This is a genomic window from Streptomyces sp. NPDC048565, from assembly GCF_040650935.1.
Classification (GTDB): domain Bacteria; phylum Actinomycetota; class Actinomycetes; order Streptomycetales; family Streptomycetaceae; genus Streptomyces.
The window spans coordinates 56,300-102,593 of record NZ_JBEZIH010000022.1 but is presented as its reverse complement, the minus strand read 5'-3'; the positions used below and the strand labels follow the sequence as shown (position 1 = coordinate 102,593).

The 46,294-nt window shown below is 70.7% G+C and carries 43 protein-coding genes and 1 pseudogene (1 of these 44 only partly in view); 12 read left to right on the top strand and 32 right to left on the bottom strand.

Annotated elements, in window-relative coordinates; translation table 11 throughout:
• The first annotated feature begins 301 nt into the window (after positions 1-301).
• Positions 302-1,384 (top strand): RNA-binding protein, encoded by a 1,083-nt coding sequence (locus tag AB0C75_RS25165; protein ID WP_362893959.1) that lies wholly within the window; start codon positions 302-304, stop codon positions 1,382-1,384.
• A 10-nt stretch (positions 1,385-1,394) separates the two neighbouring features.
• Here the strand turns inward: AB0C75_RS25165 and AB0C75_RS25160 are convergent, their stop codons facing one another.
• Entirely contained in the window at positions 1,395-1,856 is a 462-nt protein-coding gene (locus AB0C75_RS25160) for a nuclear transport factor 2 family protein (protein ID WP_362893958.1), read from the bottom strand.
• A 108-nt stretch (positions 1,857-1,964) separates the two neighbouring features.
• On the bottom strand, positions 1,965-2,480 hold the full coding sequence (locus AB0C75_RS25155) for a nitroreductase family deazaflavin-dependent oxidoreductase (protein ID WP_362893957.1): 516 nt from the start codon (positions 2,478-2,480) through the stop codon (positions 1,965-1,967).
• Between the two features lie 90 nt (positions 2,481-2,570).
• Between AB0C75_RS25155 and AB0C75_RS25150 the strand changes: the two genes are divergently transcribed.
• Positions 2,571-3,263 carry a helix-turn-helix domain-containing protein gene (locus AB0C75_RS25150; RefSeq protein ID WP_362893956.1) on the top strand — a complete coding sequence of 231 codons (693 nt, stop codon included), beginning with the start codon at positions 2,571-2,573 and terminating at the stop codon, positions 3,261-3,263.
• A 207-nt stretch (positions 3,264-3,470) separates the two neighbouring features.
• Here AB0C75_RS25150 and AB0C75_RS25145 read toward each other — a convergent pair whose 3' ends face one another.
• From AB0C75_RS25145 to AB0C75_RS25125, 5 genes are all read right to left on the bottom strand, one after another.
• Positions 3,471-4,715 (bottom strand): ParB/RepB/Spo0J family partition protein, encoded by a 1,245-nt coding sequence (locus tag AB0C75_RS25145; protein WP_362893955.1) that lies wholly within the window; start codon positions 4,713-4,715, stop codon positions 3,471-3,473.
• On the bottom strand, positions 4,712-5,869 hold the full coding sequence (locus AB0C75_RS25140; RefSeq protein WP_362893954.1) for a ParA family protein: 1,158 nt from the start codon (positions 5,867-5,869) through the stop codon (positions 4,712-4,714). The genes AB0C75_RS25145 and AB0C75_RS25140 overlap by 4 nt, the downstream gene beginning before the upstream one ends.
• 617 nt (positions 5,870-6,486) lie before the next feature.
• Positions 6,487-6,894: a (2Fe-2S) ferredoxin domain-containing protein gene (locus AB0C75_RS25135; protein WP_362893953.1), complete on the bottom strand. Its 408-nt coding sequence runs from the start codon at positions 6,892-6,894 to the stop codon at positions 6,487-6,489.
• Entirely contained in the window at positions 6,891-7,055 is a 165-nt protein-coding gene (locus tag AB0C75_RS25130; protein WP_362893952.1) for a hypothetical protein, read from the bottom strand. Before AB0C75_RS25130 ends, AB0C75_RS25135 begins: the two co-directional genes overlap by 4 nt.
• A 73-nt stretch (positions 7,056-7,128) precedes the next feature.
• Positions 7,129-7,968 carry a helix-turn-helix transcriptional regulator gene (locus tag AB0C75_RS25125; RefSeq protein ID WP_362893951.1) on the bottom strand — a complete coding sequence of 280 codons (840 nt, stop codon included), beginning with the start codon at positions 7,966-7,968 and terminating at the stop codon, positions 7,129-7,131.
• A gap of 164 nt (positions 7,969-8,132) precedes the next feature.
• Here AB0C75_RS25125 and AB0C75_RS25120 point away from each other — a divergent pair, with 164 nt between their 5' ends.
• Positions 8,133-8,885, top strand: a complete 753-nt coding sequence (locus AB0C75_RS25120) for an SDR family oxidoreductase (protein ID WP_362893950.1) — start codon at positions 8,133-8,135, stop codon at positions 8,883-8,885.
• Between the two features lie 166 nt (positions 8,886-9,051).
• Here AB0C75_RS25120 and AB0C75_RS25115 read toward each other — a convergent pair.
• A pseudogene (locus AB0C75_RS25115) lies at positions 9,052-9,303 on the bottom strand (transcriptional regulator); the annotation flags it as partial.
• Here AB0C75_RS25115 and AB0C75_RS25110 point away from each other — a divergent pair.
• Both AB0C75_RS25110 and AB0C75_RS25105 read left to right on the top strand, forming a co-directional pair.
• Positions 9,232-9,552, top strand: a complete 321-nt coding sequence (locus AB0C75_RS25110; RefSeq protein ID WP_362894007.1) for an SDR family oxidoreductase — start codon at positions 9,232-9,234, stop codon at positions 9,550-9,552. The pseudogene AB0C75_RS25115 and the gene AB0C75_RS25110 sit on opposite strands and share 72 nt — an antisense overlap.
• Positions 9,553-9,583: 31 nt before the next feature.
• The gene (locus tag AB0C75_RS25105; RefSeq protein ID WP_362893949.1) at positions 9,584-10,351 is read left to right on the top strand and encodes a glucose 1-dehydrogenase; all 768 of its coding nucleotides are present in this window, start codon (positions 9,584-9,586) and stop codon (positions 10,349-10,351) included.
• A gap of 36 nt (positions 10,352-10,387) precedes the next feature.
• On the opposite strand, the gene AB0C75_RS25100 is transcribed toward AB0C75_RS25105, so the two are convergent.
• The gene (locus AB0C75_RS25100; RefSeq protein WP_362893948.1) at positions 10,388-10,555 is read right to left on the bottom strand and encodes a helix-turn-helix domain-containing protein; all 168 of its coding nucleotides are present in this window, start codon (positions 10,553-10,555) and stop codon (positions 10,388-10,390) included.
• Between the two features lie 156 nt (positions 10,556-10,711).
• Here AB0C75_RS25100 and mobF point away from each other — a divergent pair, with 156 nt between their 5' ends.
• The 5 genes from mobF to AB0C75_RS25075 all read left to right on the top strand — a co-directional run bounded on the left by mobF (position 10,712) and on the right by AB0C75_RS25075 (position 18,303).
• Positions 10,712-14,620, top strand: a complete 3,909-nt coding sequence (mobF, locus tag AB0C75_RS25095) for a MobF family relaxase (protein ID WP_362893947.1) — start codon at positions 10,712-10,714, stop codon at positions 14,618-14,620.
• Between the two features lie 319 nt (positions 14,621-14,939).
• Positions 14,940-15,488, top strand: a complete 549-nt coding sequence (locus AB0C75_RS25090) for a toxin-antitoxin system HicB family antitoxin (protein WP_362893946.1) — start codon at positions 14,940-14,942, stop codon at positions 15,486-15,488.
• 77 nt (positions 15,489-15,565) lie between these two features.
• Positions 15,566-16,429, top strand: coding sequence for a DUF4097 family beta strand repeat-containing protein (locus tag AB0C75_RS25085; protein WP_362893945.1), 864 nt, complete (start codon positions 15,566-15,568; stop codon positions 16,427-16,429).
• An 84-nt stretch (positions 16,430-16,513) separates the two neighbouring features.
• The gene (locus AB0C75_RS25080) at positions 16,514-17,482 is read left to right on the top strand and encodes an ATP-binding cassette domain-containing protein (protein ID WP_362893944.1); all 969 of its coding nucleotides are present in this window, start codon (positions 16,514-16,516) and stop codon (positions 17,480-17,482) included.
• On the top strand, positions 17,479-18,303 hold the full coding sequence (locus AB0C75_RS25075) for an ABC transporter permease (protein ID WP_362893943.1): 825 nt from the start codon (positions 17,479-17,481) through the stop codon (positions 18,301-18,303). Before AB0C75_RS25080 ends, AB0C75_RS25075 begins: the two co-directional genes overlap by 4 nt.
• A gap of 72 nt (positions 18,304-18,375) precedes the next feature.
• On the opposite strand, the gene AB0C75_RS25070 is transcribed toward AB0C75_RS25075, so the two are convergent.
• From AB0C75_RS25070 to AB0C75_RS24960, 23 genes are all read right to left on the bottom strand, one after another.
• Complete coding sequence (locus AB0C75_RS25070; RefSeq protein WP_362893942.1) at positions 18,376-19,005, bottom strand: sigma-70 family RNA polymerase sigma factor; 630 nt, start codon at positions 19,003-19,005, stop codon at positions 18,376-18,378.
• 250 nt (positions 19,006-19,255) lie between these two features.
• The gene (locus AB0C75_RS25065; RefSeq protein ID WP_362893941.1) at positions 19,256-20,011 is read right to left on the bottom strand and encodes a hypothetical protein; all 756 of its coding nucleotides are present in this window, start codon (positions 20,009-20,011) and stop codon (positions 19,256-19,258) included.
• Positions 20,012-20,168: 157 nt separating this feature from the next.
• Entirely contained in the window at positions 20,169-20,687 is a 519-nt protein-coding gene (locus AB0C75_RS25060) for a copper chaperone PCu(A)C (RefSeq protein ID WP_362893940.1), read from the bottom strand.
• On the bottom strand, positions 20,687-22,975 hold the full coding sequence (locus AB0C75_RS25055) for a heavy metal translocating P-type ATPase (protein WP_362893939.1): 2,289 nt from the start codon (positions 22,973-22,975) through the stop codon (positions 20,687-20,689). Before AB0C75_RS25055 ends, AB0C75_RS25060 begins: the two co-directional genes overlap by 1 nt.
• On the bottom strand, positions 22,975-23,193 hold the full coding sequence (locus AB0C75_RS25050; RefSeq protein ID WP_362893938.1) for a hypothetical protein: 219 nt from the start codon (positions 23,191-23,193) through the stop codon (positions 22,975-22,977). Before AB0C75_RS25050 ends, AB0C75_RS25055 begins: the two co-directional genes overlap by 1 nt.
• 208 nt (positions 23,194-23,401) lie before the next feature.
• Positions 23,402-24,079 (bottom strand): DUF5134 domain-containing protein, encoded by a 678-nt coding sequence (locus AB0C75_RS25045; protein WP_362893937.1) that lies wholly within the window; start codon positions 24,077-24,079, stop codon positions 23,402-23,404.
• The gene (locus AB0C75_RS25040; protein ID WP_362893936.1) at positions 24,076-25,575 is read right to left on the bottom strand and encodes a PepSY domain-containing protein; all 1,500 of its coding nucleotides are present in this window, start codon (positions 25,573-25,575) and stop codon (positions 24,076-24,078) included. The genes AB0C75_RS25045 and AB0C75_RS25040 overlap by 4 nt, the downstream gene beginning before the upstream one ends.
• Positions 25,576-25,808: 233 nt before the next feature.
• Entirely contained in the window at positions 25,809-27,041 is a 1,233-nt protein-coding gene (locus AB0C75_RS25035) for an FAD-dependent monooxygenase (RefSeq protein WP_362893935.1), read from the bottom strand.
• Positions 27,038-28,435, bottom strand: a complete 1,398-nt coding sequence (locus AB0C75_RS25030) for an MFS transporter (protein WP_362893934.1) — start codon at positions 28,433-28,435, stop codon at positions 27,038-27,040. The genes AB0C75_RS25035 and AB0C75_RS25030 overlap by 4 nt, the downstream gene beginning before the upstream one ends.
• Before the next feature lie 82 nt (positions 28,436-28,517).
• Positions 28,518-31,061: an FtsX-like permease family protein gene (locus AB0C75_RS25025; RefSeq protein ID WP_362893933.1), complete on the bottom strand. Its 2,544-nt coding sequence runs from the start codon at positions 31,059-31,061 to the stop codon at positions 28,518-28,520.
• Complete coding sequence (locus AB0C75_RS25020) at positions 31,058-31,903, bottom strand: ABC transporter ATP-binding protein (RefSeq protein ID WP_362893932.1); 846 nt, start codon at positions 31,901-31,903, stop codon at positions 31,058-31,060. Before AB0C75_RS25020 ends, AB0C75_RS25025 begins: the two co-directional genes overlap by 4 nt.
• Before the next feature lie 144 nt (positions 31,904-32,047).
• Entirely contained in the window at positions 32,048-32,722 is a 675-nt protein-coding gene (locus tag AB0C75_RS25015) for a response regulator transcription factor (protein WP_362893931.1), read from the bottom strand.
• Positions 32,719-33,957: a histidine kinase gene (locus tag AB0C75_RS25010; RefSeq protein ID WP_362893930.1), complete on the bottom strand. Its 1,239-nt coding sequence runs from the start codon at positions 33,955-33,957 to the stop codon at positions 32,719-32,721. The genes AB0C75_RS25015 and AB0C75_RS25010 overlap by 4 nt, the downstream gene beginning before the upstream one ends.
• A gap of 57 nt (positions 33,958-34,014) precedes the next feature.
• Positions 34,015-35,082, bottom strand: a complete 1,068-nt coding sequence (locus AB0C75_RS25005) for an acyl-CoA desaturase (RefSeq protein WP_362893929.1) — start codon at positions 35,080-35,082, stop codon at positions 34,015-34,017.
• Between the two features lie 78 nt (positions 35,083-35,160).
• Complete coding sequence (locus tag AB0C75_RS25000) at positions 35,161-35,433, bottom strand: hypothetical protein (protein ID WP_362893928.1); 273 nt, start codon at positions 35,431-35,433, stop codon at positions 35,161-35,163.
• A 433-nt stretch (positions 35,434-35,866) separates the two neighbouring features.
• On the bottom strand, positions 35,867-37,819 hold the full coding sequence (locus AB0C75_RS24995; RefSeq protein ID WP_362893927.1) for an APC family permease: 1,953 nt from the start codon (positions 37,817-37,819) through the stop codon (positions 35,867-35,869).
• 227 nt (positions 37,820-38,046) lie between these two features.
• Entirely contained in the window at positions 38,047-38,778 is a 732-nt protein-coding gene (locus AB0C75_RS24990) for a response regulator transcription factor (RefSeq protein ID WP_362893926.1), read from the bottom strand.
• Positions 38,775-39,935 (bottom strand): sensor histidine kinase, encoded by a 1,161-nt coding sequence (locus AB0C75_RS24985; RefSeq protein WP_362893925.1) that lies wholly within the window; start codon positions 39,933-39,935, stop codon positions 38,775-38,777. Before AB0C75_RS24985 ends, AB0C75_RS24990 begins: the two co-directional genes overlap by 4 nt.
• A 27-nt stretch (positions 39,936-39,962) precedes the next feature.
• On the bottom strand, positions 39,963-40,793 hold the full coding sequence (locus AB0C75_RS24980; RefSeq protein ID WP_362893924.1) for a hypothetical protein: 831 nt from the start codon (positions 40,791-40,793) through the stop codon (positions 39,963-39,965).
• Positions 40,794-40,954: 161 nt separating this feature from the next.
• Positions 40,955-41,125, bottom strand: a complete 171-nt coding sequence (locus AB0C75_RS24975) for a hypothetical protein (RefSeq protein ID WP_362893923.1) — start codon at positions 41,123-41,125, stop codon at positions 40,955-40,957.
• Between the two features lie 102 nt (positions 41,126-41,227).
• Positions 41,228-42,643 (bottom strand): MFS transporter, encoded by a 1,416-nt coding sequence (locus tag AB0C75_RS24970; RefSeq protein WP_362894006.1) that lies wholly within the window; start codon positions 42,641-42,643, stop codon positions 41,228-41,230.
• Positions 42,644-42,693: 50 nt separating this feature from the next.
• Positions 42,694-43,350: a TetR/AcrR family transcriptional regulator gene (locus tag AB0C75_RS24965; RefSeq protein ID WP_362893922.1), complete on the bottom strand. Its 657-nt coding sequence runs from the start codon at positions 43,348-43,350 to the stop codon at positions 42,694-42,696.
• Between the two features lie 106 nt (positions 43,351-43,456).
• Positions 43,457-44,476: an Lrp/AsnC family transcriptional regulator gene (locus AB0C75_RS24960; protein ID WP_362893921.1), complete on the bottom strand. Its 1,020-nt coding sequence runs from the start codon at positions 44,474-44,476 to the stop codon at positions 43,457-43,459.
• 182 nt (positions 44,477-44,658) lie between these two features.
• Between AB0C75_RS24960 and AB0C75_RS24955 the strand changes: the two genes are divergently transcribed.
• Both AB0C75_RS24955 and AB0C75_RS24950 read left to right on the top strand, forming a co-directional pair.
• A complete protein-coding gene (locus tag AB0C75_RS24955; RefSeq protein ID WP_362894005.1) occupies positions 44,659-46,008 on the top strand; it encodes an MFS transporter in 1,350 nt (449 codons plus the stop codon).
• On the top strand, positions 46,005-46,294 hold the beginning of the coding sequence (locus tag AB0C75_RS24950) for an amidohydrolase (RefSeq protein WP_362893920.1). 934 nt of this gene lie beyond the right edge of the window; the window shows 290 of its 1,224 coding nt (coding positions 1-290); the start codon lies at positions 46,005-46,007; its stop codon lies off the right edge, out of view. The genes AB0C75_RS24955 and AB0C75_RS24950 overlap by 4 nt, the downstream gene beginning before the upstream one ends.

Here is a 46,294-nt window from a genome sequence, read left to right as displayed (position 1 = left end):
CCCCTATCTGGGGGGGGGCGGCCCCCCGGTTCAGCTTCCTCGTGGGGGGGGGTTTCGGCCTCTGTTCCCGGGTGTTGCGTGGTTGTTGTCCGCGGACAACAACCACGCAACCCGCGTGCTCGCTCAGAGCGCGAGTCTGTCTCTCGTGTGCGTTCAGGGGAGAACGAGCGCCGCAGTAAGAGCTTCAGCCGTGTTGTCCGCGGACAACACGCTTCGCCACGCCCTCCTCTTCGTGGCCCCCTGACGGGCGGTCTCCTGGTCCCCCGCCCGCCCGGGAAGTTCCATCCCCCAAAATGGACCAGTGCTCCCCCACGTCTACCGCGTCACCAAATACGACCCCGCCGACCGCGACGAGCATGGCCGCTACCTCGGCGCCCAGGACGTCGTGAGCGATCGTGGCGAGTACGAAGCGGCCTACCTACAGGCGGTTGCGGCATTCGCGGCGGAAGCCGGACTCGACCGGCTCGCCGTACGAGAGCCCGGAATTGCGTCCTTCGTGCACTTCGGAGCCGAAGAGGCAGCGGCGGACGACTACGGGCTCGGCGCCCTCTTCCCGGATGGCCTGCGCGGCTTCCACGACGGGGCGGACGTGCAGCTCGCCACCGCCCTGGAGCTGGTGAGGAACATGCTGCGGGACAGCGGCGCCTGGTGCCGGTTGGAGGCGGACGGCGTCCTCGAGGTGCATGTCGGCTGGGACCAGTACCTCTACGTCTGCGCCAGCCGGCCCAGCGAGGCCGCGGTGGCGCAGACCCGTGCGCTGGGGCTCTTCACCGAAGTCCTGGACGCCTCCCCCTACGCCGTGGAGAACGACCTGCCGGACGTCCAGAGGCCGGGCGACGCCGAGTTCTGGTCGATGCTGGCCCGCGTGGTTGGCTCGGGACGCGCGGGGCTGCTCGAGGAGACCTACGTCGAGGGAGCCTCCCGGTGGTACGGGCTGAGCAGTGACACGGGCGCCCTCGACGCCGTACGCGCTGGGCTTGCGCCACGCGCCCGGCTGGCTGTCTGGCCCGCCCTCTCCCCCGATGTCGGCACCGTTCTCGGCTCGCTTCCCGACGAGGGCCTGGTGGAAGGAGTCTGGCAGGACACGGACGGCCGGGTTCACAGTGCTGTGGCCGACGAGGACGACTACGCGGAGCTGACCGTGCGGATGGGAGGCGCCGTGGCGGCAGCCCTGATGCCCATGTACGCCGATGAACGGGTGCCGCTGTTCACCGCTGTCCTGCCCGACAGCGACGGGGTCGTCCGGGCACGCTGGCGGACCGATCCGACCCCCGAGGACCGGAAGTGGGCCTTCGAGTGGCGTGACTCTGTCGTGCGCGCGATGATCGAGGACGAGTGGACGGCCGCCAAGGGTTTCGGGGAGCGAGGGGACAGCCCCTATTAGGGGAGAGCCTTCAGGAAACGGGGATGGTGAGCACTGAGGAGTCACCGTCGCTCCAGATGCCCCGGATTTGACGCCGAATGATTTTCCAGCCCTCGTCCGTGCGGCGGAGGGCGTCCTGATAGGTGCCGCCGAGGATGAATTGACCGCTGCCGGTCGCTTCCGCGCGCGCGTGCTGGGCGATGAAGGTGGCGTGAGTAGTGGCGGTATCGCCTGCGACGGTGACGCGGAGGTTGCCCACGAGGTGCTGGGTAGCTTCAAGGGGTTCAAGGAACGCCTTGGTTCCAGCGATGATCGCCTCACGGCCGACGACGTTGGCGTTGACGTAGTCGCCTTCGGCCTCCGAGGAGTAGCAGGTCGCGAACAGATCCCAGTCGCGGGCATCCATGGCGTGCGCGACGCTGTAGATCACCTCGGTGATGGCGGACTTGTCCAACAGCTCCTGAACGGAACCAGATTCTGCGGAAAATGTCATTCTGAACTGCTCCTTGCAATGCGGGCGTCGGCGCTATGTGCCGACGGCTTGAGGCCGTAGATATCTTGGTGAGTTGGATGGTGCTGAGTCAGGGGAATGGCGTGAGCCCTATCCGTCTGCGCGCTCCAGCACGACGACGGGTACCTGCCTGCCCGAAGTTGTCTCGAACTCGGCGAACTTCGGGACGAGTGCTACTTCCTTCGCCCACAGTTGCTCGCGTTCTTCTCCCTGCGCGAGCCGAGCTACGGTCGGCACGGTCTGCGTGCCCACCTCGACGGTCACGCGCGGGTTCGCCATGAGATTCCGGAACCACGCCGGATCACGCGGACTGCCGCCGTGGGTTCCGAAGACGGCCCAGCCATTGTCGACCGGCTGGAAGAACAACGGGTTGATCCGCTCGCGCCCACTCTTCGCCCCGACGTTGTGAACCAGGATGAGCGGCATGCCTTGTTCGTCGAAACCAGGCATCCGAGGGGGGACGGGGCGGCCCGCGGCGAACTCCGCCTCGCTGCTCCAGGGCACGTACCCGGCGTTTGCCCGGAACTCGGCGATGATCCGCTGGTTCCAGGAGTTGCCGTCCGGCGTGGTGGAGCCGTTCGCACTGGTCATGGAGGGGTCGGGCATGGCTTACCTCTCGCTATGCGGAGCATGTGCTCCGTATAGTAGCGCATGTAAGGGAGCGTGTGCTCCGGATAAGTGGATAGACTTAGCCCCATGGCAGAGGCGGAACCGAAAACGGCAGAAGGCGCCCCTCGGCGCCGCGCAGCGCGCGTGGACGCGATCCGCAATCGAGAAGCGATCATCGAGGCAGCCTCAGAAGTCCTGGCCACACAGGGCACCGCGGTGGACGTGCGCGAGATCGCCGCCCGCAGCGGAGTGGGCATGGGCACCCTCTACCGGCACTTCCCCAAGAAGGAAGACCTCATCCAAAGGGTCCTGCGCAGGGACTTCTCCAAATGGGCGGAATCCGCACGTCAGGCGGCCATCGAGGCCCAAGACCCCTGGGCGGCCCTCACCGACTTCTACCGGCAAGCCCTTAGCGGATACGCATGCCACAGCGCGATCATGGAAAACTTCGCACTGACATGGTCGGCCCCCGATCTGGAGGGCATCCAGCAGCTCCGATCCGTCATAGAGCAACTGCGCGCCCGCGCCACAGGCGTGCTGCGCCCCGGCGTGACCACCGACGACCTTCTACTCCTGCTGGTCTCCCTGGGACACGCCGTTCAGGTCACCGACGAGTGCCGCCCGCACATGTGGAACAGGCTGTTGCACATCTCCCTCGCCGGCCTGCATGCCGACCACCGAGAGCCGCTGCCCGAGGAGGCGGCGTCTGACACCCGTCACTCGAACCCGACCCAGCCACACGCAAGCAGCGGCCCCGCGCACTCCGCGCCGCGCCCGTAGCACCAGAGCGCGAGGCCAGGGCCAGCCACACCCGACTTGGCTGAGCTGAGCCGGCCGGCTCCTCGTTGTTCGGTACGCCGCGGAGAGTCTCGACTCTTTCCAGGCGGCTGCTGCTGGGCCGGAGACTCAGCGATCCCTGCAGTAGCACACATAGGAGTGCGCCGGGGTTTCTGCCCCGGCGCACCGATGAATCTCTGCTCTTCGCTCTCACACGTAGGCGTGGAGCTCTTCGATCAGCTGCGTCAGCTGCTCTGGGTGGAGCCCGGACGCGAGGGTGCGCGCCTGTTCCTCGACGGATGCGCCGAGCTGGCGCACCAGGACCAGACTGCGCTCGTCCGCCGGATCTGCTGCCCCGTTCTCCTGAGGGTTCGACTCGGCAGCGGCTGCTGCGATGCCGGTCGTGTTGTCCGCGGACAACAACTGTGGCGGTACGGACGCGGTCGTTGCCGAGGGGAGCGGCTCGGCGGCATCCGTGTTGTCCGCGGACAACACGCGCTCCTCAGCAGGAGCGGGATTCCTCGGGGGCGGCGTCGGACCCGGAGCCGGCGGAGCGGCCTTCGTCTCACGCGAAGTGTTGTCCGCGGACAACACGGATCCCGGGGCGGGGGAGTGGTCCACCGGTCCCGTGGGGTCCGCCGAGGCGGCGGTGGGTGTAGCCGCGGTCTGCCGTGCCTGCTGGAGGAGAACCTTTTCCGCCTCGCGCGAGCGGGCCTCCTGCTCCCGTGCCTCCTTGAGGTGGGCCAGCAGCCCAGCTCCGTCGAGCTCGGGCTCCTCCTTCAGCCGCCGGGCGAGCCGACGGCCGTCACGTTCGGCCAGAGATCCGGAGCTGAGCATCGTCTGGAGCTCAGCGGGGAGTTCCAGGAGAGCGAGCTGGTTGGTGACCCAGGAGCGGTCACGCCCGAGCCGTTTGGCGGCCCGGGTGCGGGCCCCCTTCTCCCCCTCCTCGCTGCACACCCGCACGAGTTCGAGGACGCCGCGCGCACGCTCCACGACATCGAAGTCCTCCCGCTCAAGGTTCTCCTTGAGCAGGTGATCGACGAACTCCTCGCGGGAGGCGGCCAGATCGTCGCGTACGACGAAGTCCAGGGCATCCAGGGCCACATGCACCGCGCTGCGGAATCGCCGCTCGCCATTGACCAGTACGTAGCCGGAGTCGCCGATCTGCGCCTCGTGCTCGGGCCACAGCCTCAGATACGCGGGACGGGACACGGCGACGCACGCCGCGAGCTGGGCGACGCGCAGCTCCTCACCGAAGCGGGTGAGGTCCTCATCCGAACCGAAGTTACGGCGGGGGTTGAGCGGCGTCGGCGCGACATCGTCCAGTTGCAGACGCCGCAGCTCGTACGCCGGGACATCGCCCTGCACTATGGCCTTCGCCCGGCCACGGGCGCTTCGGCCGCGCGGCACGCCCCCGAAGGACGAGCCCGTGCCGAGCCGGTCGGCGACACTCATGAGATGACCCTCCGAGCAATGGTGCGCATGATTTCGGACTGCTCGCACTCCGGCGCGTAGGAGAGCAGGGGCTGCTTGAGTCGCACGGACTCGCGCTGCTCCTTCAGCTCGGGCATGACACCGATGACCGGCGGATCGCCGATCTCCTTCCAGCTGTGCAGAGACGACGTGGCGATGTAACCCTTGCGGCTGTCATACATGTTGACGATGAACCCGAGCATCGAGATCTCGACCTCCATGTCGGCGCACAGGTCCTGGATCTGGTCGTAGAGCATGTCGTACGCGTCGGCGGACGAGTCCTCCGCGAGCACGGGGATGAAGATGCCGGACAGGCCCGACGTCTCGCCCTCGCGTGTGCGGCAGTAGTACAGGGCCGTGTCCATGGTGTACCCGAGGCTGGGCGGGCAGTCGACCACGATGTAGTCGAACTCCCTCTCCAGCGGCTCCAGAGCCTTTTCGAGCGCGGTCTCCTTGATGCGGACGAAGCGGCTTGTGGCGAGCTTGGCGTCGAGCAGGAACGCGTCCTTGCAGGCCGGCAGCATGAACAGCCGCCCGCTGAAGGCATCGTCCTCTATCGGGACGAGCAGTTCGCGGAGCTCTCCCTTCGCCTCGCCCAGCATGTGCTTGGCCAGGCTGGGGGCTTCGATGTCGAACAGCTCGTACCCGAGCTGCTTGGTGAGGTGGCCCTGGGGGTCGAAGTCGATGAGCAGGACGCGGTTGCCGGCCTCGGCCAGCGCCTGCGCGACGCCGGAGGACGTGGCGGTCTTGCCGACGCCGCCCTTCTGGTTGCCGAAGATGAACCGGCGTGCCCAGCTGGGTCGCGTTCCCGGCTGGCGGGGGGAGAGGTGCGTGTCGAGCCACAGACGGATCGCCTGGGCGATGCCTTGGTTGAAGGGGATGCCGCGTTGCTTGCAGTCGTCCTTGAACTCCCCGTACAGCCCCGTGGGGAGATAGGTGGAGAACGAACTGCCCCCTGTGGTGTCCACGGGGACGCGCTCGGCATCATCTGCGCGCCAGGCCTGCACGCCTTCGGTCACTGCGTCCTTGATGTCGACGCCGAACTCGGCTGCTCTGACCTTGAGTTCTTGTCGCAAGGCCGCTGGAAGCTTGGCGACTACCTTTTCCCTGTCGCCGGGGGAGTATGGGACGGTCATGCGGTTACCTTACTCACCCCGCTGGGAGTTGCGGCGCAGGCAGGGTCGGTAATTTATGACGTGTCGTCCCGGTGGGGGAGGGATGCTGCGGGCCAGGCCGTTCGGCGTGGTGGGTGAATTGAGAGCATAAGGTGCAATGCCGGATTCACTGACAGCGCATCAGGATCGGCCTGGCTTGCCGACAGAAGAGAAGAGCAGGTCAGCGACTCTGCTCCGCGCGCCCGCCGGGATGGCCCCGGCGGCTCCAGCGTGGCCACGGACGCACCGGCTTTGTCGGCTCTGCCAGTCCTCAGCCGGTGGTGGGTGTGTTGTCCGCGGACAACACACACCCGTCTCATTGCCGCCAGGCCCGTAGGTGGACTGGACCGAGATGCGTGCGGCAGTGAACTTGGGGTCGTACAGCTCCTGTGCCAATGCCGACAACTGCTCCCGTGTCGGTGCCACGGAGACGCCACTGGCTTCGAGGTACATCTCATCCAGGAGGCGCTGGGCGCTCGCCATCCCAGCGGCCCTGGCTCCGGATGTGTCCGCCGAAGGACAACGACCGTGTCGTCTGCCACGGGTGTGTCAGCCGTTCCGCCATGGGCGGTGCCGGTGTTCCCGGGCAGGCCGGGTGATCAGTCTTCGAGTTCGTGGCGGACGCGGCGCGACGGGATGAAGGTGTAGAGGTCGAGCACGCCGGGCGGTTCGGCGAGGCCGGGGCCGCCGTTCTGGACCCAGGCAGTGATGTCGGCAGCGGCGTCAGGGTCGTTGACCTGGCCGAGCCAGACCGGGCGGCCGCCCGCCTTGCGGCCCTCGGAGGAGGGCTGGACGACGATGACGTTGGCGCGCTCGCACGCGTCCAGGCAGTCGGTGCGCCGCACCGTCGCGATTCCGGCCAGTTGGGCGCGCAGGTCGACAAGTTGGGCTTCGTGGTTCAGGCGCGGGACCTTGGCCGGGGTGCCACAGCAGCAGCCGCGACAGACGGTGACGGTGGGACGGGCCACTCCCGGGGTGGGGGCGGCCTTCTCGGCCCGGCGGCTCACCGCGCGTACTCTGCGGCGCGGTTCCAGGCGGCGTCGCGCAGCAGCCGCAGCCCGTTGAGGCCGACGATGAGGGTCAGGGCGGCGACGGCCCCGGCGGCGTCGGGACGCAGCCGGTCGGCGATGCCCAGCACCCCGGCCTGAAGACCGGGGATTCCTACCACGGTCGGCTGACCGTCTCGGTGGGTTCCTGCTTCTCCGCGCTGAGCGGGCCCCTACCCGGCCTCGGTCCATTCGTCACAGGTGCGTCGCCCGGCGTAGCAGGCGGTCGATGTTCTCGCGGCTGCGCCTGTCGGTGGGGGTCTGGACGACGAGGCGGACGCCGGGGTGGTCGGTCAGTTCCATGCCGGTGGCACGCAGGCTCACTTCGCCGATCCCTGTGATGTCGTAGCGCTTGTCGCACAGGTGCGGTGGAGCGACGTCGTGCGTGGCCCAGAGCCGAGAGAACAGCGGGCTGGCGTTGCACAGACGGGTGACGAAGTCCTGCCATCGCGGGTCGCCCGCGTTCTGGCTGTAGCGATAGCGGAACCCTGCCACGGCCTCGGGCGCCTGCTCGTCGCGGTTGACGATGTGGTGCTGCCCCTCCGGTGCCGCGAAGAGGTGCCAGAGGGTGTTGCGCTTGCCGGGCGGAGCACTGACCAGAGCGGGGTGCAGGGCCGCGTATGCGCGGTTCCAGCGGAGCACGTCGGTGCGGGCATCGACCAACATGGCGGGCAACGGGTCCAGGGCTTCCAGGACGGTGTCGAGGTGGCCGGGGAGCTCGGACGGCGGATCGCTGGTGACCGGAGGCTGGGGGACCTCGGCCAGACGGTAGAGGTGGTCGCGCTCGGCGGCATCCAGGAACAGCGTGCGGGTCACCGCGTCGAGCACCTGGGGGCTGACGTTGATCGGCCGCCCCTGCTCCAGCCACGTGTACCAGGTGATGCCGACACCGGCCAGCTGGGCGACCTCCTCGCGGCGCAGTCCGGGGGTGCGCCGCCGGACTCCCGGGGGTATGCCGACGTCCTCGGGTGAGACCCGTGCGCGTCGTGAGCGCAGGAACTCCCGCAGTTCGGTCCGGTTCGTGGTCGTCGGCACCGGTCCACTCTGCCAGAGCCGGGAGGCGTCGGCCTGGTGCTGCCAGTACCGGTATCAGCAGGCTTCTGGCACCGGTGTCCGCACGGGGCGCACGCTCGTACCGCCTGTGTTCCCCAGGACGTTCCCTTCGGAACGGCTCCCCGGATGAACGGACGACGAGTTCCATGAGCAACGCGTTTCACAACAAGGTCGCGGTCGTGACGGGCGGGAGTGCCGGTATCGGCCACGTCACCGCGCGGAAGATCGCCGAAGGGGGCGGCACCGTCTACATCACGGGCCGGGACCAGGACGCCCTGACGGCGGCGGTCGCGGATCTACCGGGTGATGTCGTCGGGGTGCGGGCCGACTCGCGCTCGGCCGACGACCTCGACCGGCTCTTCGCGCAGGCGGAGCGGCGCAGCGGCCGGCTGGACGTGCTGGTCGTCAACGCGGCGGCGATCGCGACCGCACCGCTGGGAACCATCACCGAGGACGTCATCAGGTCGGTCTTCGACGTCAACATCACCGGCACGATCATGACCGTCCAGAAGGCGCTGCCGCTGCTGGCGGACGGTGGCGTCATCGTCCTCACCGGCTCGATGGCCGCGCACAAGGCGTCGCGTGGGCGGAGTCTCTACGCGGCCTCCAAGGCCGGGGTCCGTGCCCTCGCCCGTACCTGGGCCCTTGAGCTGACCCCACGCGGGATCCGGGTGAACGTGGTAAGCCCGGGCCCGACGGACACCCCCGGTATCGCACAGCTGGCCGCCACCGCCGAGGAACGCGAGGCGCTCATCGCCACGATGGCCACCGGGACCCCGATGACCCGTGCCGGTACCGCGGAAGAGGTCGCCGCCGTCATCGCCTTCGTCGCCTCGGACGCGGCCTCCCACGTCAACGGCGCCGACTACCAGGTCGACGGCGGGTACGGCCAGGTCTGACACCCCCTCCCACGGGGCCGTCACGGACCACCTGGACACGGCCGAATGTCCTCGATCACGGCCGCCTCGTACGGGTGGGCTCGCGTATTCGACTGTCGCCGGTTCTCCGCGGGGTCCAGCAGGGTGGTGCTGGTCAGGATGCCGATGACGTCGAAGCGGTCGACGATCAGCCGGTCGGAGGTGTTCGCGAAGAGGCGGTGGCTTCCTCGGTGACGCCCCAGGAGGCGAGTAGACGTAGCCCCTCTTCGGAGGGTGAGCCGGGTTCGGCGGTGTAGACGGTGAGGGTGAGGCCGGGCTCGGCGGCCATCTCCAAGCCCTCGAAGGCGAGGGGGAGGTCGCCGACGGCGTGGTGGTGGAAGCGTTTGGTGCCGGTGCCGGTGCCGGTGCCGGTGCCGTGGTGGCGGACGTTGTGGGCGCCCTGACCTGTGACGTCACCAGCGAAGAGGACGTCCAGCGGGCTGTGGGGCGGACCGTCGAGCAGTTCGGCCGCCTGGACGCCGCGTTCAACAACGCGGGCGTCGAGCAGCCCGTCAAGCCGCTCGTCGACCTCACCAAGACCGACTGGGACCGCGTCCTCGGCGTCAGCCTCACCGGCGTCTTCCTGTGCGCCCGCGCCCAGGTCCGCCAGATGCGCCGCCAAGGCGACGGCGGCGGCCAGACTGTCTGACCACCCCTATCTCGCTCAAGGAGTTCCGCTCATGAACCCCGCCTACGACTTCGCCGGTCAGGTCGCCTTCGTCACCGGCGCCTCCTCGGGCATGGGCCTGGCAACCGCTCGCGCCTTCGCCGAAGCAGGCGCCGCCGTCGCCCTCGCCGACATCGACGAGACGGCCGTCAACAAGGCCGCCGAGGAACTCACCGACGCGGGCCACCAGGCCCTCGCCCTGGTCTGCGACGTCACCGACGAGGACCAGGTCGCCGCCGCCGTCGACCGCACGGTCGAAGCCTTCGGCCGTCTCGACATGGCCTACAACAACGCCGGCATCATGCCCCCGCCCACCGACGCCGCCGACGAGAGCGCCGAGCAGTTCGACCGCGTCCAGAACATCAACCTGCGCGGCGTCTGGACCAGCATGAAGCACGAACTGCGCCACATGCGCGACCAGGGCAGCGGCACCATCGTCAACTGCTCCAGCCTCGGCGGCCTCGTCGGTAACCCCGGCCGCGCCGCCTACCACGCCACCAAGCACGGCGTGATCGGCCTGACCAAGAGCGCCGCCCTCGAATACGGCTCCCGCGGCGTGCGCATCAACGCCGTCTGCCCCGGCACCATCAGCACCCCGATGGTCGACGCCATGGTCGAAGGCGGAGAACTCGACCGCCACCAGGCCGAAGCAGGCCAGGCCATCGACCGGCTCGGCACCGCCGACGAGATCGCCCAGGCCGTCCTGTGGCTGTGCAGCGACGGCGCCGGCTACGTCACCGGCATCGCCCTGCCCGTCGACGGCGGCTACACCGCCCAGTAACACCGCCCCGCACATGAAACGAACCGTCGTGTGCAGTCAGCAAGGCGGTTTCTCGTCGGCGGGGCGGCGAGGTTCGCGGCCGGTGGCGACGGCTTCGTCGTACGCGGACAGCGTCCGGTAGAGGGTGGAGCGGCCGACGCCGAGGTGTGCGGCGATGGCGGTGACGGACTCCTTCGCGTTGTGGCGGGCATCATCGACCGCCACCGAGCGATGCAGCCTCCCGCGCGAACGGACAACTACTGGCGCTCGGGCGGTACTCTCGACCGCAGGCAAGATCAAAAATGTATGGACAAAGGTACGTCCCCTCCGGGACGTACGCGGTGAAGCCGCTCGGCAGACAGGGAAGGAGGGGCGCAGTCGATGGCCTGGGTCAGCCGGATCGTGGACATGGAACAGGTCGACCACCGCCTCTCCGAGAACTCCGGCTGTTATGTGCGCCTTGACGGCCGGGCAGCAGGGGATGCCGCCGATCCGGTGCCCATGACCGCCGACGCTCAGATCGACTACCGGATGGCTGCAACCGAGGACAGCGGACCGGTCTGGCTCGGTGAGGGCCTCGCCGACGTCGGGCTGGTGGCCGGTGCGTCACTGGACGAGGCCGGCAAGCGAGCGGCCCGGGCGCTCGCCTGTGGGGTTCATCCCCGGACCGGCGAGCAGCTCGTCGCTGCCGAGCTGCGTGCCCACCCCAGGGCACAACTCGTCGGCGCTCGACTGGTCGAGGCGATCGAGCAGGCCGCAGCCGCCGCCGGACGAGAGCCGGCGGACCTGCTGGTCGGTACGCCGAAGCAGCGGAGGAAGTACGCCACCCTGGCGCGCATGGTGCATGCCCAGGGTGAGCGGCACCGCCTTCAGGTCGACTCCCTCCGACGGATCGCCCGGGCCGCCGGCATCGACCTGGCGGACGTCTACGGAGCGGACGAACTCGCCCGGGCCCGTGCCCACGAGAAGGACCGCGTCAACGTCCGGGTCCGCGCCTACGACATCGTCGCCGATCTGCCCAAGAGCGCTTCCACGCTGTGGGCCTTGCTCGGGCCTCGCCGGGAGGCGGAATTCCGTTCGCTGGTCCACGAGGCCAAGCGGGACGCGTTCGCCGAGCTCGAACGATGGACCGGCTACAGCGTGGCGAGCGCGGAGGGGGAGCGGCACCGTATCGCTGCCGGCGGACTGCTCGGATGGAGCGTGGAGCACCGGTCCGCCCGACCGGTCGACGACACCCCGGGAGACCCGCACCTGCACGTGCATCTCGTCCTCGTCAACGCCGCCCGGTGCGAGGACGGGGAATGGCGTGCCGTCGCCAACGGCGGCATGGATCTGCACCGGCATGCGCGGGCATTCGACGCCCTGTTCAAGGCCCGGGTCCGTGCTCTGGCGAGTGAGCGGTTCGGCGTGCGCTATGAGCGTGACGGTCGCACCGGTGCCTGGGAGGTCATCGGCATCCCGGCCACGCTGCGCGCGCACTACTCGCGCCGCGCTGCCCTGGTCGATGCGCTGGCCGGAGCTGACGCCGGCCGTGAGGAGAAACTGCGGGTCTCGGCCGAGACCCGGCGTGCCAAGCACGACGAGGGAGACATCGACCTGCACGCCCACTGGCGTGAGCGCGCCGAGTCTCTTGGTATCGACGTCGACGCGATGATCGCGGCCGCCGCTCCTGGGCCCGGACCGTCCGGAGGTTGCGTGGCCGATGGGCCTCAGGGCCCGCAGATCCCGCCCCCCGACACGATCGCCGTCGAGGTCTTCGACCCCGAGCACGGGCTGACGAGCAGCGACAAGGAGTTCCAGCGGGCCCAGCTCCTCTCGGCCGTCGCGAACGCATGTCCGTACGGCCTTGACGCGGCCGCGCTCGACGCGCTGGCCGATCAGGTCCTCGCCGTACCCGGCCACGCCCAGGCTCTCCCGCACCGCGGTTCGACGACGATGAGCAACACGGCCCGCTTCACCACCCAGGACATCCTCGATGCCGAGCGGGTCATCGTGGATCAGGCCCGCTCCCGGTACGCCTGCGGCGCGGCACAGCTGACCGGGAGTCAGGCCGGGGCCGCGCTCGACGTCTTCGAGGTCGCCTCCGGGTTCGCGCTCGGCGACGAGCAGCGCGCCGCGGTCCGAAGGCTCCTGACCGCCGGCCATGGTGTGGACACCGTCATCGGCGTCGCCGGATCAGGAAAGACCTCGATCATGGAGGCGTGCCGCACCGGATGGGACGCCGTCGGCATGACCTACGCGGGTGTCTCCCGGTCCGCAGTGGCCGCGCAGAACCTCTTCGAGGGATCCGGCATCCCCGTCTCTACGGCGGCCTCGTGGCTCCAGCGCATCGAGCGTGGTGAGGGCCTGCGTGGCATCGACGTGCTGGTTCTCGACGAAGCGGTCATGACCGACGACCGGTCCTTGGCGCGGCTGCTGACCGCGGCCGCCGCCACAGGCACGAAGGTCATCGGGGTCGGCGCCCCGCAGCAGCAGCGGGCGATCGGTCCCGGCGGCGGGTTCGAGGAGATTCACCGCCTGGTCCGTGGGACGGTCCTGCGCACGAACCGTCGCCGGAAGGACGCCGCTGAGCGCCTGGCCCTGGAGGTCCGGCGCGACGGTGACCGGGACCAGGCCCTGCGCATGTTCGCCGACGGCGGCCGTGTCCACGCCACCGACACCGCCGAGCAGGCGCACAAGGAGATCCTGGCCGCCTGGAACCAACAGCGCGGCCGATGGTCCGACCCTCACGACGCGGTGGACAACCTCGTCGTGCTGGCTGCCCGAAACGCCGACGTGGAGGCCATCAACGCCGGTGCGCAGGCCATCAGGCGCGCCGCCGGCGAGCTCGGCACCACCCACACCTACGCCCGGCCGCGGGGCGAGCGGTTCACCCTCGCGGTCGGGGACATCGTCCGCGTACGGCAGAACGACTACCGAAGCCGGCGCGGCGCCGGTCCCGACGTACTGAACGGCTACCGCGCTGTCGTCACCGCCCTCGACGCCGCGCACAACGTACGGATCACCTGGCGGCGCGGGAACGGCTCCCACGGCCGGGCCTGGCTGAGCCCCGGTCAGGTCGGCCACGGAGCCCTCTCGCTCGGGTACGCCCTGACGATCGCCGCTTCCCAGGGGCTCACCTCCGGCACCGCCCTGCTGTACGGGCTCGGGGCCAACGCCTACGCCCTGTACCCCGGCATCACCCGGGCCCGCGGGGAGAATCACCTGTGGCTGCCCACAGCAGCACTGGAGGACGAGGAGACCCGGGCCACGCTCGGTGAACCGGGCAGCGACACCGAGCGCCTCGACCGCGCGCTGCACGCCTACGCGGTCCTGCTGCAACAGGACCGGCCGGGCAGCATGGTCAGCGACCAGCTGCGCGATGCCCCCGAGCCGGTTCCCCCGGCCGTGGGCGTCCCGGTGTTCCCCGCGTGGGACGACCGGGAGGCCCGCCCGTACGGCGCCCTGGCCGACGCGGACCTGGCGGCGCGGGAAGCCGAACTGACCCGGCGCGCGGGGCGAGCCGACCACCGGGCGAGCGAACGGGCACGAGCGGCCACCGCCGGCGCCGCGGAACTGGCCCAGCAGCCCGGACAGCAGATCGCCGACAACGCGAAGACCCTGATCGATACGGCAGCTCAGCTGCTCCACCGCTCGCAACGGGACGCCGATGCGGCAGAGCGCGCCCGGGCTGCCGCCACCAGCGCGCGCGAAGTCTGCGCCAGCTTGCGACGCGCCACCGGACGCAGCCGCATCGCCCTGCGTCTGGCCGGTACCTCCCGAGGAGAACAGCAGCAACTCATCGTTCAGTACGAGCAGCAGTCCGAGGCGGCGGAGCGCGAGCACGAGACGCGTCTCCGGGCGGCAGTTGATGCCCGGCGGGAGGCGGAGCGGACGCTGAAGTCCTCTCCGTACACAAAGGCGCTGTGCGATCAGGCCGGCGGAGGCACCCGGCACACGGCTGTACGGCTCGAGACGCTGGCGACGATGAGGCAACAACTCCCGGCCCTGGTGACGCAGGTCGACAGGGACCGTACCGAGGCAGTTCGTGCCGCACGCGCCGCCGTCGTTGATCTGCGGGCCCGGGCCGAAACTCTGCGGGCGGAGGCAGGGCGCGTGGGGGAGGAGCGGGGGCTACGGAGCCGGATCGCCGAGGAAGTACCGGTCCAGCACCATGCCGAGGCGCGTCGGAGGGACCGGTTCGCGGTCCAGCAGGCCCAGCTCGCCGCCCAGCGGCGAGGCGCCCAAGTGCCTCGCCGTGAGGGGCCTTCAGCCCCGGCCGGCGGGTGGGGTCAACTCCCGTGTGCATGAGATCAGTTGAGCGTGGCGCGTGATCCCGGCCGGGCCGGGCCGAGGTCGTGGGTCTGGCGCAGCGGCCGTCTGCTGACGCGTGTTGCCCCGCGGTGGGGATAGCCACCGCGCCGGTTCGGCGGCGCCGGTTCCATGTGGCGCCATTGATATTCCGAGTGGCGCCACACCGGTGCCATGCTTGATGAAAGGCTGTGACCAGTGTCTTTGCTCTCCGGGTGGCGTCACGTCGGGCGGTGAAGCTCATTGCAGAATCATGTGGCGCCACATGTGGCGCCACATGGTGCTCGACGTGGCGCCATGGCTGTGTCATAGTTCTCGTATGGACCTCGCACCGTACGTCGAGCACCTTCGACAGGAACTCGCCGTCGCCGCCGAAACCGGTGGCGACGACGCTCGCGCCCTGGCCGAGCGGCTGACCGCTCCGCTGGAGTCGGCCGCCCGGCTCACATTGCTCAACGCGCTGTCCGCGGCGATGGGCGAGGTGACGCTGGAGCTGGCGCCCGGCTCGGTGGATGTACGGCTGCGTGGTCTGGACCCGGAGTTCGTGGTCAGCCGACCCGAGCTCCGGGAGTCCGCCGACAGAGCGGCGCTGCCCGCGATGCCGTCGGCGCCGGCGGCATCGCAGCCGGAAGCGGCGGACGCCCCGGAGGCGGACGAGGGTGGTACCGCCCGGATCAATCTCCGGGTGCCGACCTCCCTCAAGGCCAAGGTCGAGTCGGCCGCCGCCCGCGACGGACTCTCGGTCAACGCCTGGCTGGTGCTCACCCTGACCGCCTCGCTCGACGGCCCCGCCGTCGGTGCCCAGCGGCCGGTGATCGGGCCGGTCACGGAGACCGGCATCAGCCGAAGCTTCACCGGCTGGGTCTGACCGACCCGCCCTCCACCTCCTCACTCGCCGCCCCCACCAGCACGAACACCCGACGCAGTCGAAAGGACGGAACAGCTGTGTCTTCTTCCGCCACCCATGAGACGAAGTCCTTCAAGACCCCGGGGCCGATCACCGCCCAGCTGGAGGTCGGATACGGAACGGTCCTGGTCCGGGCCGGCGAGCGAACCGAGACCACGGTCCTGGTCCAGCCCGGGAACGAGGCGAGCGACCGGGACGTCCAGTCGGCCGGCCAGACCCAGGTCAGCCTGATCGGCGGCCAGCTGATCGTTCGCGGCCCCCGCGGCCGTAACCCGTTCAACAAGATCGGGGCGGTCATGGTCGAGGTCGAGCTGCCGGCCGGATCCGAGGTGCGGGCAGCCACCGGATTCGGGGACGTGCACTGCGAAGGGACGCTGGGCGACGTCCACCTGAAGAGCGCGCTCGGGAACGTGACCGTGGAGCGGGCCGTGACCGCCGAACTCAGGACCGCGACCGGCACCATCCGCGCCCACCACCTGGACGGAAGCGTCGAGGTGCACGGCGCGGGCCGGGTCGAGATCGACTACGTGGGCGGCGACCTCACGGTCAAGAATGTCAACGGTGAGACAGAGATCGGCGAGGTCCTCGGCGAGACGAAGGTCAAGTCGTCCAACGGCTCGTTCGCGATGGGAACCGCGCACGCCGGAGTCAACGTCCAGTCCGCACTCGGCGGAATCCGGATCGCCCGGCTCACTCGCGGCGTGATCGACCTGCGGACCTCGACCGGCGAGATCGAGCTCGGCATCCCCGAGACCACCGCGGCATGGCTGGACGTCTACGCCAAGGCGGGCCTGGTCCGCAGCGACCTGCCCACCTCCGACGCCCCGTCCGACAAGCCGGACCGCGCGGAGGTCCACGCCAACACCTCGGTCGGCAACATCACGGTCACCCGCGCCGCCTGACGACGAGGTCCGCCGGCGGGAGACCCCTCCCGCCCCCCGCACCGTCCCATTCCCACCCCTCCGCATCAGGGAAGCCGCATCCATATGACTGTCATGAGCACTTCAATCAGGCCTGCCGCGATCACCACCACCGGCCTCACCAAGTCGTACGGCGACAAGCCGGTTCTCAAGGGCCTGGACCTGTCCATCGCCGAAGGCTCCGTCTACGCCCTGCTCGGCCCGAACGGCGCCGGCAAGACCACCACCGTCGAGATACTCGCCACCCTCATCGACGGCGATGGCGGCACCGCAACCGTCGACGGCCACGACGTCGCCACGGACGGGGCCGGCGTACGCAGCCTGATCGGCCTGACCGGCCAGTTCGCGGCGGTAGACGGCCTCCTCGGCGCGGAGGAGAACCTCCGGCTGATGGCCGACCTCTGCCACCTCCCGAAGGCGGAGGGCCGCCGCCGCGCCGCCCGCCTCCTCGAACGCTTCGAGCTGACCGAGGCCGCCGGGAAACCGTCCTCCACCTACTCCGGCGGCATGCGCCGCAAGCTCGACCTCGCCATGTCCCTGATGGGCGATCCACGCATCATCTTCCTCGACGAGCCGACCACCGGCCTCGACCCGCGCTCTCGCCGCACCATGTGGGAGATCATCCGCTCCCTGGTCGCCGACGAGGGCGTCACCATCTTCCTCACCACGCAGTACCTGGAGGAGGCCGACCAGCTCGCCGGCCGGATCGGCGTACTCCACGAGGGCAGGCTGGTCGCCGAGGGCACCTCGGACGAACTCAAGGCGATGATCCACGGAGGCCACATCTCCCTGCGCTTCGACTCGGCCGCCGAACTGGAACGCGCCGCAGCCCGGTTCACTTCCACCACCCGCGACGACGAGGAGCTCACGCTCCAGATTCCGTCCGACGGCACCGTCCCCACCCTCCGCGCCGTCCTGGACATCCTCGACGCGGCCGGCGCCGCCCCCGTGTCCCTCTCCCTCCACACCCCCGACCTCGACGACGTCTTCCTCGCCCTCACCGGTCCGGACAAGAAGCAGGAGATCGCCCGATGAGCACCGCGACCCCCACCGCCGCGACCGCCGTCCCCCGCTCCCGCGGCTACGCCGTCCGCGACGCGGTCACGATGTTCCGCCGCGTCATGAAGCGCGCGGTCCGCTACCCGTCCATCGCCGTCGTCATCGTGATGATGCCGGTCGTCTTCCTGCTCCTCTTCAACTACGCCTTCGGCGGCGCGCTCGGCGCAGGCATCCAGGGCCCGCAGCTCACCGGTGACTACATCGACTACGTCGCCCCCGGCATCATCCTCATGACCGTCGCCACCGGCTCCGTCGGCGCGGCCCTCACCATCTGCATGGACAAGACCGAGGGAATCGTCAACCGCTTCCGCACGATGTCGATCTCGCGCGGCTCCTTCCTCACCGGTCACGTCCTGGGCAACCTCGTGCAGACAGTTCTCGGTACGGTGGTCGTCACCGCTGTCGCACTCGCCATCGGCTTCCGCCCGAACGCCTCCTTCGTCGAATGGCTCGCCGTGGCCGGCCTGCTGTTCGCCCTGGCCACCGCCCTGACCTGGGTCTCCGCCGGCATGGGACTGACCGCCAGGACGGTCGAGTCAGCCTCCAACCTCCCCCTGCCGATCACCTTCCTGCCCTTTCTCGGCAGCGCCATCGTCCCGACCGACACGATGCCCGGCGCCCTCCAGTGGTTCGCCGAGTACCAGCCCTTCACTCCCGTCAACGAGACCCTCCGCGGCCTCCTCATGGGCGCCGAGATCGGCAACAGCGCCTACCTCTCGCTCGCCTGGTGTGCCGGCATCGGCCTCCTCGGCTACCTCTGGTCCCGCACCTCCTTCACCAAGCAGACCAAGCGCTGACCCCGTCCCGCACGCAACGCACCGGAGGGCGGCACCCCACCACGGGTGCCGCCCTTCTCGCGGTGCCTCGCGTCAGGCGGCCTGTCCGACGGCCTCCGCTTCGTCGCGCTCCAGTTGCGCGGTCATGGCGTTGCGCGCGCGTGCCACTCGGGAGCGGACCGTGCCGACCGGGCAGTCCGCCTGGCGGGCGGCCTCGGCGTAGGAGAGTCCGAGCAACTGGGTGAGGACGAACGCCTGTCGGCGGTCGTACGGGAGCGCGGCCAGGAGTTCCTGGAGCGCCACGCCTTCCTCGAAGCCGGGCAGTCCGGTCTGCTGGGTGCGTTCGACGGTCGTGCGCCAGTCGCGGGTGTCGGCGAGCAGGGGGCGCGCGGCGGCCCTGCGGAAGTCGTCGACGACGGCGCGGCGGGCGATGGTGAGGAGCCAGGTGCGGGCCGAGGAGCGCCCCTCGAAGCGGTGCAGTGTGCGCAGCGCGCGCAGGGACGTGTCCTGTGCGAGGTCCTCGGCGGCCTGTGGGTCGGCGGACAGATGGGTCACGTACCGCACGACGTCGCGGTGCAGGGCCCGTACGAAGGCGTCGGCGGCTTCGCGGTCGCCGGCGCGGGCGGCGAGCGCGAAGCCGGTCGATGCGGTGTCCGCGGCCGTCCTGTCGCGCGGGGTGCAGGCCCGCTGGGGCCCGCGCGGGGTGGGCAGTGTGGTGTTCATCGCCAGGGGTGTCCTTCACGGATCGGTCCGGTGCCCGGGCGTCCGTTCACGGCGCGGGGCCGCGCGCCGTGGCTACGGCGGGCGTGGCGGTGTTCGGGACGGAGCCGGGTCTCCGGTGATTGGGGGCACCCGGGCTCCTTCGGAGCCGGGTGTGCCGGAGGACTCCCGCTGCGTGCGGGTACGACGGCGGGCCGGTCGGCGACCGGCTGCGTGCCAGGGGTGTACGTCCTCCGGAATGCCTGCCGCGTCCTCAGGACGCGGCGAGCACCCCGGGCGGCCCGCGCCGGTCCAGTGCGCGGGCGCACCGCAGGCCGGGCGACAGCCGGTCGCTCAGACCCCGGCGGGGGCGCAGGCGACGGCGCGGGGCCGGCAACGGCGCCGTGAGGAGGGGCTGGAGGGGAGCGAGCAGCCAGCCTGCGACCGCCCGCAGGGTCTGGAAGGCCGCACGTTCGCCGCGGGCCATCCACACGCCGCAGACGAGTGCGGCGAGGACGTGCGCGGCGAGCATCCCCGGCGACATCCCGGTCACGCCGTGGCCTGTGTGGGCCATCGAGCTCAGGTGGCCCATGGCTGAGGAGTGATCCAGGCCGACCATGTTTTCCAGGCCGGCCACGTGCTCCAGGCCGGCCATCGTGTCGCTCGTCGCCGAGTGGTCCGTGTGCGCCATGTGATGCATACCCGCCATGGCGTCCGTGGGCGGCGCGGCGGCTCCGCCGACGGTCCGCGTGGCTGTACCCGGGACGGTTCCCAGGGCGGACTGTGCGGCGGAGAAGGCGTTGTGCAGCACACCCTGGATCACGACGGCGAGGCCCGTGACGAGCCACGGACCGCGCTCGCGGGCGGCGAACCACCAGCCGGGGACCGCGAGTGCGAGGAAGCCGGTGACGGGCACCCAGAAGGGAAGCGGGGCCTCCGACATGAGGACGTGTCCGGTCGCGGCGAGCGTGACCGAGACGACGGCGAACATCGCCGCCCTCACCGCGCGTCCGACCGGTCCCGCCTCCATGGCGCCTCATCCTCCCATCGAGAGGGGCCGGGCGACATGGCAGGGTATCCGGCTTGTCGCCCATGCCGGACAAGTGGACGCAGCAGGGGAGTTCTGGCATATGCGGTCGGAGGAGGGAGAAGGGAGGGGGGAGAGCGTGGCGGTGCGGTGCATGGCGCTACGGGTGCGGCAGGCGGTCGGTCGCCGCGCCGGGCCGCACGACCACCGCTCGTATCCTCAAGGCCTTGCCGTGTGCGAAGCGGAGCGTGAAGGAGACCTCCTCGCCGGGCCGCCACGTTCCCTTCGGCCTTACGGTCACGTCGATTCCGTGCGGAGTCATGGTGAGCCCGTCATCCGCCGGCACCGTGACGGAGTCCACCGGCTGCCGGTAGGCGCCCCCGTAGGACGTCATGTGGTGTTCGCTCAGCCGGGGTGGTGCGACCGTGTCGGTCGAGGCGATGTGCACGAGCCGGTCGGCGGAGCCCCCGTCGTTCGTGAGGGTGAAGAAGGCGGCGGTCTCCGGCGTCGGACCGGTGGGCAGGTAGACGTACGCCTTCGTGACGGCCACGTGAGGCGGGCTGCCGGCGTTTCCGTTCGCCGTCCAGGCCCCCAGACCGGCGAGGGCCATCCCGCAGGCGAGAACGGGAACGCCGACGGCGGTGAATGACGTACGCAGGCGCGCGGAGAGAACGGGCATCAGAAGGCCGCCCGCGAGGAGGGGCGCCGACGCCGAGCGGCGGCTGCCGCCGGAGCCGGCTGCCAGCTGCGCAGACGGAGGCTGCCGAGGACGACGAGGACCGAACTGAGGGACATCGCGGCGGCGGCGAGCATCGGGTTGAGCAGTCCCACCATGGCGAGTGGCAGGGTGACGGCGTTGTAGCCGAAGGCCCACAGCAGGTTTCCGCGGATGGTGGCGAGAGTGCGGCGGGCGAGGCGTACGGCGTCGGCGAGGGCTTCGATGTCGTCGCGGACGAGGGTGACATCGGCGGCGCCGATGGCGACGTCCGTGCCGGTGCCCATGGCGATACCGAGGTCGGCCCCGGCGAGCGCCGCCGCGTCGTTGACACCGTCTCCGACGACCGCGACCCTCTTCCCTTCGGCGCGCAGCGTACGGACGAGTTCCGCTTTGCGCTCGGGGGTGCAACGGGAGTACGTCCGGTCGATGCCGAGTGCGGTGGCGACGGCTCGCGCGGACTCCTCCTGGTCGCCGGTGGCGAGGACGGGGTGCACGCCGAGGCGGCGGAGCCTGTCCACGGCGTGGTAGCTGCCGGGGCGTACGACGTCGCCGAGCGCGAGGACGGCCTCGGGCCTCCCGTCGACACGGACCAGGACAGGGGTGTGGGCGGCTCGCAGGGCGGTGGCGAGGGCTGCGCCCAGTTCCTCGGGCAGTTCGCCCTCGGGGGCACCGACCTCGACGAGCCGCCCGTCCACGTGTCCGCGCACGCCGTTGCCGGGTGTCGCGGTGAAGCCGCTGAGCGCGCCCGGCCGTACGGCGCCGTCCTTGAGAGAGCGCTCGGCGTGGCGCACGAGGGCCCGGCCGAGCGGGTGTTCGGAGCCGGTCTCGACGGTTGCCGCGAGCCGCAGTACCTCCTGCTCGCCGTGGCCTTGGGCACGTGTGGTGAGGGCGGCGACGGTGAGGTGGCCGGAGGTGAGGGTGCCGGTCTTGTCGAGCACGACGGTGTCGATCTGCCGGAGAGCTTCGAGGGCTTGGGGCCCTTTGACCAGGATGCCCAGCTGGGCGCCCCGTCCGGTGGCCGCCATGAGGGCGGTGGGGGTCGCGAGCCCGAGTGCGCAGGGGCAGGCGACGACGAGGACGGCGACGCAGGCGGTGAAGGCGGGCTGTGGATCCGCGTTCGCGCCGAGCCAGAAGCCGAGCACGGTGACGGCGAGAGTCAGCACGACGGGCACGAAGACCCCGGCCACGGTGTCGGCAAGCCGCTGAGCGCGGGCTTTCCCCGCCTGGGCCTCGGTGACAAGGGCCCTGATGCGGGCGAGCTGGGTGTCGGCGCCGACGGCCGTCGCGCGTACGAGCAGGAGTCCACCCGCGTTGACCGAGCCGCCGGTGACGGCCGAGCCGGCCCCGACCTCCACGGGCCGGGTCTCACCGGTCACGAGAGACAGATCCACGGCGGAGGTGCCCTCCACGACCTCGCCGTCCGTCGCGACGCGCTCCCCGGGTCGCACGAGGAAGACCTGGCCCGCGGCGAGGCGCACGGCCGGAACGGTGCGCTCGGCCGCTCCGTCCCGCACCGTCACTTCCTTCACGCCGAGCTCCGCGAGCGCACGCACGGCGGCCGAGGTACCCCGCCGGGCGCGGGCTTCCAGATGGCGGCCGAGGAGGACGAAGAGGGGGACACCGACCGCCGCTTCGAGGTAGACGTGCGCCATCCCGTCCGACGCCGTGGGCAGCAGGGCGAAGGACATCCGCATGTCGGGGGCGCCGGCGCCGCCGAGGAAGAGCGCGTACGAGGACCAGCCGAAGGAGGCGAGGACGCCGAGCGAGACGAGCGTGTCCATCGTCGCCGCACCATGTCTCATCCCGCGCCAGGCCCGCTCGTGAAAGGGCCACGCACTCCAGCACACGACCGGGGCGGCGAGGACGAAGCACAGCCACTGCCAGTTGCGGAACTGGAGCGAAGGAACCATCGACAGGACAAGGACGGGGAGGGCGAGGAGCGCGGTCACCAGGAGCCGCTGCGGTACACCGGGCTCGGTCGCCGCGGCCTCCCGGTCCTCGCCGGATTCGGGCGGCGCGGGGAGACGGGCGGTGTATCCGCCTCGTTCGACGGCGGCGACGAGCGCGTCCGCGCCGAGGCCCGCCGGATGCTCGACATGGGCGGTACCGGTCGCGAGACTGACGGTGGCACGCACGCCTTCCAGAGCGCCGAGCTTCTTCTCGACCCTGCGCACACAGGCCGCGCACGTCATGCCGCCGACGACCAGATCGGTCGTGATGAGGGTGCGCGGGGCTGTTTCCCGGCTCATCAGTGGCCCATCCCGCTCATGCCACCCATGTCGTGCGAGCCCGGTTCGTCATCCTGGTGCGTGACTTCACGCATGTCGGGGGCGACGGGCCCGGCGAGTTGCCCCACTCCGTACGAGGCGGTGAAGAGCGCGGCGAGCAGAAGCAGGAACCCCCCGAGCAGCGCGTAGGGGGGAGGGGCGGAACGCTGTGGGGCGTGAGTGGTCACCGAGTGGTCCATGAGGCAGGCTCCGGGCGAGAGTGCGAGTTGTACGCACCAGAGGTCGGCCACCCCTGGCCGCGAGTTCCCCGGGGCTCAGGTGGCGTGCGTCACATATCGGGCATGCGTCACGCGTGCCCCGGAAGCATCACGCCTCCGGGGCACGCCTGACGCCGCGGGCCCGACGAGCCCGAGGGTGCGGTGTGCGGTCGCCATCGAGCCCGACGGCTCACACCATCACGACGAACATCACCGCCATGCCCAACGCCATCAGGCCGTGACAGCCCACGTCCCAGGCGATGTGCACCGTGCCGCCGCCCGAGGCCGCATCGCCCGAGGCCGCACCGCTCGCCGTGCGTGGCGCGAGGCGGCCCGCGTCGAAGCCGGCCGCGAGCCACCACAGTGCGAGGGCCAGCAGGACGAGTGCGAGCAGGCCCGCGCTCCAGCGGTTGCCGGTGCCGCTGAGCGTCATCGTCGCGACTGCTCCCGGTGCCGACATGTCCATCCCCGGCATGTCGTGCGCCTGGCCCCCACCCGTCGCGCCCATGGACATGCCCGACGACATCGCGGCGACCATCCACGCCATCGCGCCGGTCATCACGGCGTGCGGCAGCGTGCTCGCGAGGGCCCGCAGCCGCGGCTCGGGACCGTTCGGCAGAGCAAGCGCGGCCAGCACGAACCAGGCTGCGGCGGCGGAGAAGAAGACCACCTGCGGTGTGCCCGGCAGGTCCATGGCCCAGGGCCAGGCCATCGCGAACATGGCGAGGGCCATCACCGCGTGCAGACCGTGTGCGAGCCGTGCGGTCCACGGGTGGGAGCGCGCCGCGAAGGCGCGCCACAGACCGTAGGCGGCGAGTGCGCAGAAGAGCAGAGTGAAAATCCAGCGCAGCCCGGTGGCGGCGATCATCGGGCGATCTCCTCGGGTGTCTCGGCTCGCGCTTCCGTGCGCGTGCTTCGGTGGTGGCGCACGTGCGCCAGTGACAGGTCTGCGAGCAGGAAGCACGCCAGGGGCAGTCCGAACAGCGGCAGGTAGTAGGCGAGGACGGCGGTCACGACGACGAGCGGTGCCATGACCCTGCCCGGCACCCGGCGCCAGGCTCCCCGCGCCGGCGGACGTCCGAGCCGCGTCCTGTCTCCTCGGGTGGGCCTGCGCAGCCACCACATGCGGTAGCCCCAGAAGAGCATCCCGATGAGCGCGACGGCGATGAGCGCGAGGACGATCTGGTTGGCGAGGCCGAAGAGCAGGCCCATGTGGGCGTCGATGCCCCAGCGGGTGAGCTTGGCGAGGACGGGATAGTCGTCGAAGACCACCTTGTCCGTGACCTTGCCGGTGGCCGGGTCGATCGCGATCGAGTCCTGCTGCTCCGGCCAGTGCCGCGTGTTCTCGTCGACGGTGTACGCGCTCCCCGTGTCCGCGGGCGGGCTGATGACGAGCTTGCCGCGCAGCCCCTCGGAGCGGGCGATACGGACGGCTTCGTCGAGATCGACCCGCGCGGCGGAGGCCCCCGCGGAGGACTGACCCGGGTCCGCCCCCGCTGCGCCGCCGCCCCGCGCGCTGTGGCCGAGGGCCGAGGAGACGGAAGGCGTCGCCTCGCCCAGCGAGTCCTGGATCTTGCCGATGTTCACGCCCGCGTGCGCTGACCAGGTCAGCCCGGTTGCCGAGAGCGCGAGGAATCCGACGGACACCCACAACCCCACGGCTCCGTGCCAGGACAGTGCGCGCTTGCGTCCCTTCGGGCCCCGGCGCGGCACGAACAGCTTGCGCAGCCGCTCCCGGCCGCGCGGTGTCCCGAGCCACAGGGCGAGCCCGCCCAGCACCTCGACCCACAGCCAGCTCGCGGCGATCTCGCTGTAGTTGCGGCCGAATTCGCCGAGGTGCAGGGTGCGGTGCAGGCTGTCGAACCAGGACCGCACGGGCAGCCACTCACCGAACGTGCGCAGTGTGCCGCGCACTTCCGCGTCGTACGGATCGACGAAGGCGGTCTGTGTGTAGCCCTCGGGCAGTCCCTTGACGTCGAAGGCGACCTGGGTCGTGTCGCTGTCCCCTTCGCCCTTGGTGACGGAGACGAGTTGCCCGCCGGGTACCGCGTCGCGGGCGGATTCCACCTGGACCGCGAGCGGCTTCGGCTCGCCGCGCGGGGTGACCTTGAGCTCGTGGTGATAGACGACCGACTCGATCTGCGGGGTCGTCGTGTAGAGCAGCCCGGTCACGGCGGCGACGAGCAGGAACGGGCCGATGAGGATGCCCGCGTAGAAGTGCAGGCGCAACAGGAGGGGCCGCAGCCCGCTCCAGGTGCCGCCACCGCTTCTCGGCGGGGGCGTGGCGAAGTCCTCGGGCGGGGTGACCTCCTCGGTCCGGTGTTGCCGGGGCCGTGGTGGCGAGGCAGGCGTGGTCTCGGTCATCGACTCTTCCTCATGCGTGGACCGGCGGGGACGGTGATGCGCATGTACAGGAGTCGGAGCGGGAGGGGCGCGAGTTCCCGGACGCACGCCGTGACGTAGGCCACAGAGAAGGGTTGAGAGTCTGGGCGCGATGGGGGCCGCACCGGTCCAGCTCCGTGCACACCGCATGGCGGCGTCCGCTCAGCCACGGCCCTGGAGAGGGGAGCACCTCCGTCCGGTGTGCGGCACCGGGCTCACGTCAGGGGCGCGAAGGCGGGCAGGGTGAGAGCCGAATGGGCGGGCCGTCCCGCCGAGGCGGGGATGGCGCTGAGGCCGCGCAGTCCGGCGTTGCGCTGCTCCAGGTCCCGAGCGGTGGTCGGGAAGAGGGTGGCGCCGCCCTGACTGACCAGATTCTGGTTCGCGGTCACGAACTCCCGGGTGTCGCGCTCGTACGCGGCGAAGCCCTCGATGTGGCCCTGGTCCGCGAGGGAACCGGCGAGCATGTACGCGCCGACGAGCGCGAGGCTGGTGCCCTGTCCGGTGAGGAACGAGGGTGCGTACGCCGCGTCGCCGACCAGCGCGACCCTGCCGCTGGACCAGCCGGGCATACGGATCTGGCTGACCCCGTCGAAGAACAGGTCGTCCGTGTCGCGCAGGGCGGCCAGCATGCCCGGGACCTCCCATCCCGCGTCGGCGAAGACCTTGGCGACCAGGTCACGTTGGGCGTCCGGGTCACGGAACGCGTCCATGGGCGGCTCCGGCCGGGCGAAGTTCAGGAAGGCGTGCACCTCGGCGTCGTCCCCCACGGCATAGAGTGCCGCGGCCCTGCCCGGGGTGTTCCACATCACGGTCTCGTGGGAGAGCCCGAGTGTGTTGCGCATGGTGAACACGGCGAAGCAGTAGCCGAGGTAGCGATGGAACTGCTCCTCGGGGCCGAACAGCATCTCCCGGGTACGTGAGTGCATGCCGTCCGCACCGAACACCATGTCGAACGTACGGCTGTCACCCCCGCGGAAGGTGACGTCGACCCCGTGGCCGGTCTGGTCGAGGGTGTCGATGGAGTCGTTGAACACGAACTCCACGTCGTCCCGGACCGCCGCGTGGAGAGCGTCGGTCAGGTCACCGCGCCGCACCTCCAGGTCCCGGCCCGCGACGCCGCCGGTGACGGCATGGGGGTGCAGCGAGGTCACCTCGGTTCCGTCCCCGTCGAGGAAGGTCAGCCGGCGCAGGTCGATGTGCGCGTCCCGCAGGGGTGGCAGGATCCCCATCTTCTCCACGACGTCGAGTGCGGTGCCGCGCACGTCGATGGGGTAGCCGCCGCTGCGGAGTGCGCCGGCCTTCTCCACCACGGTGACCTCGTATCCGTAGCGGTTGAGCCAGAAGGCCAGGGCGGGGCCGGCGATGCTGGCCCCGGATATCAGGACCTTGCGCCTCGTCCCGGTGCGGTTACCGGTGGGCGTGGCCGTCGGCTGGTCGGTGCGGGTCATGCTTTGACTCCTTTGCTCATGGTGCGGGTGACGAACAGGGCCAGCGACACGACGACGCCGGCGACGAGGAATCCGGTGACGTAGGCCGATTCGGCCGCGACCTTTGACCCGGAAGGGGTTCCGGCGGTGAGCAGCGCACCGCCGAGCTGCCCGCCCACGGCGGAGCCGACCACGCGGCTCACCAGGATCAGGCTGGTGGCGATGCCGGTGTCGTCCTTGTCGACGGCAGTGGCGGTGCTGGTCATCATGGCCGTGACGCACAGGCCGTTGGCCAGCGCGATCAGCACCTTGCCGACGACCAGGTGCCAGATTTCGGTGTGTACGGCCGCCACGGCGAGCAGGCCCACGGTCATCATGACGACGCCGGTGTTGACCACGGCACGCGAGCCGAAACGGCGGTCCCCGATCCCGCCGAGCGGCCCGGCCAGCGTCGCGGCGATGGCGCCGGGCAGCAGGAAGAAGCCGATCCGGGTGGCGCTGGCACTGAATCCGTACCCGTCGCCGCGTTCGTCGAGCAGCTGCGGAATCAGATAGATCGCCATCGTGCTGCCGAGGCAGATGACGAACGTGAGCACGCACGCCTTCCATATCGCGGGCCGTGCCAGCATGCGCAGATCGATCATCGGCGACGCCGCACGCCGTTCGACCTTGACCCATCCGGTGACGAGGACGGCCAGCAGTGCGACGAGGGCGGCGAGGGCGAGCGGTTGCGAGCCGGCTTCGGGCGCCAGCGCGAGGACGAGCATGAGCGTCACCAGCATCCCGCTCAGGAACAGCAGGCCGGGCCAGTCCATCCCGGAGTCGTCCGACCGGCCCGGCGCATCGGCCGGCATCAGCCTGTTCACGAGCAGCGTGGCCCCGACGACCGCCATCGTCGGCAGCGCGAACATCCAGTGCCGGGAGAGCTGTTCCGCCACCGGCCCGGCCGACAGCATGCCGACCATCGACCCGCCGACGAAGAGTCCGCTGACCACGCCGATGGCCACCTTGGACTCTCCGGCCGGGAGGTGTTTGCGGACCACGATGAACGACAGGGGCAGTGCGCCGATCATCGCGCCCTGCAACACCTGGCCGACGAGCAGCACGGGCAGGTTCGGGGCCAGGGCGGACACCGTGCCGCCGACCGAGACCACCGCCATCAGCCGGATCAGGATCTTCTTCCCGCCGTAGCGGTCGCCGAACTTGCCCGCCAACGGCGTGATGAGCGCGCCGGTGATGAGGAGGACGATACTGAGCAGCGCCCCTTCGGACTGGCTCATGTCCAGTTCGCGTTCCAGCAGCGGGATGGTCGGTGACACCACCGACTCCAGTGCGCCGGTGGACAGTGCCAGCAAGCCGAGGGCTCCGACAGCGGCCCTCCCGATGGGGACCGGGGGAGCCAGGGTCGTGGTCATGATTGTCCTTCCGTCATTTGCCGAGTGAGGGCGGTCGGTGAGGGCGGTCGAATACCGTCGTGGTGGATCCGGTGGCCCCGCGCTACGACCATCGGCGCAACGCCGCACGGGCCGGCAGGGTGACCGCGAGCAGTGCCAGGCCGCCGGCGGCGACCGCGAAGGCCCCGTACACCAGCGGGGGCACGTACGGCATGTCACCGGTCACGCCGCTCATCATCGGGATCAGCGTGGCCGCGGCGATCGCGGAGCCGAGGGCCAGGCCCACCCCTGCGACCAGCAGCCCCTCCCAGCGGAGCATCGTCATCACCTGACGCCGGGTGGAACCGATCAGGCGCAGCGAGCCCAGTTCGCGGCGGCGGTCCAGGACCGTCATCACCAGGGTGTTGACGGCGGCGACGGCGGCGAAGCCGCCGAGGACCGCGGCCATGGTGTTGTTCATCCAGGCGCCCAGCTTCGCGTCGCGGTTCTGCTCGGTGGCGTAGCCGGAGGCGTCGGTGACCTCGCCCAGGGCGCTGAGTGACTTCTCCGAGCCGCCCCGTACCAGCAGGGTGCTGTCGAAGCCCGAGGTGACGTGCCCGGCCAGGGACTCCCGGTCCATGGTCACCGTGGACAGGCCGAGGCCGCGCCCGTAGACCGCGACGATCTCGGGGCTGACCTCGGTGCCGTCGGGGAGGTGGAGCGGGAGGCGGTCGCCGACGCCGGCGTCCGCCGAGGTCGCCAGGGTCTTGTCGATGGCGATACGGCCCTTGCCGAGCCGGTCGAGGCCGCCCTCGCGTACGTCCAGGTCCTGCACCTTCGCCAGCTCGGCGCCGGAGCCGGTGACGCCCTGGGTGGCCGCACCCAGAAGGGACTTGAATTCGCCGGAGCCGGTCGGCACCAGCACCTGCGTGTTCAGCAGACCGACGGCCGCCTCCACACCGGGCGCGCGGGCGGCGCGGTCCACCGCGTCCACCGGGAGCCCGGCCGGGCCCGTCACCACGTGGTCCGCGGTGATGCCCGCGCGCAGCTGTTCGTCGGCGGCGTGGGTCTCACTCGTGTGCATGAACACGAGGGTCGAGGCGAAGGCCACGGCCAGCACGATCGGGGTGATCGCGGAGGCGAGGCGGCGGGCGTTGGCGCGGGAGTTGGCGGCCGCGAGCTCGGCTGCCGGGCCCGCTCCCCGCAGCGGGAGGCCGAACAGGCCGGCGCACAGCCGCGCCACCAGCGGGCCGAGCAGCCCGACGGCGAGCATGAAGAGCATGACGACACCGAGGGCGGCGCCTGCCGCGTCGTCGCCGGTGGAGCGGGCGGACACGCCGGTGAGGATCGCGCCGCCGACGAGGGCGCCGACACCGAGGAGGGTACGGATCAGGCCGGGCCGCAGCCGCTCCACCGAGGCCTCCGACAGCGCCTGGCCGGGCTTGATCTTCGCGGGCCGGCGTCCGGCCGCCCAGCCCGCGCCGAGCGCGGTGAGCAGTCCCATGACGACGGCGGCGAGCAGCGGGATCCCGGAGACGTGCAGGTCCACGGCGCGCGGGATGGCGTCGCGGTCCTGGAGCTGCCCGAACCACCAGTGGGCGAGCCCGATGCCGGGCAGGCAGCCGACGATCCCGGCGAGCGGCGCGACGAGCAGCGCTTCGGAGGCGACCGCGCGGCGGATCTGCCGCGGGGTGGCGCCGACAGCGCGCAGCAGGGCGAATTCGCGGGCCCGCTGACCGACCGAGAGCGCGACGGTCCCGGCGGCGGTGAAGACCGCGACGATGGCGGCGATACCGCCGAAGGAGCCGCCGATTCCGAAGAGCGTGATCTTGGCGTACCCGAGGCCCGGGTCCTCGACGGCACCGCGGTCGTCGCCGGTGTGGACCTGGGCCCCGGACCCGGCCAGGGCCGTCTTCACGGAGTCGGCCAGGGCGTCGGTGCCGGTGCCGTGCTCCGCCAGCACGACGACGGCGTCGGCCTTGCCGGGGTGCCCGGCGAGCGTGGGGGCCTGGGCGTCGGCGAACCAGGTCAGGGCGCCCGCCTCGGCGGTGTTCCGGGCGGTCTCCGCGGAGCCGGCCTCGGCGACACCGGCGACGCGGAAGTCCTGCTGCCCGGCGGCGGTCTCCAGTACAACGGTGTCGCCGACGGTGGCGTGCGCGGTACGGGCCGTGTCCGCGTCGAGCACGACTTCGCCCGCGCGGGGTGCGGATCCGCTGGTCAGCGCGGTGCCGGTGAAGGCGTGCGAGCCCCACCCGTGCGCGGTGAGCACACCGCCGGGAACGGACAGTCCACGGGCGCCCGAGCCCGCGCCGTCGTCCGTCGCGTGCACCGGGAAGGTGAAGTCCGCGACGGCGGTGGCCGCACCCGGCGCCTCGCCGGCTTTCGCCGCCAGCCCGGCGTCCATCCGTGCCGTGTCCGGCAGCGGCGTCGCCTCCCTCTCGCGGTCCTCGCCACTGCCGGTGACGACGTACTCGTTCTGGTCCGCCGCCGCGACGACCGGCGCGCTCGCGTACCGCTCCGGCGGCACCGAGGCGCGCAGGCTGGTCTCCAGCAGGATTCCGCAGGCCGAGACGATCAGCGCGGACATCAGCAGCGCGAGGAAGGTTCCCGCGAAGGACGCGGGCTTGAAGCGGACGGCCTCACGGGCGAGTCCGTTGGGGCGCCTCATGCCGCGACCCCCGTCATCGCACCGGGGCGGGAGGTACGCGAGGTGAGCACGTCCATCCGTGCCGCGATCTGTTCCGCGGAGCCGCGCTCGAGATGGTCGGCGAAGGCGCCGTCGGCGAGGAACAGCACCCGGTCGGCCCAGGAGGCCGCGGCCGGGTCGTGGGTGACCATGACGACGGTGGCCCCGAGGGTGTCCACCGCGTTCCGCAGCAGGCCCAGGACCTCGGCGGCCGTGCCGGTGTCCAGGGCGCCGGTGGGTTCGTCCGCGAAGATCACGTCGGGGCTGGTGACCAGGGCGCGGGCGACGGCCACGCGCTGCTGCTGGCCGCCGGAGAGCTCGCCGGGCCGGCGCTTCGCCTTGTCGGCGAGCCCGACCTGGGCGAGTACCGCCTGCGCCTGGCGGCGATCCTGGCGCTGCCCGGCCAGGCGCATCGGGAGCAGCACGTTCTGCTCGACGGTGAGGGAGGACAGGAGGTTGAAGGCCTGGAAGACGAAGCCGAGGCGACTGCGGCGCAGCTCGGTCAGCTCGTTCTCGCTCATGCCGGTGATCTCCGTGCCCCCCAGGAACACGGACCCCGCGGTCGGCCGGTCGAGCCCGGCGGCGCACTGCAGGAAGGTGGACTTGCCGGACCCGGACGGGCCCATGACCGCGGTGAACGTGCCGCGCGGCAGGGCGAGGTCGACGCCCGCGAGTGCGTGCACCGTGCCCGCCCCGCGGCCGTACTGCCGCCGGACGTCGCGCAGCTCGACGGCGAGACCGGGCGTGGCCGCCGGGACCTCGGGCCGGTACTCCACCCCCGGCCGGTTGTCCGCCTTCTGCCGCTTGCCCTTGCCTGGCCTCATGTCCCGTCTCCCTCTTGCGCGCACTTTCTGTGACGCGTGAAGAGTGCGGGGACGGTTGTGCGCCGGGCGTCATACTGCGGAGCCAATGTGGAGGTGCTACCGCGGTAGGGGGTGGTGGAGGGACGGGGCGGTGACGGCGCGGCCCTACTCGCCCGGGGCGACCAGCCCCGACTCGTAGGCGAAGACCACCGCCTGGGCGCGGTCGCGCAGGTCGAGCTTGGTGAGGACGCGGCTGACGTGCGTCTTCACCGTCTGCTCGGCCAGCACGAGGGTCTGGGCGATCTCCGTGTTGGACCGGCCGCGGGCGATCAGGGTGAGGACCTCGGTCTCGCGTTCCGTCAGGCCCTTGAGGCGTAGCGCGGGCTTGCTCCGCGCGGTGGGACGCTGCTTGGCGAAGTCCGCGATCAGGCGGCGCGTCACGGACGGGGCGAGCAGCGCGTCGCCCGAGGCCACGACGCGGACCGCCGCGATGAGGTCGGCCGGCGGCGCGTCCTTGAGCAGGAAGCCGCTCGCGCCCGCCCGCAGCGCCTCGTAGACGTAGTCGTCGACGTCGAAGGTGGTGAGCATCAGGACGCGCGGCCTGTGGGTCACGCCCGGCGGCGGTGACAGGAGGCGGCGTGCGGCCTCCAGACCGTCCATCACGGGCATGCGGACGTCCATCAGCACGAGGTCGGGATGGGTACGCCGGCTCAGCTCGACACCCTGCGCGCCGTCGGGAGCCTCGCCCACCACGTCGATGTCGCTCCGGGAGGCCAGCAGCGCGGCGAAGCCGGCCCGCACCATGGCCTGGTCGTCGACGATGATGACGCGCGTCGTCACGTGAAGTCCTTTTCAGTAAGGGGAAGTTGGGCGGCGACCCGGAAGCCGCCGGCCGGCAGCGGCCCCGTGTCGAGGCTGCCGCCGATGATCCGCACCCGTTCGCGCATGCCGACGAGCCCGTGCCCGGTGCCGCCCACCTCGAGCGGCGTGGCGGACGGCTCGGGCGACGGCCCGTTGACCACCAGGACGATCAGCCGCGCGGCCTCCCCCTGACCGGGCTCCGACACCGACAACGACACCTGCGTGCGGGCGCCCGGCGCGTGCCGTACGACGTTCGACAGTGCCTCCTGGACGATCCGGTACGCGGACAGGCCGACCGCTTCGGGCACCTCGACGTCGCAGGGGGTGAACTCCACCGGCCCTCGGGCCCTGGCCGTCGCCTCCACCAGCGGCCCGAGCTGCGCCAGACCGGGCTGGGGCACCAGCTCGCCCTGCGCCTCCTCGTTGCGCAGCACACCGAGAAGGCGTCGCATCTCGCCGAGCGACTCGCGCGCGGTCGCCGCGATGGCGGTGAACTCCTCCCGCACGTCCGCCGGCATCCTGTCGAAGCGGTACTCCGCGGTGTCCGCCTGCACCGTGATGACGGACATGTGGTGTGCCACCACGTCGTGCAGCTCGCGGGCGATCCGGGCGCGCTCCTCCAGCAGCGTCCGCCGGCCTCGCTCGGCCTCGCTGATCGTCTCCTGCTCGACCAGCCTGCGCTGCACCTCGGACCGGTCGCGCAGCACCCCGCCGAGCAGGAGCGCGACGCCCCCGAGGATGGTGAACAGCAGGTCCCTGGCGCTGGAGCCGTGGGGCGCGACGAACCCCAGGGCGACGTTGGCGCCCGCCGTCGCCAGCCACACCAGCAGCAGCGTCCGGCGCCGCTCGCGCAGGCCCAGGGCGAGGCAGAGGCCGACGTACCCGACGATCTCCATGGGCGGGAGCGGCCACAGCAGCCGCTCCTGGAAGTCGGCGGTGAGCAGGACGAGCGCGCCGGCCACGTCCGCGACGAAGACCACGTACCAGGCCTGTAGCGGCCGTACGACGGCGAGCAGCAGCGGCGCGGCCTGCGCCACGGCCAACGCGCCGGCGACACCGCCGTTCAGGCCGTAGTCGGCGGTGAGGACCACGATGGTCGTGGGCAGCAGGGCCACGCTCAGCACGAAGGCCACGGCCCACGGCAGCAGCCGTACCCACCTTCGTGAGGCACCCGCGAGCAGCGCGCGCGGGCGTTCCTCCTCCACTGAGGTCATGCGCACCGACCTGTGTGTGCCGCGGCGGCGTCCGGACGAGCGCAAGGTGTCGGTTCCTCAGATGTCGGCACGCAGCGGTTCTCCCACTTCGTGCATGTGCCGCAGGGCCTGCCGGTAGGAGTCGACGAGGCCGGTCTCCGTGTAGGGGATGCCGAGGTCGCCGCAGCGGGCCCGCACCATGGACTGGGCGAGCCTCAGATGCGGGCGGGGCATGCTGGGGAACAGGTGGTGCTCGATCTGGTAGTTGAGGCCGCCGAGGAACCAGTCGGTGAGGAAGCTGCCCCTGACGTTGCGGGACGTGAGGACCTGGCGCCGCAGGTGTCCCCACTTCTCGCCGTCGGGGTCGGGCATGTCCATCCCCTTGTGGTTGGGCGCGAAGGCCATGCCCAGGTGCAGGCCGAACAGGGCCTGGTGGAGCGCCGCGAAGACGAGCGCGTGCGTGAGCGGCATGGTCGCCAGGAGCAGGGTGACGTACCCGGCCACGTGGGCGACGAGGAGGGCGCCGGCCACCAGCCGTTCGCGGCCGGTCTGACGGCGCAGGTACTGGAAGCCGTAGAGCTTCAGGGCGAGGCCTTCGAGGAGGGTCAGGGGGAAGAAGAGCCATGCCTGGTGGCGGGTGAGCCAGCCGCGGAATCCTGTGCGGACGGCGGCCTGCTCGCTGGTGAAGACGAGGACGTCGGCGGCGACGTCCGGGTCCTTGTCCCTGTGGTTGGGGTTGGCGTGGTGGCGGTTGTGCTTGTCGTTCCACCAGGCGGAGCTCATGCCGAGCAGCAGGTTGCCGTGGATGAGCCCGATGCGGCGGTTCGTGGCACGGTTGCCGCTGATCTGGGCGTGGCCCGCGTCGTGGCCGATGAACGCCGTGCGGGCGCACAGGACGGCGAGGACGGGGGCCAGCGCGAGGACCCACCAGGAACCGCCGATGAGCGCCAAGCCGGTGACGACGGCAGCCAGGCCGAGCGCGTTGATCACGATGGTGCGTGCGTACCAGCCGCGGCGGCGGTCGAGCAGCCCCTGTCCCTGGACGTCACGCAACAACGGCGTGAACTCGCTGCCCGCGTCCGGTGGGGGCTGCGGCGTGGTGGTGTTCTCGGGGTGCGGCAGAGTGGTTTCGCCGACCGGGGGCATGGTTGTACTCCTGTGTTCGTCGGGTGGGGGAGTGGTGAGTGGTGCGGTGAGGAAGCGATACGGCGATGCGGTCGTCCCTCACGCCGCCGGCGCGAAGTGACCGAAGCTCGCGGCCAGCAGGCCCGCTGCCGCCGGCCGGGCCGTGCCGGTGCGCTTCCACGGGTTCTCCAGGGGCCTGGAGAACTTCGTGATCACCACGAGCAGCCCCGTGAAGAGCGGCATCCGGGCCGGCCGCGTCAGGGCCCATCCGCCCGAGCCGGGCGCCGAGGTCGGCCCGGGGATCTCCCCGACGTACGAGGCGGGGACCGCGGTGGCGAGCAGCGCGATCCGGTGCCGGCACAGGGTCGTCATCGCGGACAGGTTGATGATCACCACCGGGGCCCACAGGACGGGGCGCCGCGGCAGGCGGGCCAGCCGGTCGCGCAGCAGGACCGCCGCGCCGGACCGGGCGGCCTGTCAGCAGCGTCCTGAAGCGGCGCATACACCCGTCTCCCTCTGTCTCGTCCGTGGTGACGAGGAGAAAGTAGGGAGGCGGTGGGCGACGGCGCGTCACACTGGGGAGCCAAGCCGCGGTGATACCCGGGTAGGGGGTGGACCGGGCCCTGCCGCGGCGTGATCGGCGACTCCGTGATCAAGCCTTGGTATGTACGGCGGAGCAGCTGCGTCGTTCGAAGCAGGCGGGGGCGTGGGCGCCGGTCAGTGGATGGCGCGGGTCAGCACGGTGACCAGGAGGACTGAACTGCGGGACGGTGGTCAGGCAGCTCGAAGGACCCGCAGCCCCACCTCAGTCCATGTCGGGCAGGCGATCCGACTCCAGAGCTTGCATGGCGTGCGATGCGTTGAACGGCAGAATCGTGACCGCGACGTGCGGCAGTTGCTCCAGCGTCCTCGACATCTTCTCGCCGGTGCCCCGGTGGAGGAGTTTGCCGAGAGCGTTGGCGTACATCCGTCGGGGCACGAGGACCGTCAGGGACGTGTTCCCGTCCTGTGTGGTGCGGACGGCCAGTTCCCGCATCGCGTGACGCAGTCGGCGGTCGGGGCAGGCCACCAGTTCCAGTTCGACCGAGGTCGCGGACGTCGACGCCCAGCGGGCGAACAGTCGGCGTGCGTGCGCCTCGTCGATGGCGAAGTGCACTGCCCGGACGGTGTCAGGCCGCAGTTCGTGGGCATACCGCAAGGCTTTCAGCGTGGCCAGGTCCAGCGTCTCGACAAGGACGAACACCTGGTGGCGACGCGTACGCGGCCGGTCCGCGCCCGTGGGCAGCCGTTCCAGGGCCGCGGCCTCGCGCCGGTACTCGCGGTTGATCCGGATCAGTACCCAGACCCCGAGCGGGAAGACCACGATGACCAGCCAAGCGCCTTCGGTGAATTTCGTGACGGCGAAAATCAGCACGACGGCGGCGGAGACGATCGCCGCGAGTGCGTTGACCGCGATCTTCACCCGGCGTAGTGGCTCACGCCTGCGCAGGTGATAGGCGGTGAGGCCGGCCCCGGCCATGGCGAAGGCCGTGAACACGCCGATCGCGTACAGGGCCACGAGCTCGTCCACGTTGGCTCGTGTGACGAGCAGCAGGGCCAGCGAGAGAGCGGAGAGCGTGACAATGCCGTTGGAGAAGGCCAGCCGGTGCCCGCGCCGGGTGAGCACCCTCGGCAGGAACCGGTCCTCGGCGACGAAACTGGCCAGGACCGGAAACCCGGTGAAGGGGGTGTTGGCACCGGTGTAGAGGACAAGTGCGGTCGCCAGCTGGACGAAGACCAGCCCGATCGTCCCCACCGTTCCGTTTCCGAAGGCGAGCCTTGCTTCCTGGGCGATGACGGTTGGGGTCCCGTCGGTGTACGGGACGGCATGGGTGAAGTGCGCCAGCGTGGAGACCCCCAGGACCAGGACGGCGAGCACGCAGCCCATGGTGATGAGGGTGCGCCGGGCGTTGCGGCCCTGCGGTTCACGGAAGGCGGAGATGCCGTTCGAGATGGCTTCGAGACCGGTGAGGGACGAGCCGCCGTTGGCGAAGGACCGCAGCACGATGAAGAGCGACGCACCGTGGAGCCAGCCATCGCCGGGAGTCCCCAGAGGCACGACACCAGGAGCATTCAGGTCAGCACGCGGCAGCTCTCCCGTCAGTGCGCGCACCGCCGCGACGAGGAAGACCAGGCTCATCGCGGCGATGAAGAGATACGCGGGCAGCGCGAACATCCGGCCGGCCTCCCGGACTCCGCGCAGGTTCCCGTACGCGAGCAGCACGATCACCACTACGGAGACCGGCAACTGGAGCTGGTCCAGCCCTGTCCAGCCATTGCCGGCCAGATGGGCGAGCGAGATCAGCGCGTTCGTGCCGGCCGACACCTGGACGGCAACGGTGACGATGTAGTCGACCAGCAGGGCCACGGCGGCGACCTGAGCGACCTTCGGCCCGAAGTTTTCCCGAGCCACCACATAGGAGCCACCGGCTCGGGTGTAGATCGTGACGACGTCGCTGTAGCAGAGCGTCAGAAGCAGCAACACCAGCAGGATCGCACCGGTCACCGGCATGACCATCGTGAAAGCGGCTGTTCCGACCACCGGCACGAGGACCCGGAGCATCTCCTCCGAGCCGTACGCCGACGAGCTGATGCAGTCGGACGCGAGCACACCGAGCGCCGTCCGGTTGCTCAGTTTCTCCTCACTGACACGGTCTGTGGTGAGGGGCTTGCCAAGGAGTCCCCGTTTGACGCGGTACATCGGCCGTTCAAGGGTCATGCGACCATCAGAGCGGGCGACTGCTCCAGGGCCGTGTAGACACCACCGGCAGGCACTCGCACGTTACCCGGGCCGGGGTGAGCCGGTCGGTCAGGGCAGCCCGGCGGCTCAGGCTTCCGGGGCGTCGCAAAGCGGTGGCGAGAGGGTTCTCCTGCCAGGGGCAGGGGACCTGTTCGCTCGTCAGCCTTCTGCGTCTTCGCCTTGAACTGGAAGAGAACGGGGCGACGTCACGGGGCAGGCCTGTCCGTGCCTGCCAAGCCTGTCTCGTAGGCGACGATCACCAGTTGCGCGCGATCGCGTGCCCGGAGCTTGGCCAGCAGCCGCCCGATGTGCGTCTTGACCGTGGCGAGGCTCAGGTGCAGGTGCTCTGCCAGTTCCGTGTTGGACAGACCGCGGGCGATCAGAGTGAGGACCTCCAGCTCGCGGTCGGTGACGCCGTCGAGGGTTCGGCCCGGCGGGCGGCCCGGCTCTGGTCGGCGGGTGAATTCGGCGATCAAGCGGCGGGTGACCGAGGGGGCCAGCAGGGAATCACCGGCGGCTATGACGGTGATGGCGTTCAGGACCTCCGACGGCGGGGTGTCTTTCAGGAGGAAGCCCGCTGCGCCCGCACGGAGGGAGGCGTAGACGTACTCGTCCAGGTCGAAGGTGGTGAGGATGAGGACGCGGACGCCGCTCGTGGCCGAGTCCGCGCTTATGCGGCGGGTCGCCTCGATGCCGTCCAGGCCGGGCATGCGGATGTCCATGAGGACGACGTCCGGCTGTTCGCGGCGTGCGAGTTCCACGGCTTCGGTGCCGTCCGCGGCTTCGCCGACGGCGGTCATTCCGGGGGTGTGGTCGACGAGGACGCGGAAGCTGCCGCGGACCATGGCCTGATCGTCGGCGACGAGGACGCGGATGGGGCTCGGGTTTGGGCTTGCGGGCGTACGAGGCGGGCCGGCCGGCCCTGTCTGCGCGGTCATGTCGCTCGCTCCCGCTCGACCGGCAGGCGTACGGACACCGCGAAGCCGCCCTCCGGCCGGGGGCCGGACTCGATGCTCCCGCCGTATGTGAACACCCGTTCCCGCATGCCCATCAGGCCGTGCCCGCCCGTCGGTTCACCGGTCGTCGAGCGAGAGCCGGCCGATGTCCCCTCATCGACCATGTCGATACGGACCTCCGCGCCGTCCGCCACGATCGTGACCCGGCAGCACGTCGGGGCGGCGTGCCTGACCACGTTGGTCAGGCCCTCCTGCACGATCCGGTACACCGTCAGCTGCATTCCCTCCGCGAGGAAGTCAGCGCCGCGGACCGTCAGGTCCACGTCGACCCCGGCCGACCGCGCTTCTTCTGCCAGCCGGCCGAGGCCGCCGAGACCCGGTACCGGGCTGAAGGGGGTGCCCTCCGTGCGCAGGACGCCAAGGGTTCGGCGCATCTCACCCAGCGCGGCCCTGCTGGTCTCTTCTATGGCCCTGAGCGCGGTGCGCGCCTCCTGCGGATCGGCCTGGGCCACATGGGCGGCGACGCCCGCCCTGACGGCGATCAGGCTGAGGTTGTGCGACACGATGTCGTGCAGATCGCGGGCTATGTGCAACCGCTCCTGGTCGCGCACGCGGTCGACCCGTCGCCGCTCCTCCCGCCGCGCCTCGGCCCGGCGGGAGCGGATGAGGAAGCCCGCCGTCCAAGAGCCTCCGATCACCAGCAGGACCAGGGCGGCCACGCCCACAGCGTCCTGCCGGCCACCGGCCGGGGTGATCAGGGCCTCGCCCAGGTACACCCCGCCAGCCGCCACCGGCAGCGCGACAGCGAGCGCCGTGACCGAGCGGCGGACGGGCTCGACCAGGCCCACCAGGTAGGCGGCCAGGCCCGCCGCGGCGTACGGCTCCCGGGTCAGGTCGAGGAGGGAGGCGGTGGTGAGGGCCGCAAGTACGACACCCAATACGGGCAGTGGCCAGATGCGGCGGACCGCGACAGGCAGGCCGACGGCGGCGGCGATCAGCCATGCGAGCCAGGCCGGACCGCCATAGGCCGGCTGCCCGTCGGCTGCGGTCGCGCCCGCGAAACCGACGTGGACCACGGTCAGGGCGAGGGCCGGCGTCAGGTCGATGGCGTAGAGATGCCAGCCGGCCGTGCGCTTCATGGCACGACCGTATCGGTCCGGGCCCACTCAGCCCGCCTGTCCCAGCACAACCATCAGCGCGAGCGTCCCCAGTGTCAGCGGCACCCAACGCAGCACCGCAGCCCGGGTGGGCCGCGGGCCCTGGCGCAGCAGGCCGAAACCCAGCGGCAACAGGGCGGCGGTCAGCCCCGCCAGCGCCACCAGCGACAGCGGAGTGGTGCCCTTCAAGACACCGAGCGGCAGTCCCGCCATCAGCGCGAGGGCGAGCGCGCGTACCGGGCCGACCACCTGGGTGCGCCAGGCGCCGAAGGCGAGCACGAGCCAGCCGGCCAGGATGGCGAAGTTCAGCGCGGAGAAGATCTGGAAGGCACCGTACGTCTCGGAGACGGCCCGGGTGGCGGCTGCGGCGCTCTCGGCGTCGGCCAGCCGGAAAGCCATATGGTCCACCCCGGCGTGAAAGGCACGGGCGAACAGCCCGGACATGGCCAGCATCCCACCCCACAGCCCCCAGCCGGGGCTATGGGTGCCGATCCGGGCGGCAAGTAGAGCCACGGCCGGCCAGAGCAGCAGATTGCCGGCGGCGAAAAGGGCGTACGAAGTGGCTACCAGCACGGGATGCCGCTCGTACGCGGCGAGCTGAGCAGGAAAGAAGAAGTCGAAGCGGACTCGCAGCAGAGCCCCGGCCAGCATCAGCGGCGGGCCCAGGACCATGGCGACGCCACCCACCCAGCGTCCCGGGAACGCCTCCATGCGATCTACCGGCAGGATGCGGCCGAGTCCGCCGGGGGCGGAAAGCGGGGCGGGCGCGGCTGCTTCGAGCGACGACGCGGCGGCTGGAGGTGAGGAGTCGGGGGCGGTGGTCCGCGGCTGAAGGGTCATTCCCCGACCATGGCCTGGCCGCACGGCCCGAGGCATCGGACCAGAGCCTGGATTCCGGCGTCAGACCTGGGTATGACCTATGACCCATGCGGTCGGAAGGGTCCGTGGCGGCAGAAGGCAACGGGCGTACGGGACGTACGGGACCGTGTGAGCGTGTGCGATCACGGCTGCTCCTTGGGCATGCTCAGGCGGCACCAGGGAGAGGAGCGGGGGATGCAGAGCTCCATGCCCCGGTCGCCGGTGCCGAGTCGTCGAACAGGGGGTGTGCCGCCGGGGTACGGGCGCTGCCGCGCTGTGGCCGCGCTGTTGGTCGCGGGCGAGGTCGAGGTCATACCCAGTCCTTCCGCAGGTCGTGAGCCGCCGTCGCATGCGCCTCGTCGCGGCCCTGATGCAGTCGGGGGGAATCGGAAACGCGCGGCCCCGGTGTCAGCCGGTCACCCGGCACTTCGCTCCGGTTGGTCAACGGTGTGGATGCCGTGATCGTCCGGGGCCGCCGTGTCATGTCTCGCGTGGTGGACCGGCTGCGTCGGCAGCAGCGATGCCGGTAGCAGGGCGAGGGCGGCGAGTCCGGCGAGGACCATCAGGGTGGGGCCCGTCGCCGAAGCCGACGTTGCCTGGGTCACTTCCGCAGTTGGGGTCCCGGCGGTCGAAGGTCTCAGCATCATCATGCTGGCGGCCACGGCGATTCCGAGGGACGGGCCGACGTTCATGGCGGTCTGCTTGAGTCCACCGATAACCCCGGCGTATCCGGGTGGTGCCTCACCCACGACGGTTGCGGTGGCAGTGACCATGACGGTGGCGAATCCCGCGCCGAGGGCGGCAAAGGCCACGCCGGTAGAAGCCCAGGTGCCTGCCGAGCCGAGCTGGGACAGACCTCCGATGCCAAGGACGACGAGGACCGTACCGAGGATCGCGGTGCGGCGTGGGCTGTACCGGCGCAGCGCGGCGCCGGCGACGGGTGCGCCGAGGACCATGAGCGCGGTCAGCGGAAGCGCCCTCAGACCACTGGCAAGCGGGTCGAGCCCGAGTACGTCCTGGAAGAAGAAGGTGGTCACGAACAGCGCGCCGAACATGCCGCCGGTGGTGAACAGCAGGATCGCCATTGATGCCGTCACCGGTACGGACCGCGCCACTGTCGGCGGCACGATCGGGTGCGCGGTGCGGCGTTCGTGCCCGACGAACGCCGCCGCGACGCCCGCGAGAGCGGTGAGGCCGAGCCATGTCGACGCGGAGGTCCACCCGCGCGCCGGTACGCCGGTCAGGGTGTGTACCAGGACCGCGAGGGCGGTTGCGAGCAACACCGCGCCGGTGAGGTCGAGCCGCTGAGACCCGGCACGCGAGGGCGCCGGTGCTCTCACGGCGAGTGTGAGTACGGCGATCGCGAACGCGACGGGGACGTTGATCCAGAACACGGCACGCCAGCCCAGGTGCGCGACGAGAACACCCCCGAGCACCGGACCGGCCGCCGCGGCCACACCGATCGCGCTGGTACGGATGGCGACCGGCGTACCGAGCCGGTCCGCCGGGTACGCCAGTCTCAGCAGCGCAAGTGTCGTCGGCTGGAGGAGCGCACCGAACACGCCTTGCAGGCCGCGCAGGACGATCACCCAGCCGACGCCGGGAGCGAGCGCAATGCCGGCCGAGGCGGCCGCGAAGCCGAGCACGCCGACGAACAACATCCGCGGGTGCCCGTAACGGTCACCCAAGCGCCCGGCGATGACGAGAAGTGCGGCCACCGCGAGCAGGTAGGCGGTACTGGTCCACTGGACCTGAGCCATGCTCGCGCCGAGGTCGCGTTGCAGGCTGGGCTGCGCCACGAGGAGTACCGTGCCGTCCAGCGCGACGATCATCGCGCCGACAACGCTGACCAGGAGTGCGAGGCGCCGCCGTACGGTTGCGGTCACGAGTTCACCGGGCCGAGATGAGCGTCCAGTACCGCCGCGACAAGCCGGTCGAGATGGCCGCCGCCAGGGTCCTCGCCTGGTGGTGGGGCATCAAGGGCCAGCTGGAGGCTCCCCCAGGCCCACAGTTGGGCGAGGCCGTGAAGGTTCGACCAGAGGGCGGCGGCCGTCACGGCTGGCAGCGGCTCGGGACTGCTCGGCGCGCCGGGTCGGCGCGCGGCAGCCTGTTCCCTCCGCAGCCGGACGATGAGCTCGACCATGAGATTGAACAGCGGCAGAGTCGAATCTCGGAGCTGTGACTGGTCCGATGGGTGCTTCTCGCTGTCGAGCAGGTCATGCCGGAACATCAGCTCGAACATGCCGCGGTGCTCCAGCGCGTACCCGACGTGCGCCCGTCCGATCTCCTGCAACTGACCGCGCGGCGATGTCGTGCCGTCGGTCGCGGCCGCGAACCGGACTTTGAGATCCGCGAAACCGCGGCGAGCGATCGCAGAGAGCAGGGCGTGATGAGTGGGAAAGTACCGACGCGGAGCCCCGTGCGATACCCCCGCCCGGCGGGCGATCTCACGCAGTCCCAGCGACGCGGTTCCATCGGTCATCACGAGGTCCACTCCGACGTCGATCAACCGTTCCCTGAGAGAGTTCTCGCGTTCCATAGACACTGTCTACCATGATCTTTTAGACAGTGTCTACGGATTCGGGACCTCCAGCCGCCTCCACCCGCTCCAGCGCCCGAAGTTGGCCGGGATGTGCGCCCGCTGCTCATTCCCGCTGCCACATCGGCAGGGGTACCCGTCCGATGCTGCGGCCTTCCCGATCGAGGATGTGGCCGACCCGTTTGTAGGTTCGCAGGGTCACGCTCCGGGAAATCACGACGGTGCCCGGAGCGCGTGCTTCGAGCTCTCGCTCGTAGGCGTGGATCTCGTTCAGGTCGTACACCCAGAACGTCGCGACGAGGTTGTGCACGCTGAGAACCTGGACGCTCACCCGACAGTTGGGCAGACCGGCCACGTACTGGCCGGCATCCTCCAGGTGGCGCGCGGGGATGTTGAGGACCAGGCTCGCTTCCCGGACCGGGAGGCCCACGGACGTCGCGAACTCGCAGCGCAGGACGAGGTATCCGGACGCGAGATGCTGCTCGACCCGCCTGCGCGCGGTCTGTGGGGAGATGGCGCAGAGCCCCGCAAGCTCCGCCCAGCTGAGACGACCGTCGTCCCCGAGAGCGTCGAGCAGCGCTGAATCGACCGCGTCGAAGGCGGTCCGTCGTGAGCGTGTGGCTGCCGATGCGGCTGCCACGGACCGTGACTGCTGCTGGTCGAGTACGCCGCTGCGCCACATTGAACTCTGCCGGTGCACTCGGGTGACATACGCGGTCTCCGTGCGCGCGACGCCCGGGAGTGACGAAAACCGTTCGGAAACGATCTGATCCAGGCTCTCGTGCGTGCTGGTGAAGAAGTCGACGCGGAAGTCGTGTTCACCGGTGACGCGTGTGACCGTGGCCGCAGCCGGCTCCTCACACAGCTGTTCAGCCAGTTCGGCGTGGTAGCCGGGCGGGGCGGAGAAGAAGACGTGAGCGGCGTACCCGCTGTCGGCGAACCGGGGGCCAGGCATGGTCGCGATCCACGCGAGACGCTCTCGCGTGAGCCGCTCCCAGTGCCGTGCCGCGGTCGCGCCGGTGATGCCGAGTGCCGCCCCGATGCGGGACCACTCGCCACGGGGCCTGATCTGCAGCGCATTGATGATCGCGAGATCCAGTTCGGACAGGATGGCTGATTCTTGCATTCAGGGATCCTCCGATGGCGATGCAGACCGATTCAGCGCAGTGTGATGGCCGTCACCTTACGTTGGCAGTCCCTCCGACCGAAGCAGTCGGGACGAGTGAAAGCGGGGACGTGATGGGGACAGACACCCGGGGCGATGCACGACCGCCCATCAGCCGAAGTATCGGTACGGTCATCGTGGCGATGGCCCTGATCGAGGCGCTCAGCGGCATCACTCAGGGGTACATCAACCCGCTTCTGCCGGCGCTGGGCCCAGTGCTGTCGATCAACGACGCGACGATCAACGGAATCTTCCTGATGTCGCAGCTCGGCTTCGCGGTGCTGACACCGATCATCTCCGCGCTCGGCGACTCATGGGGGTATCGGCCGGTTCTGCGCGCGAGCATCCTGCTGGTGGTGGTCGGGGTCGTACTGATGGCGGTGTACCCCACGCTGTGGACCGTCCTGATCGGAGTCGTCCTGCTCACCAGCGTGGTCGGGTTCATCCCGCTCATGATGGGCATCCTGCGGTTGACCAGCCCGCGGCATCTGCGCACCGGGGTGAGCTCGATGATCGCGGTGCTGATGGTCACCGTCGGAGTCGGTGGTCTGCTCGCCGGACTGGTGGGGATGCACACCCCCACCCGCGGGTTCTGGGTGGCCGTCCCCTTCGCCGTCGCCGCGCTCGCCCTCGTTCCGCTCGTGCCCGAGGTCGACGCCCGCACCCACGAACGGACCGCCGTCGTCCCGCTGCTGGCCTGCTCACTCGGGCTGATCGGGTTCGTCACGGCCATCTCGATGGGCGCGGACTGGGGCTGGACGGATCTGCGCACCCTCGCGTCGGGCGGGTGCGGAGTGCTGCTGCTCACGGTCTGGGTCCGATGGGACTCCACGCAGCGCCACACCTTTGTCGATCTGTCGATGTTCAAACTGAGGCAGGTGCGTGTCGTCACGGGCGCGACGTTCTTCTTCGGTTTCGCCTCGATCAGTTACATCAGCACCAACGCGATCTTCCTCTTCTCCCACTCCTCGAAGGTGGGCTACGGGTTCGGCCTCAGCTCACTGCAGATAGCCTCCCTGTTCCTCATCGTGTCCATGACCTCCTTCGTCGCCTCGGTGCTCAGCACCCGGCTGCTGCGCAAGGCCGGGGAGCGTCTCACGCTCGTGTGTGCAGGGCTGGTGCTGTGCGCCGCGTTCGTTGCGATGGCTCTGCTCCACCGTTCGCTACCGGGCTACTGCGTCGGACTCGCACTCTTCGGCTTCGGCCTCGGCCTCTACCAGGCGGCCACGCGCGCCCTCTCCGTGGAAGGCGTGGACCCCTCCCTCACCGCGACGGCTGCGGGCATCAACGAGCTGGCACTGTCGATCGGCATCGCGGTCGGCGCCGCCGTCGTCAAACTGCTGTCGTCGGCCTTCCTGTCGGGCGGCCACATCTCCTCGCGCGGACTCGTCGCGATCTGGATGACGCTCGGCGCCGGTGCGCTGGTCGCCTCCCTCATAGGCACGCGCTACGCACGACCCGCGGCCGTCAGCCCGAGCGAGGTGGTCGCGTGAAGGGCGTGGCCGGTGTGCCCGGTGACATCGTCGACCGGGTATCGGACCTCATCGAGGAACGCAGGACGCCACTCGTCGCGCTGAGCCACACCCTGCATGCCGATCCCGAGCTCGGCGGCGAAGAGGTCCGCGCCGCACAGCGCATCAGCGCCCTGCTGAGCGATGCCGGATTCGAGCAGGAGCCGACGCCGGCAGACCTTCCGACCGCGTTCTGCTACCGGAAGGGCGCTGCACCGATGGTGGTGACCATCTGTGTCGAGTACGACGCACTACCCGGCATGGGACA

What these genes read in the sequence shown, in the direction of transcription:
- AB0C75_RS24970 (WP_362894006.1), bottom strand. Translation starts at nt 42,643, where the DNA reads ATGATCGTCGCGCTGGACGGCACGGTACTCCTCGTGGCGCAGCCCAGC.
- AB0C75_RS24980 (WP_362893924.1), bottom strand. Translation starts at nt 40,793, where the DNA reads ATGACCCTTCAGCCGCGGACCACCGCCCCCGACTCCTCACCTCCAGCC.
- AB0C75_RS25145 (WP_362893955.1), bottom strand. Translation starts at nt 4,715, where the DNA reads ATGAGTGTCGCCGACCGGCTCGGCACGGGCTCGTCCTTCGGGGGCGTG.
- AB0C75_RS25065 (WP_362893941.1), bottom strand. Translation starts at nt 20,011, where the DNA reads ATGGAGGCGGGACCGGTCGGACGCGCGGTGAGGGCGGCGATGTTCGCC.
- AB0C75_RS24975 (WP_362893923.1), bottom strand. Translation starts at nt 41,125, where the DNA reads ATGACCTCGACCTCGCCCGCGACCAACAGCGCGGCCACAGCGCGGCAG.
- AB0C75_RS25035 (WP_362893935.1), bottom strand. Translation starts at nt 27,041, where the DNA reads ATGACCCGCACCGACCAGCCGACGGCCACGCCCACCGGTAACCGCACC.
- AB0C75_RS24995 (WP_362893927.1), bottom strand. Translation starts at nt 37,819, where the DNA reads ATGACCCTTGAACGGCCGATGTACCGCGTCAAACGGGGACTCCTTGGC.
- AB0C75_RS25070 (WP_362893942.1), bottom strand. Translation starts at nt 19,005, where the DNA reads ATGAACACCACACTGCCCACCCCGCGCGGGCCCCAGCGGGCCTGCACC.
- AB0C75_RS25160 (WP_362893958.1), bottom strand. Translation starts at nt 1,856, where the DNA reads ATGACATTTTCCGCAGAATCTGGTTCCGTTCAGGAGCTGTTGGACAAG.
- AB0C75_RS24990 (WP_362893926.1), bottom strand. Translation starts at nt 38,778, where the DNA reads ATGACCGCGCAGACAGGGCCGGCCGGCCCGCCTCGTACGCCCGCAAGC.
- AB0C75_RS25030 (WP_362893934.1), bottom strand. Translation starts at nt 28,435, where the DNA reads ATGACCACGACCCTGGCTCCCCCGGTCCCCATCGGGAGGGCCGCTGTC.
- AB0C75_RS25010 (WP_362893930.1), bottom strand. Translation starts at nt 33,957, where the DNA reads ATGACCTCAGTGGAGGAGGAACGCCCGCGCGCGCTGCTCGCGGGTGCC.
- AB0C75_RS25090 (WP_362893946.1), top strand. Translation starts at nt 14,940, where the DNA reads ATGGACCTCGCACCGTACGTCGAGCACCTTCGACAGGAACTCGCCGTC.
- AB0C75_RS24985 (WP_362893925.1), bottom strand. Translation starts at nt 39,935, where the DNA reads ATGAAGCGCACGGCCGGCTGGCATCTCTACGCCATCGACCTGACGCCG.
- AB0C75_RS25140 (WP_362893954.1), bottom strand. Translation starts at nt 5,869, where the DNA reads ATGACCGTCCCATACTCCCCCGGCGACAGGGAAAAGGTAGTCGCCAAG.
- AB0C75_RS25045 (WP_362893937.1), bottom strand. Translation starts at nt 24,079, where the DNA reads ATGATCGCCGCCACCGGGCTGCGCTGGATTTTCACTCTGCTCTTCTGC.
- AB0C75_RS25040 (WP_362893936.1), bottom strand. Translation starts at nt 25,575, where the DNA reads ATGACCGAGACCACGCCTGCCTCGCCACCACGGCCCCGGCAACACCGG.
- AB0C75_RS25000 (WP_362893928.1), bottom strand. Translation starts at nt 35,433, where the DNA reads ATGACGACCCTGTGCCGGCACCGGATCGCGCTGCTCGCCACCGCGGTC.
- AB0C75_RS25080 (WP_362893944.1), top strand. Translation starts at nt 16,514, where the DNA reads ATGACTGTCATGAGCACTTCAATCAGGCCTGCCGCGATCACCACCACC.
- AB0C75_RS25150 (WP_362893956.1), top strand. Translation starts at nt 2,571, where the DNA reads ATGGCAGAGGCGGAACCGAAAACGGCAGAAGGCGCCCCTCGGCGCCGC.
- AB0C75_RS25020 (WP_362893932.1), bottom strand. Translation starts at nt 31,903, where the DNA reads ATGAGGCCAGGCAAGGGCAAGCGGCAGAAGGCGGACAACCGGCCGGGG.
- AB0C75_RS25050 (WP_362893938.1), bottom strand. Translation starts at nt 23,193, where the DNA reads ATGGACCACTCGGTGACCACTCACGCCCCACAGCGTTCCGCCCCTCCC.
- AB0C75_RS24960 (WP_362893921.1), bottom strand. Translation starts at nt 44,476, where the DNA reads ATGCAAGAATCAGCCATCCTGTCCGAACTGGATCTCGCGATCATCAAT.
- AB0C75_RS25105 (WP_362893949.1), top strand. Translation starts at nt 9,584, where the DNA reads ATGAACCCCGCCTACGACTTCGCCGGTCAGGTCGCCTTCGTCACCGGC.
- AB0C75_RS24955 (WP_362894005.1), top strand. Translation starts at nt 44,659, where the DNA reads ATGGCCCTGATCGAGGCGCTCAGCGGCATCACTCAGGGGTACATCAAC.
- AB0C75_RS25075 (WP_362893943.1), top strand. Translation starts at nt 17,479, where the DNA reads ATGAGCACCGCGACCCCCACCGCCGCGACCGCCGTCCCCCGCTCCCGC.
- AB0C75_RS25055 (WP_362893939.1), bottom strand. Translation starts at nt 22,975, where the DNA reads ATGAGCCGGGAAACAGCCCCGCGCACCCTCATCACGACCGATCTGGTC.
- AB0C75_RS24965 (WP_362893922.1), bottom strand. Translation starts at nt 43,350, where the DNA reads ATGGAACGCGAGAACTCTCTCAGGGAACGGTTGATCGACGTCGGAGTG.
- AB0C75_RS25005 (WP_362893929.1), bottom strand. Translation starts at nt 35,082, where the DNA reads ATGCCCCCGGTCGGCGAAACCACTCTGCCGCACCCCGAGAACACCACC.
- AB0C75_RS25025 (WP_362893933.1), bottom strand. Translation starts at nt 31,061, where the DNA reads ATGAGGCGCCCCAACGGACTCGCCCGTGAGGCCGTCCGCTTCAAGCCC.
- AB0C75_RS25060 (WP_362893940.1), bottom strand. Translation starts at nt 20,687, where the DNA reads ATGCCCGTTCTCTCCGCGCGCCTGCGTACGTCATTCACCGCCGTCGGC.
- AB0C75_RS25120 (WP_362893950.1), top strand. Translation starts at nt 8,133, where the DNA reads ATGAGCAACGCGTTTCACAACAAGGTCGCGGTCGTGACGGGCGGGAGT.
- AB0C75_RS25155 (WP_362893957.1), bottom strand. Translation starts at nt 2,480, where the DNA reads ATGCCCGACCCCTCCATGACCAGTGCGAACGGCTCCACCACGCCGGAC.
- mobF (WP_362893947.1), top strand. Translation starts at nt 10,712, where the DNA reads ATGGCCTGGGTCAGCCGGATCGTGGACATGGAACAGGTCGACCACCGC.